Here is a 56,179-nt window from a genome sequence, read left to right as displayed (position 1 = left end):
CATCAAGCCACTGCAGTACCGCCTTCGCCAGGGCTTCGGGGGTGGCGGCATCCTGGATCAGTTCGGGCACGACGAACTCTCCGCAGAGGATGTTGGGCAGGCCCACCCAGGGCTGCAGTTGCTTGCGCTGCATCAGTCGCCAGCTGATGGGGTGCATGTGGTACGCGATCACCATCGGCCGCTTGAAGAGCGCGGCTTCCAGGGTCGCCGTTCCGCTGGCGATAAGCGTGCAGTCGCAGGCCGCCAACGCCGCATGCGACTGCCCCGCGACCACCTTGACCGCGTCCTGCAGTCCGGCCTCGCGCACGGCAGCTTCGACGCGCGCCTGGAGCGCCGGTACGGCAGGCACCACCATGCGAATGCCCGGGCGGGCCTTGCGGATCAGCGCGGCGGCCTGGAAGAACGGCCGTGCGATGTAGGCAATCTCGGCGGAGCGGCTTCCCGGCAGGATCGCCAGCACCTCGTCGTCCGCAGAGAACCCGAGTTGCACCCGCGCAGACGTGCGGTCCGGCGCCATGGGGATGACATTGGCCAGCGGATGGCCGACATAGGTGGCCGCGATGCCATGGCTGGCGAGCAGCGCTGGCTCGAATGGAAAAATGCAGAGCACATGATCGGCGCTGCGCCGGATCTTTTCCAGGCGCTCGGCACGCCACGCCCAGACGGACGGGCAGACGAAATGGACCGTGCGAATACCGGCCGCACGCAGATCGGATTCCAGCCCCAGATTGAAATCGGGCGCGTCCACGCCGATGAACACATCGGGACGATCGGCCAGCAGCCGCTTTCGCAGCTGCTGCCGGATGCGGAAGATGCCCCAGAGCTTGCGGACCAGTTCAACGCTGTACCCGTGCACGGCCAGCCGCTCGCTGGGCCACCACGCATCGAAGCCGCGCCGCTGCATCTGCGGCCCACCGATGCCTGCTCCCTGCACGCCCGGCCAGCGCTCCTGCAGGCCGTCGATCAACAGGCCAGCCAGCAGGTCGCCGGAGGTCTCCCCGGCCACCATGGCGATACGGGGTGAGGGTCGTGCCTGCTGCGGCGCGGCCACGCGCCCGTGATTCGGTTGCCCCGCCATGGTCGGTTCAGCGGGCCAGCCCGCGGGTGGAAGAGGCAATGAAATCGAGCAGCAGCGCAATGTCCGCAGCAGCTTCGGGATGGGCCTCGGGCAGGGTCCCGATCTCCGCGCGCGCGGCTTCCAGGGTCAGGCCCTGGCGGTACAGCAGCCGGTGGGCCTGCTTGAGCGCCGCGATGCGCTGGGCAGAAAACCCACGGCGCCGCAGCCCTTCGAGGTTGAGGCCTCGAACGGCCAGCGGGTTGCCGTCCACCATCATGAAAGGAGGCACGTCCTGCGAGATGTGGCTCGCGAATCCCGCCATCGCATGCGCACCGACCTTGGTGAACTGGTGAATGCCCGTGAGGCCCCCGATGATCGCGAGATCGCCCACATGCACATGGCCCGCCAGCGTGGCGTTGTTGGCCAGAATGGTCTGGTTGCCCACCTGGCAGTCGTGCGCAATGTGCACATAGGCCATGATCCAGTTGTCATCGCCGATGGAAGTCACACCGCGGTCCTGGACGGTTCCCGTGTTGAACGTGCAGAACTCCCGGACCGTGTTGCGATCGCCTATCTCGAGCCGCGTGGGTTCGCCCGCGTACTTCTTGTCCTGCGGTGCGGCGCCCAGCGAAGTGAACTGGAAGATACGGTTGTCGCGGCCGATGGAGGTCAAACCCTCGATCACGCAGTGCGGCCCCACCGTGGTGCCCGCCCCGATGGTGACTCCCGGCCCGATGACCGAATAGGGCCCGATGGTGACCGTGGTGTCGATCTGCGCACCCGATGCCACGATGGCGGTGGCATGGATACCCCCGCTGGCCGCCGTATGGATGGTCGTCGTCATCGCCTGCCGTCCCGCCGTGTTGCCCTGTTCTGCTGCGCCCCGCGTGGCACTCAGGCCACCGTGCGCATGGTGCACATGATCTCGGCCTCGCAGGCCACGTTGTCGCCGACGCGGGCCACGCCCACGAACTTGTAGATGCCGCCCTTGATGCGGTCGAGCCGCACGTCGAGGATCAGTTGATCGCCCGGCTCCACGGGACGCTTGAAGCGCGCGCCGTCGATGCCGACGAAGTAGAACACCTTGTCGTCGCCGGGCGCCTCGCCCATCATGTCGAAGGACAGCAGGCCCGCCGCCTGCGCGAGCGCTTCGAGCATCAGCACCCCCGGCATCACGGGCCGGCTCGGGAAATGCCCGGTGAAAAAGGGCTCGTTGATCGAAACGTTCTTGAGCGCCTGGATGCGCTGACCGCGTTCGAGTTCAACAACGCGGTCCACCAGCAGGAAGGGATAGCGGTGCGGCAAAAGCTTGAGAATTTGGTGGATGTCCATCATTGGAATTGAGCGGTCTGACCGTTTTTTCGTATGTGTTCTTCGAGGGCCTTGATGCGTGCCCGCAGCGCATGGAGCTGCTTGAGCGTGGCCGCGTTCTTTTCCCACTTCGCATTCTCGTCGAAGGGAAACACCCCGGTGTAAGTGCCTGGGCGTGAGATGGAGCGCGAGATGACGGTCCCGGCGGACACATTCACGCGGTCTGCGATGTCGATGTGACCGACGATGATCGCCGCGCCACCGATCGTGCAATGCGCACCGATGCGCGTGCTGCCCGCCACGCCGGTGCAGCCGGCCATGGCCGTGTGGCGCCCGATCCGCACGTTGTGGGCGATCTGGATGAGGTTGTCGAGCTTGGCGCCGTCTTCGATGACGGTGTCGTCCAGCGCGCCGCGGTCGATGCAGGTGTTCGCGCCGATCTCGACATCGTCACCGATGCGCACGGCACCCAGTTGCTCGATCTTGACCCACTCGCCACCCTGGTGGGCAAATCCGAATCCATCGGCACCGATCACGACACCTGGGTGCAGCAGGCAGCGCTCTCCGATGCGGCAGTCTTCGCCCACGGTCACCCGGGACTTGAGGACGGTGCCCGCACCGATGTGCGCGCCACGCTCCACGACACACAAAGGACCGACGGTTGCGGTGGGATCGACGCAAGCCAGGGGGTCCACCACGGCGGACGGATGCACGCCCGCGACCGCGCCACGGCCTTGGTGCCGTTTCCAGAGCTGGGTCACCCGTGCGAAGTAGGCATACGGGTCGTCCGCCACGATGCACGCGCCCCGCGCCAAGGCGGCCTCGCGCGATGCGGGAGCCACAATGACACAGGCCGCCCGGGAGGCGGCCAGTTGTTGCTGGTAGCGCGGGTTGCTCAGAAAAGCCAGGTCACCCGGCTCTGCAGAGTCGAGCGGTGCGATGCGGCGAACCTCGACATTGCTGTCGCCTCCTTCGATCGTTCCGCCCAGCGCCTCAACAATCTGCCCAAGACGCAGACTCACGTGGGGCGCCCCGTGCGAACCAGGCCGCAGCGGTTGCGATCACTTCGCGCCAGCGCCGGCATTGAGCGCCTTGATCACCTTTTCGGTGATGTCGTGCTTAGGGTTGATGTAGACGGCCTCTTGCAGGATCACGTCGTACTTCTCGGCTTCTGCCACCTGCTTGACTGCCTTGTTGGCGCGCTCGAGCACCTGGCCCAGCTCTTCGTTCTTGCGGGCGGCCAGATCGTCCTGGAATTCACGGCGCTTGCGCTGGAAGTCCCGGTCTTGCTCCGACAGCTGGCGCTGGCGGGTCGCGCGCTGGCTTTCCGCCATCGTCGGTGCCTCGCGCTCGAATTTCTCGGTAGCCGATTTGAGCGAGTTGCCTTGATCGACAAGGTCCTTCTCGCGCTTGGCGAATTCTTGCTCCAGCTTGGCTTGCGCGGCCTTGGCCGTGCTGGCTTCGCGGAAGATGCGGTCGGTACTCACGAAGCCGGCCTTGAACTCCTGTGCCTGCGCAGGCACGGCAGCGCCGAGCGTGCCGAGCAGAAGGACCAGGGGAATATGGCGGGAAAGGGATTTCATTAGAAAGACGTTCCGATCTGGAATTGCAGTTTCTGGATTCTATCGCCGGCGAACTTGCGCACCGGTTGCGCAAAAGCGAGGCGAAGCGGGCCGAGCGGGGAGATCCAGCTCAAGCCGAGACCGGCAGAGACACGCATGTCGCTGAGGGTCACTTTCTCGTCTTCGCCGTATACGTTGCCTGCGTCCACGAACGTGAACACACGCAGCGTGCGGTCGTTGCCCGCACCCGGGAACGGCGCGATGAGTTCCGCATTGAGGGTGACCTTCTTCGGTCCACCCAGCGATGCGCCCGTGACATCGCGCGGGCCCAGCGTTCCCTGGTCGAAGCCGCGGACCGAACCGAGGCCGCCCGAATAGAAGTTCTTGAACACCGGGAACGGCCGGCCATTCAGGCCCTTGCCCCAACCGAGTTCGGAATTGAATGCCACGGTGAATTTCTTGTTCAGCGGCACGTACTGCTGGAACTGGTAGTTGGCCCGCACGTAACGCGCATCGCCAGCCACCGACCAATCGGAGTTCAACCGCTGGTACCGGCCGGAATTGGGAGCCAGCGCGCTGTCGCGGTCATCGCGCGACCAGCCGATCGTGAGGGGAATGGCAGTGCTGCTGGCGCCATAGGTGGTCGCATACGACAGGTAGGCCGACGGAATGTTGGTACCCAGCTTGATGCGCGTCTGCTCCAGGCCACCGCCGAAGAACACCGTATCCGTTTCGCTGAACGGGATACCGAAACGGACGCTGGTGCCCGCCGTGATCAACTCGTAATTGCCGCCCTGGTCTTCGTACGGCTTGTCCGTGCGGTAGTAGACGTCGAGCGTGCGCGAGATGCCGTCCTGCGTGAAATACGGATTCGTCGTGCTGAACACCAGCGTGCGGCGGTACTTGCTGGTATTCACATCGACGCCCAGGTAGTTGCCCGAGCCGAAGACGTTTTCCTGCTTGATGCTGAAGGAAACCGAGACCTTTTCCGCGCTGGAGAAGCCGGCACCCAGCTGCAGGGAGCCCGTGGGCTTTTCGGCCACGTTCACCACCAGATCCACCTGGTCCGGAGAGCCCGCGACTTCCTGCGTCTCGACATTCACCTCGGTGAAGTATCCAAGGCGGTCTACCCGGTCACGGGAGAGGCGGATCTTGTCTCCGTCGTACCAGGATGCCTCGTACTGGCGGAATTCACGGCGGATGACTTCATCGCGCGTGCGGTTGTTGCCGCTCACGGCAATGCGGCGCACATAGGCGCGGCGCGAAGGCTCGGCACGCAGCACGAGTGCCACGCGATTGCTCTCGCGGTCGATCTCAGGCACGGCCTCGACGCGGGCAAAGGCAAAGCCGAAATTACCGAAATGGTCCGTGAACGCCTTGGTGGTTTCCGTCACCTTGTCCGCGTTGTAAGGCTCGCCGGCCTGGATGGTGATGAGCGACTTGAATTCATCGTCCCGCTCAAGGTAGTTGCCTTCCAGCTTGACCCCGGACACCACGTAGCGCTCGCCTTCCGTGATGTTCACCGTGATGGTGATGTCCTGCTTGTCTGGGGAGATCGCGACCTGCGTGGAGTCGATCCGGAATTCGAGATAGCCGCGGGCAAGGTAGTAGGACCGCAGCGTTTCCAGATCCGCGTTGAGCTTGGTGCGCGAATAGCGGTCGGACTTGGTGTACCAGCTCAACCAGCCGCCAGTGTCCTGGTCGAAGAGGCCCTTGAGCGTGGACTCGCTGAATGCCTTCGCACCCACGACGTGGATTTCCTTGATCTTCGCGGGATCGCCTTCGGTCACCGTGAAGGTGAGATTGACGCGATTGCGCTCGATGGGCGTGACCGTGGTCACGACCTCGGCGCCGTACAGGCTCTTGTTGATGTATTGGCGCTTGAGTTCCTGCTCGGCCCGATCGGTCAACGCCTTGTCGTAAGGGCGGCCTTCGGTCAGGCCGACATCGCGCATGGCCTTCTTGAGGGTGTCCTTGTCGAACTCGCGCGTACCGGCAAAGTCGACATCGGCAATGGTGGGGCGTTCTTCCACGACCACCACGAGCACATTGCCATTGGCTTCCAGCCGTACGTCCTTGAACAGGCCCAACGCGAAAAGCGAGCGGATGGCCGCAGCGCCCTTTTCGTCGTTGTAGTCATCACCCACCCTGAGGGGCATGGAAGCGAATACGGTGCCCGGCTCAACCCGTTGCAGACCTTCCACCCGGATGTCCTGGACCTTGAACGGCTCAAGGGCCCAGGCCGCCTGCGCGACGAAAACCATGGCGGCCACGGCGCATGCCGTACGCACGCCCAGGCGATTGATGTGTTTTTTCATGAGTGAACTGATGCCGTCATGGCGAATTCATGCGGCGAAAGGTTAGCCAAAAAGCCGGGTGACATCGTTGAAGAGGGCGATGGACATCATCACAAGGAGCAATGCGACGCCACCCCTTTGCAGCCGCTCCATCCAGGCATCGGACACGCCCTTGCCGGTCACGCCTTCCCAAAGATAATACATCAGGTGCCCGCCATCGAGGACCGGCAACGGAAGCAGGTTCAAGACCCCGAGGCTCACGCTGATCAGCGCCAGGAACACCAGGTACTGCGTGAATCCGAGGCTGGCCGAACGGCCCGCGTAGTCGGCGATGGTCAGCGGCCCGCTCAGATTCTTGAGAGACGCTTCGCCCACGACCATCCGTCCCATCATGCGCAGCGTCAGTGCCGAGACCTCCCAGGTCCTGACCACGCCGTTCCACAACCCTTCGATGGGGCCGTACCGGACCGTGATCATCGCAGGCAGGGCCCCCACATAGGCACCCACCCGCCCCGCGGGCGCCGCACCGTCCTGGCGCACCACGTCCGGCGTGACCTGAAGGTCAAGGGACTGTCCCGCACGGACGATCCGCCAGACCTGCGGCAGCGGTGCACCATCGCGCACCGATGCACGGATCAGTTCACGCAGTTGCTGTCCGTCCACCACCGGAGTCGCCCCCACCTGCAAGACCGTATCGCCCTCGCGCAGTCCCGAGCGCTGCGCGGCTCCCCCGGCAACGACTTCGCCAATGACAGGTTTCGTCCAGGGACCGATCACGCCGATCTTGCGGAACAGCTGCGCATCGGCTTCCCGCGCATCGAAATCATGGAGTGCGAGCACCAGTTCGCGGCGCCCGCCTCCCGGCGTGGTCTCGACCTCCAGACGGACGTCCTGGTTGTCGAGCGCCCCCCGCGTGAGCGTCCAACGCAGATCCTCGAAAGAGCGCACGGGCTCCGGCTCCTCGGCACCCATAGCGGCCGCTGTCACGAGTTCGCCCCCGCGAAGCCCTGCCTGATGGGCCACGGACCCCACAGCAGGGCTTGCCAGGATGGCCTTGGGTTCATCCACACCGAGCCAGTTCACAGCCGCGTAGAGAAGGATGGCCAGCAGCAGGTTCGCGATCGGCCCGGCGGCAACGATGGCGGCCCGGGAGCGCAGCGGCTGGTTATTGAAAGCCAGGTGACGCTCCGCGGCATCCACCGGAGCCTCGCGCTCGTCGAGCATGCGGACATACCCGCCCAGGGGGAAAGCGCCGATGACGAATTCCGTCGGCGAGCCCTGCGGCTGCCAACGCAACAGCGGCTTGCCGAAGCCTACCGAGAAGCGCAGCACCTTGACGCCGCACGCCACGGCGACGCGGTAATGGCCGTATTCATGCACCGCGATGAGCAAGCCGAGGGCAACGATGAAGGCGACGATCGTGAGAAGCATGGTTGCACTCCCGTGCGGTGGAGATGGCGCGAACTCAGGCCGCGAGCCGCTCGGCCCGGTGCCGTGCTACCGAGCGCGCCTGGGCATCCAGATCGAGCAATGCGCCGAGCGAATCCGGATTGGAGGGCGAAACCGCCTCCAAAGTTGCAAGGTTGAGCCGATGGATCTGATCGAAACGGATACGGCGCTCAAGGAACGATGCCACAGCCACTTCATTGGCGGCATTGAGGACTGCGGTGGTGCCGGGCGCCGCCCGCAAGGCCTGCCAGGACAGGTGCAATCCAGGGAAGCGGACGGCATCGGCCTCTTCGAAGGTCAGCGCTGCAAGGCTGCGGAAGTCCAGCCTGGGAGTGCCGCTGTCGATGCGCTCCGGCCAGGCAAGGCCGCAGGCGATCGGTACGCGCATGTCCGGCGTGCCCATCTGCGCCAGCACGGAGGCGTCCTTGAACTGCACCATCGAGTGGATGATCTGCTGGGGATGGATGACGACCTGGATCTGCTCCGGGGCGAGGTTGAAGAGCCAGCGTGCTTCGATGACTTCGAGCGCCTTGTTCATCATGGTCGCGGAATCGACCGAAATCTTTCGCCCCATCGAAAAGTTGGGATGGGCGCATGCCTGTTCGGGCGTCACGTCGCGCAGGCTGCCCGGCTCGCGCATGCGGAAAGGTCCGCCGGACGCGGTGAGCAGGATGTGGTCCACACGCCGGGACCATGTGGATGGGTCTTCGGGCAGGCACTGGAAGATGGCGGAATGCTCGCTATCGATGGGCAGCAAGGTGGCGCCGCCGTCACGAACCGCCGCCATGAACACCTCTCCACCGACGACCAGCGCCTCTTTGTTGGCCAGCAGCAGGCGCTTTCCAGCCTTTGCAGCCGCCAGGCACGGGGCCAGTCCCGCCGCCCCGACGATGGCCGCCATCACCGCGTCCACTTCAGGGTGCGCGGCAATGATTTCCAGGGCGTCCGGCGTATCGAGCACTTCGGTGGGCAGCCCGTGCGCGAGCAGCTTTTCGCGCAGCAAACGCGCCTGCCCCTCCCCAGCCATCACCGCAAAGCGCGGCCGGAAGCGTGCGCATTGCGCCCACATCGCATCGACCTGGGTCGCCGCACTGAGTGCGAACACTTCATAGCGATCCGGATGGCGGGCTACGACATCCAGGGTATTGGTTCCTATGGAACCCGTGGAGCCAAGAACGGTAAGGCGCTGTTTCATGGAGCAGCGAAATGGGTGAGCATCATGGCCAGGGGCAACGTCGGCAAGAGCGCGTCGACACGATCGAGAACACCGCCATGACCGGGCAACAGGCTGCTGCTGTCCTTGACACCGACACTGCGCTTGACCAGCGACTCGACCAGGTCGCCTACGACGCTCATGCAGGCCATGAACACCGCCCCGATGACCAGCAGCCACCACCCCTGGGCCGCCAGCCGGGTATAGAAGCTCGGTACGGCCATGTGCCACATGGAGTCTGCCGCAGTCCAGGCAAAGGCGAGTATGACCACGCCGGCCATGCCGCCCCAGACCCCCTCCCAGCTTTTGCCAGGGCTGATGGAGGGCGCGAGCTTGGAGCGTGTGAAGCGAAGTCCGAACGTGCGCCCGGCAAAGTAGGCAAAGACATCCGCCACCCAGACCAGAACCAGCACGGAGAGAAGGAAGTTGATGCCGATGGTTCTGGCCTGGACGACGGCCAACCAGGCCAGCCAGAGCGCAAGAACCCCGCCGGCAAGGCGGACCGCATGCGGTATGCGCGGCCATCCGGCGACACCTGCCCGCAGGAGCCAGGCACCGCACAGCACCCACGCCGCACCCGCAACGCTCCAGAGCCACGGCAATGGACGATCCGTCCATCCCCCGGCCCAGCTGGCAGCGCAAAGCAATACGCAGACCGCCCCCACCCCGAGGGCAGCCGGATGGCCGTACCCCTGCATGCGGCCCCATTCCCAGGCCGCCGCAGCCATCATGACCAGCACGACGATCGCGAACGGCAGAACGGAACTGGCAAAGAGCGCAGGCAGCAGGATGGCCAGCAGGACGATGGCCGTGAGGATGCGCGGCAGCAGCATGAAAGGCCCTTCAGGCGCACACCGACGATGTCGGAGGCGCCACCAACTGTTCGGAAGTCTTGCCGAAACGGCGCTCGCGCGCGCCATAGGCTGCGATGGCCTGGTCCAGCGCTTCTGCGTTGAAATCAGGCCAGAGACGGTCGCTGAAATACAGCTCGGAATATGCGCACTGCCAGAGCAGGAAGTTGCTGATGCGCATTTCGCCGCCGGTGCGGATCACCAGGTCGGGATCGGGCACATGGGCCAGCCCCATGGCAGTGTGCAGACTGGCTTCGGTGATCGGTTCGCCGCGGGCGGCAAGCGCGGATGCGGCCTGGGCGATGTCCCAACGGCCGCCGTAGTTGAAGCACACGTTGAGAACCAGCCGGGTGTTGTGCTCGGTGGCCGCTTCCGCCTGGGCGAGTCCGGCCCGGACCTTCTCGGAGAGCGTGGACTTCTCTCCCACGAAATGCAGGCGCACGCCATCCTTGCGCAGTTGCGGAACCTCTCTGGACAGCGCTTTGGCCAGCAGGTCCATCAGGCCCGAAACTTCTTCGGCGGGGCGATTCCAGTTCTCCGAAGAGAACGCAAACACGGTCAACACGCCCACGCCCCGCTCGACGCAGTCGCGGGCGCATTGCTTCAGGGCATCCACGCCCTGCTTGTGGCCCGCAAGCCGAGGTAAAAAGCGGCGCGTGGCCCACCGCCCATTGCCATCCATGACGATGGCGATGTGGTGGGGAACGGCAGAAGAGGAATGGGGCATGGAAGACATCGATCGATCCCGTACGCAACGGGAAGCGATCAGACCGCCATGATTTCCTGTTCCTTGCTGCTCACCAAGGTATCGACCTCGGCGATGTGCTTGTCGGTGACCTTCTGGATATCGCCTTCCGCGCGCTTTTGCTCGTCTTCGGAAGCGAGCTTGTCCTTGACGAGCTTCTTGACGGCCTCATTGGCATCGCGGCGCAGGTTGCGCACGGCGATCTTCGCGCTTTCGCCTTCATTGCGCGCCAGCTTGGTCATTTCCTTGCGGCGCTCTTCGCTCATCGGCGGCATCGGAACCCGGATCAACTCGCCCATCGAAGCGGGATTCAGGCCCAGATCGCTTTCGCGAATGGCTTTTTCGATCTTGGCCCCCATGCCCTTTTCCCAGGGCTGGACGCTGATGGTGCGCGCATCGAGCAAGGTCACGTTGGCGACCTGCGAGAGCGGCACCGTGGAACCGTAGTACTCGACCTGCACGCTGTCCAGCAGGGCGGGATTCGCACGGCCCGTGCGGATCTTCGAGAGATTGTTCTTGAAGGCCACGATGGATTGGTCCATCTTGGCTTCGGCATTTTTCTTGATGTCGGCAATCGTCATGTGTTCTCCTGTGCGTGCACGCAGCGCGTCTTCGCCATCCGGCCGGCAGCAGCCATCGGCCACCAGACCCAATCCAACGTCAAGCGTACACCAGCGTACCTTCGTCCTCGCCCATCACCACGCGCAAGAGCGCTCCGTGCTTGATGATGGAGAAGACGCGGATGGGCAGCTTCTGATCCCGGCAGAGCGCGAACGCCGTGGCGTCGAGGATGCCTAGGTTGCGCCCCATGGCCTCGTCGAACGTGAGCTTCGTGTAGCGCGTTGCCGTGGGGTCCTTCTTGGGATCGGCCGTGTAGACGCCGTCCACCTTGGTGGCCTTGAGCACGACCTCGGCGCCGATCTCTGCGCCCCGCAGTGCTGCGGCGGTGTCCGTCGTGAAGAACGGGTTGCCCGTGCCGGCGGCAAAAACCACCACCTTGCCTTCCTCGAGGTACTGCAGCGCCTTGGGCCTCACATAGGGCTCGACGACCTGCTCGATGGCAATGGCGGACATGACGCGTGCGGTGAGGCCCTGCTTGTCCATCGCATCCGCGAGCGCCAGGGCATTCATGACCGTGGCCAGCATCCCCATGTAGTCGGCCGTCGCACGGTCCATGCCGACCGAACCACCCGCAACCCCGCGAAAAATATTCCCGCCCCCGATCACCACGGCGACCTGCACGCCCAGGCGCGTCACCTCGGCGATCTCCTCCACCATGCGGACGATGGTGGCCCGGTTGATACCGAACGCATCGTCGCCCATGAGGGCCTCGCCAGACAACTTGAGCAGAATGCGCTTGTGGGCTGGGGCGGCGAGGGTCATGGGCGTTTCTCTTGAGATGTTGGAGTCGGGGCAGCAGTTGCGTATCGGAAGGATCAGGCAGCGGCCTTGGCGGCAGCCACCTGCGCGGCGACTTCGGCTGCGAAGTCATCCACCTTCTTCTCGATGCCTTCACCCACCACGTAGAGCGTGAAGCTCTTCACGGTGGTGCCGGTGGCCTTGAGCATCTGTTCCACGGTCTGCTTGTCGTTCTTCACGAAGGCCTGGTTGAACAGAGACACTTCCTTCAGGTACTTCTGCACGCCGCCTTCGATGCGCTTGGCAACGATTTCGTCGGATTGCACCGGCTTGCCTTCGGCTTCGGCCTTGGCCTTGTCTTCCGCAGCCTTGGCCGCGGCGACCGAGCGCTCCTTCTCGATCAGGTCGGCAGGCACGTCGGCGCTGGTCAGGGCCACGGGCTTCATGGCGGCGATGTGCATCGCGACGTCCTTGGCAGCCGCTTCATCGCCGTCGAACTCGACCACGACACCGATGCGCGTTCCATGCAGATAGGAAGCCAGCTTGGAGCTGCCGCCGAAGTGCTTGAAGCGGCGGAAGCTCATGTTCTCGCCGATCTTGCCCACGAGACCCTTGCGCACGTCTTCCAGCGTCGGGCCGAAGCCGTCCTGGCTGTAGGGCAGCGCGCTCAGGGCGGCCACGTCGGCAGGATTGTGCTGGGCAACCAGATCGGCCGCGGCCTTGGCCAGCGCGATGAAGCTGTCGTTCTTGCTGACGAAGTCGGTTTCGCTGTTCACTTCGATCAGGCCACCGTTCGTGCCGTTGATCGATGCGGACACCACGCCTTCAGCGGTGATGCGGGAGGCGGCCTTGCCGGCCTTGGTGCCCAGCTTGACGCGCAGCAGCTCTTCGGCCTTGGCCAGATCGCCATCGGCCTCCGTCAGGGCCTTCTTGCATTCCATCATGGGCGCGTCGGTCTTTGCGCGCAGTTCGGCGACCATGCTTGCGGTAATTGCAGCCATCGTTGTTCTCCAGAGTCAGTTCAGTTCGTTACAGGATTCAAGGCTAAAAAAAAGGGGGCTAACCAGGAGCCCCTCTTTCATTCGCGACAGGTCGCGCGGCCGGGCCTTCAGGCAGCGGTTTCTTCCACTTCCACGAATTCGTCCGAGCCTTCAGGGGCCACGGCCTTGGCAACGTCGTTCACCGCATCGGCGCGGCCTTCGATGATGGCGTCGGCGATGCCGCGGGCGTACAGGGCCACGGCCTTGGCCGAGTCGTCGTTGCCGGGAATCACGTAGTCGATGCCTTCAGGCGAGTGGTTGGAGTCCACCACGCCGATCAGCGGGATGCCCAGCTTCTTGGCTTCGGCGACGGCGATCTTGTGGAAGCCGACGTCGATGATGAAGATGGCGTCCGGCAGGGCATTCATGTCCTGGATGCCGCCGATGTCCTTTTCGAGCTTCTCGATCTCACGCGTGAACGTGAGTTGCTCTTTCTTGCTCATGGTTTCCAGGCCGGCTTCCTGCTGGGCCTTCATGTCCTTCAGACGCTTGATGGAGGTCTTGACGGTCTTGAAGTTGGTCAGCATGCCGCCCAGCCAGCGCTGGTCGACGAAAGGCACGCCGGCGCGCTGCGCTTCGGTGGCCAGGATTTCACGGGCCTGGCGCTTCGTGCCGACCATCAGGATCGTGCCGCGGTTGGCCGTGAGCTGCTTGGCGAACTTCTGTGCGTCCTGGAACAGCGGCAGCGACTTTTCCAGGTTGATGATGTGGATCTTGTTGCGATGACCGAAGATGAACGGGGCCATCTTGGGGTTCCAGAAGCGGGTTTGGTGACCGAAGTGGACACCGGCTTCCAGCATTTCGCGCATGGTGACGGACATGAGAATTCTCCGAAGGTTGGGTCTAAAATCCGGCCCGCCAACCACCCTGCGTGACGCGGGGTGGCACCTTGAAAAGGCCGGTTTGCGATTGATTTCGCCGCAATTGGCCCCCGAAAGAGCGCCCCTCACAGCAAAACCCCGAGATTCTAGCATAGTGGGCCGTCCGCCCTTCTCCTGGCGGCAGCCCCGGACGTCCGGAAGCGCCGGGCCGTTCGACCCGAACCCTTACTGCCGGCCCGCGCCGCCGGCTTTCTCATTCCACCATGCACATCGCCATCGTCGGCGCCGGGATCGTCGGCACCGCCACCGCTTATGAACTGGCCTGCGACGGGCACGCCGTCACGGTTTTCGAACAGCGCGGCGCCGCGGCCGAGGAGGCGAGCTTCGCCAATGCCGGCCTGCTCTCCCCCGCTCCGCTGATTCCCTGGGCCGCGCCAGGCATCGGCGGGCCCGCACGGCAGCGGCTCTGGGGCCGGCATGCGGCGATCCGGCTGGCGCAGGGAGCGGGACTGTCCGAGCTACGATGGCTGTGGCGGCACCGGCGGGCCGCCAAGGGCCCGATGGCCGAATCGGCCGTGGCGGCGCTGGCCCGGTTCGGCCTGTACAGCCATGCCCGCATGCGGCAGGTGGCGCAATCGCTGGAGCTAGACCCCGAAAGCAGCCAGGGCGTGCTCGTCCTGCTGCGCTCGCCCGCCGATCTGGAGAGGGTGCAGCCCGCCGTGCGGTTCCTGCGGGACGCCGGCGTGCGTGTGCTGGATGTGGATGCCGCCACCGCGCGGCTGATCGAGCCCGGGCTGGCCGTGGACAACGAACTCGCCGGTGCACTGCACGTGCCGGAAGGCGAATCCGGCAATTGCCGCCTGTTCGCGCAGATGCTGCGCTACGCCGCGCAGGCCCGGGGCGCGCAGTTCGTGTTCCAGGCGCGCGTGGCATCGCTGCGTTCGGCGCCGGCCGGCGTGCTGCTGGACGGCGAGCCGGAAGCCCGCCGCTTCGACGCGGTGGTGGTCTGCGCCGGGCTGGCCGCGGCGGGGCTGGTGCGGCCGATGGGCACACCGGCTCCGATGGCGGCGCTGCACGGCTACACCATCAGCGCGCCGCTGCGCGAGGACACGCACGCGCCGCAAGGCACGGTCATCGATCCCGTGCACCGGCTCACCATCGCGCGCCAGGGGCAGCGGGTGCGCGTGGGCGGCGGCGCGGAACTGGGCACAGGCGACGGAACACAGCATGCCGCCACGCTGCAGACCCTCTATAACGCGGCTTCGGGGTGGTTTCCGGGCGGCGCCCAATGGTCGTCGTCCCAGGTGCAGACCTGGCGCGGCGCCCGCCCGATGCTGCCGGACGGCCTGCCGCTGGTGGGTGCCAGCGGCGCACCGGGCGTGTGGATCAATGCCGGCCACGGTGCATGCGGCTGGGCGCTGGCCTGCGGCAGCGCCCGGGTGGTGGCAGACCTCATCGCCCAGCGCGCCCCCGAGGTGGACGTGCAGAGCTTCGGCGTGCGGCGCTTCTGATTCCGGGAGGTGCCGCCCCATGCAGGGGGCCGGCAGCGCGGCGCCACAATGCCCGGAGGCACCACGGCCCGCTTTCCTGACCACCCCATGCACCGCATCACCTCCGACACCCCGCACGCCCTCTTCGGCGCCGCCGCCACGCGCCGCATCGAACGCGCCGCGATGGACGCCCTGCCCCCTTACACGCTGATGGAGCGTGCGGGACAGGCAGTGGCGCGGCTGGCACTGGCCGTGGCCCCGCACGCACGGCGCGTCTGGGTCGCCTGCGGGGCCGGCAACAACGGGGGCGATGGCCTGGAAGCCGCGCTGCGCCTGCACCGCCACGGCCTCGCGGTGCAGGTGAGCTGGCTCGGCAGCGCGGAAACGGCCCCGGCCGATGCCCGGCATGCCTGGGAGCGGGCGCAGGCAGCCGGCGTGCCGTTCGTCGATGGTGCGCCCGAGGCGCTGGGCGCCGATGACCTGTGCATCGACGCGCTGCTGGGGATCGGCCTCGCGGCCCGGCCGGACGGTGCACCCCCGCCCGATCCCCGGCTGCAGGCGCTGTTGCACGCGGTGCGCGGCAGCGCCGCGGCCGTGCTCTGCGTGGACGGGCCTTCGGGGCTGGCGGCCGACACGGGCCAATACCTTCCCGGCCTGGAACCCGTGCAGCCCCCTTCGGCGGCACCGCGCCACACGCTCGGCCTGCTGACCGCCAAGCCCGGCTGGTTCACGGGCGTGGGGCGCGACGCCGCAGGCAGCGTCTGGCTGGACGGGCTGGGCGTGGATGCCGCCGAAGCGGCCGCGACGGCCTGGCTCTCGGGGCCGGGCATGCCCGCCCGCCGCGCACATGCCTCCCACAAGGGCAGCTACGGCGATGTGGCGGTGGTCGGGGGCGAGCCCCTCGGCGCGCGGGGCATGGGCATGACCGGCGCGGCGCTGCTGGCCGCCTCGGCGGCCCTGCACGGAGGCGCAGGCCGGGTTCTGGTGGCGCTGCTGGACGGCGATGGCGCCGATTCCCTCGTGGTGGACCCGCTCCAGCCCGAAGCGATGCTGCGCCGCTTCGACGCGCTCGGGATGGACCACGCGACGGTGGTGTGCGGCTGCGGCGGCGGGCAGGCTGTCCGCCGCGTGCTGCCGCGCGTGCTGGCTGAGGCGCCGCGGCTGGTGCTCGACGCGGACGGCCTCAACGCCGTCGCGTCCGACGCCGCCCTGGCTTCGCAGTTGCAGGCCCGCGAGGTCCGCCATGGCACGAACCCGACCGTGCTCACGCCGCATCCGCTGGAGGCGGCCCGGCTGCTCGGCACGGACACGGCGGCCGTACAGGCCGACCGCCTCGGTGCGGCGCAGGCGCTCGCCGATCGCTTCCGATGCGTGGTGGTGCTCAAGGGGTCGGGCAGCGCCATCGCGGCGCCGGGCGAAGCCGTGCACATCAACCCGACCGGCAACGCGCGCCTGGCCACGGGCGGAACCGGCGACGTGCTGGCGGGTTTTCTGGGAGCCGTCTGGGCGGCGCATTCCGGGGAAGCCGGGTCGGCTTTCGATGCGGCCCGTGCCGCGTGCCATGCCCACGGCCTGGCAGCCGACCGGTGGCCTGCGGGCCAACCGCTCACGGCCTCGGCACTGGCCCGCCACCTGTCACCCTGCTGAGGCGCGGCCGGCCTTTCGGGGCCATTCAAGGGCAGAGCGCGCAACCAAGGGTAACTCCCGTTGCAGCACACGTCCACGCGCGCCCGTCCGACAGACGGAGGCCGGGGGGCAGCGATGTAATGCGTTCATTCCCGCACGCATTGCGTGCTCCCTTACCCCCTTTATTCCGCTGCTGCAAGGAGACCGCCATGAAACGCAACCGCTTGAATGGCCCCCGCGCGTTCGTTGCCTTCACCGCCACGGTGTTGCTGGCGGTGGCGGCCACGGCCATGAACCTCGTTCCCGATGAAGCCGTGCAGGCGGCAGATTCGCTGGTGAACATCCCCGCGCACCTGGAACAGATCCTGCCGGGCGATCCGATCAACCCCTGAGAGCGCGCCGCTCCGGCAGGCGGCTCAGGCCGCCCAGCCTTTCCAGGGGTTCATCAGTGCGCGATCTTCCCCGCTGCGCCGCGACAGGCACTGTTCAGCCGCCGCTGCGCTCCAGCACTTCCAGACGCCGCCGCAGGCCTTCGGCCTCGGCGGCGTCGCCGCGTTCGGCGGCACGTTCCGCCGCCCATGACAGCCAGGCCATGAGCGGCCGCCGCCAGCCCTGCGCGGAGGCGGCGTCGATGGCCAGGCGCGCGGCCTCCGGCGTCGCCCTGCCCTGCACCATCAGCACGCCCGCAGCCACCAGCCGCGCCAGCGGATCGGCCACCGCCGGCAGCGCCGAAGCGCCCCCAGCCTGCACGGATTGCTGGGCCGGCGGCAGCAGCGCGGCGGCGGCCGGATCGACCCGGCCGGCCAGGTAGTCGGCATAGGCGCGTTCGGCGGGCGCGGCATCGGCACGCAGCGGCTCGAAATCGGCGCAACCGGCCGGGGCGAGGCTGGCAACGCGCGCGGCGCACTCCAGCAGCACCACGCGCGCGAGCCAATCGGGCCGCGCGGTGCGCGCCACTTCCGAGCGCGCGCGCCGCCATTCCTGCGCGGCCACGCGGTCGGCGCCCGAGAGGTAGGCCTCGGTGGCCTTGTCGGCCGCGCCGTGGGCATTCATCTGCCATTCGGGCACGGCCGGGCGCTGCGCGCAGCCGCCCGCCAGCGCACCGATGGCCGCGCACAGCGCCGCGGCGGCCAGAGCGCGGCGATGGCGGCCGCGGCGGCCGCCGGATAGGCGTCGAAAAGCCAGGGCATCGAAGGGCGTCGTGGTCATGGCAGCTTGATCTCCGTGTCTCGCGCAAAGGGCCATTTGCGCTGGATCTCGTTGACCAGGCCCTCGACCTTGCGCAGGTTGCTCTCCACATCGGCGCGCAGCGCGCCCAGGTCGGTGGTGGCCTCGCGCGCATTGGCACCGATGGCCTGGGCCTCGGCCAGCACGGCGTCCACCTTGGCAAGGCTCTGGCGCGTGTCGGCCAGCAGGCCGTTCAGCTGGACCGCGGTGCTGCGCACATCGGCCACCAGGCCGGCCTCCCCGGCCGCGCCGAACACCTGCCGGTCGGCCTTGGCGGCCATGCCGTCGATGCGCGCGAGCAGTTGGTTGGTGCGGTCCAGCGTGGTGGCGATCTTCTTCGCTTCCGCGTCGCTGCCCATGAGCACACCGAGCGCACCGCCGGGCGCGTTGAGCCGCTCGGTGAGCGTGCGCACGTTGGCGAGCGTGCCGCCCAGGGCAGCGTCCTGCGCGGTCATGGCCTGCAGGTTGGACAGCAGCTCGCGCGCGGCCGACATGAGCTGCGGGATCTCGGCCGTGGCGTCGCCGCGCAGCACCGGGCGCACGGCGCCGTCCGGCAGCGGCGGGTCGGTCAGGATGCCGCTGTAGGCCTTGATGGTGGTGCCGCCCACGATGCCGCGCACCAGGGTGAACACGCTCGACTCGCGCAGCCAGTGCGCGTCCTTGCGCGGCACGTCGACCAGGATGCGCACGTTGCCGTCCTCCGAGAGTTCGGTGCGGCGCACGCGGCCGATCGGGAAGCCCGAGAAGGTCACGTCCATGCCCGCGACCACGCCCTCGGAATCGTCGGCCGTGAGCACGAGCTGCTGCGTGGGCTCGAACACGCCGCGCGCATAGAGCAGGTACAGGCCCGAGCCGACGATGAGCGCGAGCGTGAAGAGCAGCAGCGCGGCGGCCTTGCGCTCCAGGTGCGACACGGGGCGCAGCAGCGCATCGGCGGGATCGGCCGCGGGCGGCGGCGCGGGAGGTACGGGGCGGGAATCGTTCATGGGGCGGTCCGATAGGAATTCTTCCGGGGCGGTCAGTAGTAGTTGCCCATCAGCGAGGCGACCTCGATCAGCAGCAGCACGGCGAACATGCGCGCGAAGCCGCCCAGCTCGGAGCGGGCGCGCGGGTCGCCCGTGGCATGCAGGCCCGCGGCCATGGGGATGAGCGCCACGGCCAGGCTGAAGAGCAGCGTCTTGAGAGCGAACACCAGCGTGACGGGCGGCGTGAACACCTGCCCGAACATGCGCGTGTAGGCCGGCAGCCCCGCCGTGTTGGCGCCGTAGACGCCCAGGTAGGCCATGACGAGCGCCACCACGCAGGAGAGCGCGGCGAGCGTGATGCAGGCATAGATGCCCGCCACCACGCGCGGCAGCAGTTCCACGCGCACCGGGTCGGCGCCGCGCGCGCGCAGCGCCTCCCAGTGCCCCGACAGCCGCAGCAGCGCGAGCTGCGTGCCGCCCGGAATGGTGGTGCGCAGCGCCACGAAGAGCGCCGCCGTGAGCGGGATGAGTTCGAGCACCAGCACCCGCACCACCATCTCCAGCGCATAGCGCGAGAGGCCGTAGCTCAGCGCCGTGACCACCACGATGCGCGTGATCACCAGGCAGAGCAGCGCGGCCAGCGCCGTGAAGCCCAGCAGGATGGGCGCCGTGTCCAGGTACATGTGGCGCGCCAGGCGTGCCCGCGTGGCGCGGCCGTAGCTCGACGGCGACAGCATCAGCACCGCCACCACGGCCCCCAGGTGCACGATGCGCCACCACGCCAGCGCCCAGCCGCGCGCGGCGCGCCAGAGCCGGTCCGGCAGCGCGGGCAGGCCGTCGGTGCGCGCCGTCATGCGCCCGGCCCCACGCACCCGTGCGCGCCCAAGCATGAAAAGTGCCTCATGCCGCCGATTCCATTCAATACTTTGCTATCAAACAAATAGCACCTCGATTCCGCGCGGGTCACACATGCCGGCGCGCGAGCGGCTCGGGCGACGGCAGGGGCTGGGCGTCGGCGCGCGCGTGCAGGGCGTCGATCACGCGGCAGGGGCTGCCGTCGGCGCCGTCGCAGCGCCCGCGCAGCGACAGCAGTTGCGCCTCCAGGGCCTGCAGTTCCTGCAGGCGGGTGCGTACGTGCAGCAAGTGCTCGTCCACCGTGGCGCAGGCGGCATGGTCGGCGGCCGAGCCCGGGCCGCGGCCCAGCGCGAGCAGCGTGCGCACCTCCTCGAGCGACATGTCCATCGCGCGGCACAGGCGGATGAAGCGCAGGCGGTGGATCTCGTCGTCGCTGTAGAGGCGGTAACGATTGTCGGCGCGGGCCTGGGCGGGCAGCAGCCCCTCCTTCTCGTAGTAGCGGATGTTGGCGGCCGGCACGCCCGACAGGCGGGCGGCATCGCCGATACGGTGGTAGGGGCTTGGGGCGGACACGGCTTGACCTTGAAGCGGCTTGAAGGTTTTCAATGATGGCACGGTCCCGTTGCGGGCCCTTGTCGGAAATCGCCCTTTCGCGCCCATTCAAAGGAAAAAACACCATGGCACCCACCGTTTCGCCCCGCCCCGACCCCGCGCCGACGCCGGGGAGCGCGCCGCGCATCGACCTCGCGTGCGGCTGCGGCAGCGGCGGCTGCGAACCGCCCGCTCCGCCGCCGGCAACGAGGGCCGCGGCCCACGCGCATGGCGCCGGGGAGGGCCACGGCCACGATCACGAACATGGCCACGGCGCCGGGTCCCCGGCCGGCGCTGCCGACGGCCACGGCCATGACCACGACCACGGCGTGCTGCCCGGCTGGGGCCGGCTCGGCGCGGCGCTGGTGGCCGCGCTGGGCGCGGAACTGCTGCACCTGCTCTCGCCCGGCACGCTGCCGTGGGAGGTGGCCGGCATGGCGCTCGCGGCGGTGGCCATCCTGCTGGCGGGGCTGGGCGTGTACCGCAGCGGCCTGCGCTCGCTGGCGCGGGGCCAGTTGGGCATCAGCGCCCTCATGGCGGTGGCCGTCACCGGCGCCTTCGTGATCGGCCAGTGGCCCGAGGCCGCGATGGTGATGGCGCTCTACGCGCTGGCCGAGCGTATCGAGGACCGCGCCGTGGGCCGCGCGCGCGATGCCATCGGCGCGCTGCTCGCCCTCAGCCCCGACCAGGCCGAACTGCTCGGCGAGGACGGCCGCTGGCGCACCGTGCCGGCGGCCGAGGTGCCCGTGGGCGCCGTGCTGCGCCTGCGCCCCGGCGCGCGCGTGCCGCTGGACGGCGTGGTGCAGGAAGGCCGCGGCGCGGTGGACGAATCGAGCGTGACGGGCGAGAGCCTCGCGGTGGACAAGGCCCCGGGCGACAGCCTCTTCGCCGGCACGCTCAATGCGCAGGCCGAGCTGCAGTTCAAGGTGACCGCCGCGGCCGGCCACACCACGCTCGACCGCATCATCCGCGCCGTGGAGGAAGCCCAGGGCGCGCGCGCGCCCATGCAGCGCTTCGTGGACCGCTTCGCCGCCATCTACACGCCCGCCGTCTTCGTGATGGCGGCCGCGGTGGCCGTCGGCGCCCCGCTGCTGCTGGGCTGGGCGTGGCTCGACGCGGTGTACCGCGCGCTCGTGCTGCTGGTGATCGCCTGCCCCTGCGCGCTGGTGATCGCCACCCCGGTGACGGTGGTGAGCGGCCTGGCGGCCGGCGCGCGGCGCGGCATCCTCATCAAGGGCGGGAACTGGCTGGAGCTGGCGCGCGGCGTGCGCGCCGTGGCCTTCGACAAGACCGGCACGGTCACGGCCGGCCGGCCGGTGCTGGTGGGACGCGACCGCTTCGGCGGCGACGGTGCGCCCGACGTGGCGGCGGCCCTCGCGGGCCGCTCGGACCACCCGGTCTCCAAGGCCATCGCGGCCGGCCTGGGCGGTGCGCCGGCCGACCTGCCCGCCGTGCAGGACTTCACCGCCCTGCCCGGCCGCGGCGTCGAAGGGCGCGTGAACGGCACGACCTGGTTCCTCGGCAACCGGCGCCTCGCGCAGGAGCGCGGCCTCTGGACCGATGCGGTCGAGGCCGCGGCCGCCGCCCACGAGTCCGAAGGCCGCAGCGTGACGCTGCTGGGCAGCGCCGAGGGCGTGCACGCGCTATTCGCCGTGGCCGACACGCTGCGCCCCCAGGCCGCAGAAGCGGTGGCCGACCTGCGCGCACTGGGCATCGTGCCCGTCATGCTCACGGGCGACCATGCCGCCGCCGCGCAGGCCGCCGCGCGCGAGGCCGGCATCGCCGAGGTGCAGGCCGGCCTGCTGCCCGAGCAGAAGCTCTCGGCCATCGCCGCGCTGCAGCGCAAGCACGGCATGACCGCCATGGCCGGCGACGGCATCAACGACGCGCCCGCGCTCGCCCGCGCCGACATCGGCTTCGCGATGGGCGCGGCCGGCACCGACGTGGCGATGGAGACGGCCGACGTGGTCATCATGAACGACGACCTGCGCCGCGTGGCCGAGACGGTGCGCCTCTCGCGCCGCACGCATGCCGTGCTGTGGCAGAACATCGCCCTGGCGCTGGGCATCAAGGCCGTCTTCTTCGGGCTGGCCCTCACCGGCCAGGCGACCATGTGGATGGCCGTCTTCGCCGACATGGGCGCGAGCCTGCTGGTGGTGGCGAACGGGCTGCGCATGCTGCGCGGAGCGGGCGGGGCTGCGCGCTGACAGGCGGAGGGCAGGCGGGCCGCCGAGCGGTGGCGCGGTTCTTGCTGCAGGCTCCACGCCCGCGCCGTGCCGCATCCCGGAAACCCGGTGATCCGAACCGGCACCACCAGGGTTTACCCTAGAATCGCACCCATGCCGCCGTATCCATTGAATAGTTTGCTATCAAAAACAGAGCAAACTCTGCCCAGCCGGCTGGCGCCCCTTGATGCACCGCAATCCACCGGCCCGCGCGGCATGCTGCAATTGCGGGCCCCATGCCGGCGCGGCGCGGCCGGCCGGCACCGGTGGATCGCACCGCACCGGCCCACCGCGCGGGCCGCGGTGCCCGCCCCGTTCCCGCGGCCTCACGCCTCCTCTCCGTCCTGCCTGACCACCCCGCCATGAGCCAGACCCTCATCCCCCCGCCCGCCCCGCCCATGGTCCCGCACACCACCACCGAAGACACCCTGGCCCTGTTCACGGGCGTGCTGCTGATCTCGGTCGGCGTGGCCTTCTTCACCAGCGCAGGCCTGCTCACGGGCGGCACGGCGGGCATCGCCTTCCTGCTGCACTACGCGACGGGCCTGGGGTTCGGCAAATGGTTCTTCCTGCTCAACCTGCCGTTCTACTGGCTGGCCTGGCGCAAGATGGGGCGCGCCTTCACGGTCAAGACCTTCGCGGCCGTGCTGCTGCTGTCGGTCATGACCGAGGCGCAGTCGCGCTTCCTGCAGCTCTCGGCGCTGCAGCCGCTCTATGCGGCCGTGGCCGGCGGGCTCATCGTCGGCACGGGCTTTCTCGTGCTGTTCCGCCACCGCTGCAGCCTGGGCGGCGTGGGCATCCTCGCGCTCTACCTGCAGGACCGCCACGGCTGGCGCGCCGGCAAGGTGCAGATGGGTGTGGACTGCGCCATCGTGCTGCTGGCCCTCTTCACCGTGGAGCCCGGCCGCGTGCTCTGGTCCATCGTGGGCGCGGTGGCGCTCAACCTCGTGCTGGCGATGAACCACCGGCCGGGGCGGTACATGGCCGTGTGATGCGGGGGCTCGCCAAGCCTATCGCGAGGATCCGCCGTCGCCCTTGTTGAAAAGGTCTGGTGGATCAGGTACGTGATGAGAGAGACGGTGGTCCACCGCACGTAAATGATGCGAGGCAGGATCCTGCACCGTACCCGCCGGTGTTGAAAGGTGGATCGGGCCCGCACCGCCGCCCTGCCGGCACGTTCACCCTCCTGCCGCAGCAGGCTCTCTGCCCACGGGCCAGCCCTGCGCCCGTATCATTGCCGCCCATGCGCCGCATCGTCTTCCTCGCCCTGATCGTGCTGCTGGCCCTGCGCGGCCTGACGGCACCGGCCATGGCGGCGCAGATGGCGGCCGGGGGGCTGCATGGCACGGCGCCTGCGCAGCCTTCCGCGCAGGCGGCAGCGGCGGCGCATGCCGGCCACGCCCCTGAAGGTGCGCATGGCGCGCATGGCGTAGACACCCAGGCCGTGCCGGCCGCGCTGCCCGCCTGCCACGCGGAGGCCGAAGACCACACCGGCGGCCACGGCTGCGATCCCCAGTCCCCCCACGCCTCGCACACGGCCTGCGCCGACTGTGAGGTCTGCCACACCGCGGTGATGGCGCCCCCCGCGGCCCGCCTGGCCGCGGGCCCCCACCGCGGCGCGCTGAAGCCGCAGTCGGCCATCCGCTTCGCGAGCGCCCTGCCCGCGCAGGCCACCAAGCCACCCATCGCCTGAGTCTCGACGCCCGAAGTGCGTCCGCGATGGCCGCGTCGCCCGCCCGGGCAGCGCGCGCCCGCGGCCGCGTTCCCTGCCCCCGAGTCCAGGAGATGCCCCATGCACGCCCCGTGGCCCCGTGCCCCGCTTCCACGTTCCTTCCGTTCCCTTCGTTTCCTCCGTTTCCACTGCTTTTCGCTGTCCCGCGCGGCCCTGCCCGCCGCGCTGGCCCTTGTCGCCGCCGTGCCGACCGCCGCGCTGGCGCAGCCGGCACCCGGACCGTCCACGGCACCCTCCGCGCCGGCCGATGCCGCCCGCGCGGATGCCGCCACCGCCCCACCGCGCCACGCGGCGCTGCCGCCCTGGCCCGGCGAAGGCGCACCCATCGGCTGGCGCGACGCCCATGCGGCCGTGGCCGAGTTCCCGCGCGGGCATGCCGACATCGTGGCCTGGGAAGCGCGCCAGGGCGCCCGCAGCCCTGCCCGCCCCCCGGCGGCCGTGGGCGATCCGGCGGCGCCCGGGAACACGGCCCATCCCGCCGGACACCACCATCCCGGGGAGCACCGGCCATGAGTGCAGCGAGCGATACCCGAAGCCGCGCGCTGCGCTGGAGCACCCTGGCCGCGGCCCTGCTGCTCGCGGGCTGCGCCAGCGTGTCGCCCGATGGCCTGCGCGGCGACGTGCAGGCCACGCTGCAGGGCCGCACCGCGGGGGCCGACGGCGCGCAGCTGCCCTCGCCCGACCCGGCCGCAGAGCGGGCCGCCGAGGCCGCCATCGGCGGCTGGCTGGCGCAGCCGCTCACCGAAGAGGCCGCGGTGCGCATCGCGCTGCTGCGCAACCCCGGCCTGCAGGCGCGGCTGGCGCGGCTCGGCGTGCAGGATGCCGAGCGCGTGCAGGCGCTCACGCTGCCCAATCCGGTGCTGGCGCTCGGCCGGCTCACGAACCCGCACGAGCGGGAGATCGAGCGGTCGATCACCTTCGGCCTGATCGAACTCGTCACCCTGCCCTGGCGCAGCCGCTGGCAGGGCAGCCTGCGCGAGCAGGACACGCTGGCCGCCGCCACCGATGCCGCGCGCCTGGCCAGCGACGCACGGCGCGCCTGGCTGCGCGCGGTGGCCGCGCAGGAACTGCTGGCCACCCAGGAGCGCATGCACGACGCCGCCGAGGTGGGCGCCGAACTGGCGCGGCGCATGGCCCGCGTGGGCAACTGGAGCCGGCTGCAGCAGGCGCGGGAGCAGGCGGTGCTGGCCGATGCGCGCACACGGCTCGCGCAGGCGCGCCTGGCGGCCGCCAACGCGCGCGAAGCGCTCGCGCTCACGCTCGGCCTCTGGGGCGCGGGGGCCGAGGCGATCGCGCTGCCCGGGCGGCTGGCGGATCTGCCCGGCGCGCCGCTGCCGGCCGAGGGCCTGGAGCAGCGCGCGCTGCGCGAGCGGCTCGACGTGCGCGCGGCGCGGCTCGGCCTCGACCGCGTGGCCGACCAGCAGGGCTTCGCGCGCGTGGGCTCGCTCTTCGGCGAGATCGGCATCGGCTACCAGCGCAACACCACCACCGGGCGCGCCGGCGCCTCGGCGGGCCATGCCGAGGTGCAGCGCGGCTGGGAGCTGGAGCTGCCGCTGCCGCTCTGGGACGCCGGCGGCGCCTCCAGCGCGCGCGCCAGTGCCCTGGTGCGCGAGAACGCCGCCCTGCTGCAGCAGACCGCCCTGCAGGCGCGCGCCGAGGTGCGCATGCGCTGGCGCGGCTACCGCACCGCGTGGGAACTCGCGCAGGCGCAGGAGCAACAGGTGGTGCCGCTGCGCCGCCTGATCCAGGACGAAACCCTGCTGCGCTACAACGGCATGCTCGCCAGCGTGTGGGATCTGCTGGCCGAGGCCCGGCAGAGCACCCAGGCCGTCGCGGAGGCCATCGAGGCGCGCCGCGACTTCTGGCTCGCGGACGCCGACCTGCAGTTCGCCCTGGCCGTGGGCTCGCCCGGCAGCGGGGCCACCGTGGCCGCGGCGCCTTCTTCTTCCCCATCCCCCACTTCCTCCTCCAGCGCGGCGACGGCCGGCGCGGGGCATTGAACCACCATGCAACGCAGACACTTCTTCAGCGGAGCGGCCACGGCCGTGGCCGCGCTCTCCACCGCCTCCGTGGGCCGCGCGGCCCTGGCCGGCCTGCCCGAGGCCGCGGCCCCCGCGGGCACCGCCACGCAGGTGCCGCCGCCCCCACCCACGGGCCGGCCCTTCCACCCCGTGGTCACCCTGAACGGCTGGAGCCTGCCCTGGCGCATGAACGGCGGCGTGAAGGAATTCCACCTCGTCGCCGAGCCCGTGGTGCGTGAATTCGCGCCGGGATTCAGCGCCAACCTCTGGGGCTACAACGGGCAGAGCCCCGGTCCCACCATCGAGGTGGTCGAGGGGGACCGCGTGCGCATCTTCGTCACCAACCGGCTGCCCGAGCACACCAGCGTGCACTGGCACGGCCAGCGCCTGCCCAACGGCATGGACGGCGTATCCGGCCTCACGCAGCCGGCCATTCCCGCAGGCAAGACGTTCGTGTACGAGTTCACCGCGCGGCGGCCCGGCACCTTCATGTACCACCCGCACGCCGACGAGATGGTGCAGATGGCCATGGGCCTCATGGGCCTGTGGATCACCCACCCGCGCCTGGACGCGAGCGGCCGGCATCCGCGGATCGCCACGGCCGACCGCGACATCGCCTTCCTGCTGGGCGCCTTCGCGGTGGAGCCCGGCAGCCGCACGCCGCGCGTGAACGAGATGACCGACTTCAACATCTGGTCGTGGAACAGCCGCGTCTTCCCCGGCATCGACCCCCTCGTCGCGCGGCGCGGCGACCGCGTGCGCCTGCGCATCGGCAACCTCACCATGACCAACCACCCCATCCACGTGCACGGCCACGAGTTCGAGGTGACGGGCACCGACGGCGGCGCCGTGCCGCCATCGGCGCGCTGGCCCGAGGTGACCACCGACATCGCCGTGGGCCAGATGCGGCAGATCGAATTCATCGCCGACGAGCCCGGCGACTGGGCCGTGCACTGCCACAAGAGCCACCACACCATGGGTGCCATGGGCCACGACGTGCCCACCATGATCGGCACGGACCACCGCGGCCTCGTGGGCCGCATCCAGAAGATCGTGCCCGACTACATGGCGATGGGCGAGCGCGGCATGGCCGACATGGGCGCCATGGAAATGCCGCTGCCCGAGAACACCCACCCCATGATGACCGGCACCGGCCCGTTCGGCGCGCTGGAGATGGGCGGCATGTTCAGCGTGCTCAAGGTGCGCGAGGGCCTGGCGCGCGGCGACTGGCGCGACCCCGGCGACTACGCCCACCCGCCAGGCACCGTGGCGCGCGAATGGCAGGGGCCGGCGGAAGGCCTGCCCCCTGCGGCGGCCCCTGCCAGCCCCGCATCCGCTCCCGCCGGCGCGGCGCGAGCCACCGTGCGCAAGCCGCACGGCGCGCACCACTGATGCGGGAGCGCGCAGCCGATGGGGCCCTCGTCCCCCACACCGGCTTGCCAGGCACGCCAGACCGATTCGCTACCAAATCAATAGCAAACTTTTCAATGAATCCGGCGGCATGGAGCATATTCATCCCATGGCTATCGCGCCCAGCCGCCCCTGTCCCAACCCGCGCCTTTCCCACGGAGCATGCACATGACGCACCCCACCCACCCTGTTCTTCTTGCCCGCGCCCTGCCGCGCCGCGCCTTGCTGGCCGCGGCCCTCGCCGCCACCGCGGCCGGCGCACTCGCCACCCTGCCCCGCCGCGCCTCGGCCCAGGCCGCCCCGGCGGCCGCCGGCACCCCGGTCGAAATCTGGAAGGACCCGAGCTGCGGCTGCTGCCAGGACTGGGTCGACCACCTGCGTGCCCACGGTTTCGTGCCCACCGTGCACGAGACCGGCAACACCGCCGTGCGCAAGCGCCTGGGCCTGCCCGACCGGCTGGGCTCGTGCCACACGGCGCTCGTGGGCGGCTACCTGCTCGAAGGCCACGTGCCGGCCGCCGACGTACAGCGCCTGCTGCGGGAGAAGCCGCAGGCCCTGGGCCTGGCCGTGCCCGGCATGCCCATCGGCTCGCCCGGCATGGACGGCGCGATCTACCGTGGCCGCCGCGACGCCTACGACGTGCTGCTGGTCGCGCGCGACGGCAACACCCGTGTGTTCACGCACTACGCGGCGCAGGCCGGGAAGGGGGCCGCATGAGCACGGCGCGATCTCCGAAGGCTCTTCGCCAGGCACTCCACGCGCTGGCGGCCGCCGCGCTGCTGGCCACCGGCCTGGCACAGGCAATGCCTGCCGCGGGTGCAGCGGCGGCTTCCGCATCGGTGTCCCCCGACCCCGCGGCCCATGCGAGCCATGCGGCGCACGCCGCGCCCCCTGCGCCCGCACCGGAAGCCGCGGACCGCCCGATGAGCGAGGGCGAGGTCGTGCGCTGGGACGCCGCCACGCGGCGCATTACGCTGCGGCACGGCGAACTGAAGAACCTCGACATGCCGCCCATGACCATGATGTTCCGCGTGCAGGACGGGCCGGCCTCCGCCGCGGACCTTGCGCCGGGCATGCGCGTGCGCTTCCTGGCCGAACGCGACCCGGGCGGATTCTTCACCGCGAGCCGCATCGAACCCGTGGGACGCTGAGGGAGGCAGCGCAGGCGACTTGAGCAGGCGGTCGGGCGGTCGGGCGGTCGGGCGGCCCGCATGCACGCCGGATCGTCCCCAGGCGAGCGCACCCGCGGCAGCAGATTGCGCCACGGCGCCCGCGCAATAGCGCACATCCGCCCGTTCGCGCCGCCCGTTTCGACACCCGGCGCGCGGCCCGCGCACCTAGCATCGATGCGTTCCCGGGCCCCTCCATTCCGCTCGGGCGCCTCGGTCTTCTCCCCTCCCTTTTTTCCTCTATTCCTCGCGGAGCCGCTGCCATGTCCTCACAGAACCTGCTCGTCACCTTCCCCTTCGACCAACTGGGCGAAGCGCGCGAATACCGCCCGCCGGCCGACCGCGTGATCGAAGGCGACATCGTCTGCCGCAACTGGGACATCGACAGCTCCAAGGACGGCGCCGTGCGCGCCGGCGTGTGGGAAGCCACGCCGGGCGTGAACCACTCCATCAAGGGCGAGACCTGGGAGTTCTGCCTGATCCTCTCGGGCGTGGTGGAGATCACCGAGCGCGGCCAGGAACCCAGGATCTTCAAGGCAGGCGATTGCTTCGTGATGAAGCCCGGCTATGTGGGAACGTGGCGCACCATCGAGACGGTGCGCAAGGTGTGGGTGATGGCCTGAGGGTCCTGCCCGGTCCCGCTCCGGCGCAGGCAGGCCGGCATCGGTAGGCTGCGAGCGGCCCGCCACGCCACCGCTGCGTTTGCGCAGAGGACTTGCCGAAGGGGCCGGGAGGGCACAATCGCTGCGGAGGTCTCGCGTCGCACGGCCTCTGCCTCAAGGCCGATGGGCCTTCCGCCCTACGCCCCCTTCTCCTTCCCGCATGCCTTCCACCCTCGTTTTCCTGCTCGCGTTGGCCGCCTTCCTGGGCCTCAGCGCCTGCTGGGGCCGTTATTTCGGAGGCCGCGCGCCCGGGCCCTTCCGCAGCCGCGCCTGCCAGGGCCGCGCGTGGAAGCGGGCCTTCCCCCATGCCGGGAAAGCGCAGATCCGCCGTTTCCTCGCCATGTTCACGGAGAGCTTCGGGCTGCGCCCCGATCAGCGGCTGCAGTTCGCGCCGGACGACCGCATCCTGGCCGTGTACAGGGCGCGCTACCCATCCACGCAAGTCCCGGATGCGCTGGAACTGGAAACGCTCGCCACCCAGGCCGAGCGCCTGTATGGAGTGGATCTCGAAGACCTTTGGCACGACCGGCTGACCTTGGGAGAATTGTTCGCGGTCTGCGGACAACCGCGCGCAGAAGGGTGAGCAAGCCGGCGCGGTGGCCGCGACCTGCCGAAGTCGCCGGAGGCTTTTTGCCGCTGTCACCACGCGGAGCTTGCAGCACCTGGCCGCCTGGCCCTTCCAGTTGGCATGGCCTGTTCAGCCACTCTCCCCATGAACCCACGGATTCCGATGCCTGCCGATTCGTCCAGAAATGAAGCGCTCCGTGCGGTCCGGGCCCTGCAAATAGCACCCATCCACTACAACGCCATCCAACTGGGAATCGCGCCGCGCCGATTTCTTTCGGAGGTGACCGGCCTGTCCGAAACACGGTTGGCATCGACTGCGCAAACGCTCCGCCCCCGGACGATCGTTGACGCCCAACGGCACGCTGTCACTTATCTGCGCAAGCAGTTGGTTTCCAGGGGATATCCGGAATCCGCAATCGATGAACGGATCGCGGGGCAGGCGCAACTCCAGGCGTCTGGCGGTGCGGCCTGGGCGGGATATTGGTACGCAGAAAACTTCGTGCACCGGCCGTTGCTGGATGCGTGCGTGCGCACCGGGATCCGATTCGATATGTTCCTTGCTGAAGCCGAAACGGCGCTGGTCAATGGCGACCTTGCAGCATTCACAATCCGTTGCGCGGACTTCATCGGGCAATGGGCGATGCCAGCAGAAGTGGCTGCCACATGCCAGGTGGAGAAGTCGAGCGTTTTCCGGGACGCATCTACCTGGGACGATGCCTGGCAGGCCGCGCACAAGCTCTTGCTGGCGGCCTTCTTCGATCAATTCGCGCAGTTCGACGCCGTCTGGGGCGGATGCTTCATCACGCATTTGCCGCCACGCTCACTGGTGGCCCTCATCGCGCCGAAGTGGCCAGGCGGCCTCCGCGTCATCCGGCCCGTTCGCCGGTTGATCGTATTGTCCTTTTCGCTCCACCACTGGGTGCGATACAAGCGATGGCCGGATCGCGCTCCGGGCGCGACCGAGGTCTCGCAGAAGCTGAGTAGCTGGGACAGGCAGGACATCGCCAACCTTTTCGATGGCACCAAGCGCCTGCGCCTCCCGGACTTCGAGAAGATGTGGGATGAGCTGGGTTCCTGCTTCGGCCACGGATGGGAACTTTCCGGACCGTTCGCCTTGGCGCGCATCGCAATCGCCTGGCAGCGGGAAATGATTGTGGTGGGGCCTGACCAGAAGCTTCGCTCGTTCACCACCCTGGGCGAGGACTACCACGCGCTGTGGAGATGGAGGCATTCCCAACGGCCACCAGCTCCACCCGGCGCACCACAGGGGCGCGACCAATGGCCCCTGTGGCTTGAAGACTAGCGGTCGACCTCGCCGTTCACGCGGTCCTCCCAATCGTCCGGGCGCTCGTCCTCGCCGCGAGAGTGCCAGTACTCGTCGTTGTTCGGGTTGAGCTGGTTGGCGTGGTTGTCGTTGTCATGCTGTTCCTGTGCAGCGTTGCGGCCCATTACCTGGCTCCTTTCCGGTTCTGGTCGATGGCAAGCTGCCGCTGCAGCCTGGCGACATGGCTGCCTTTTTCGACACCGCCGCCTTGTGCCGAGGCGGCGCCTCTCTGCATCCGCGCGAGCGCCTCCTGGGTCATCGGTACGCGCGGCTGGGTTCGGGTCGATGGTTTCATGCGGGATTCCTCCGGTGAAGATAGGTGGCCACGTCGGCCACGCAGCCACTGTCGATCCATTCCCGCCGGACGGTGATCCAGTTTTCTGAACTTTCATGCGGCTGGGCTGAAGAGTTCCGCAGTGCCCCTACGCCTGCCCGGTGAACTGCTGCGCCAGCCGCCACGCGATCCGGCTGTTGATCGATGCGGGCAGCCAGCCTTCCAGATACGCCTGCACCGCGTTGTGCCCCACCTCCATCAGGTCGAAGGACTGCCCGGAATCGGCCCAGTGCTTCACCAGGCCCGCGGTGAGCGTGAGCAGGCCCAGGGTGGCGGTGTCGACGTCCAGATCGTCGCGCACCATGCCCAGCGAGACGGCGCGCGTCCATTCGCGTTTCAGGCAGCCCTGGTAGCTGGAGACGGTGGCCGGGCTGCAGGCCACCAGCCGGGTGGAGGCGCGCACCATCGTCTGCAGTTGCGGGTCTTCGTTCGCGCGCTCCAGCATCTGCTCGGCCATCGCCTGCAGGTTCGTCATGGGGTTGGAATAGATGTCGATCGCGCGCGAGGCGTAGGCGGCCTTCCAGCCCCCTTCCAGCCGGTCCGCGACACAGCGCAGCAGGTCGTCGCGGTTCTTGAAGTACCAGTAGATGGCGCCCCGCGTCACGCGGGCCTCTTCGGCGATGCGCGACACGGAGCAGCCGGCGCCCTCCTGCAGGTACACCCGTTCGGCGGCATCCAGGATCTTGCGGTGGGTGGCCTGCGCCTCCAGCCTTGACTTGCGAGCCATAGCGGTCCGATCTCCGAAGGTGGGGTGAAGGGATCAGCGCAGCGGCGGAGCGACCAGGGCCGGTGGCGGCGGGACCAGCATCGGCGGCGGCGGCGGAACCAATGGGGGTGGCGGGGGTGGCGGTGGCGGCACGACGCAGGCCGTCAGAAGCCAGGTGGCCGCCAGAGCGGCGATCAGGGCGGCAGCAGGACATTTCATGGCGGTGGTCCGGTGGTGTGGTTCGGAGGGGGCGGGCAGGCGCGCGGGAATCACAGGTTCCACCCCCCGCCCAAGGCCTTGTAGAGCGTGACGCCGTTGTTCAGGCTGGACAGGCGCGTCGAGATCAGGGTCTGGCGGGCGCTGTACCAGGTGCGCTGCGCGTCGAGCACGTCGAGGTAGCTGTCCACCCCGCGCGTGAATCGCGCGTCCGACAGCGCCAGGGCATCGCCGCTCGCCTGGACCAGCGAGTTCTGCGCGTCCAGCTGCTGCACCAGGGTGTCGCGCAGCACCAGCGCATCGGCCACTTCCTTGAAAGCGGTCTGGATCGCCTTGTCGTATTGGGCGAGCGCGATGTCGCGCGAGGCCACCGCGCTGTCGAGGCCGGCCTGGTTGCTGCCGGCGTCGAAGATCGGCAGGCTGATCTGCGGCATGAAGCTCCACGCGCCCGAGCCGCCCTTGAACAGGCCCGACAGCTCCGCGCTGCTGCTGCCCGCGGATGCCGTGAGGCTGATGCGCGGGTAGAAGGCCGCGCGCGCCACGCCGATGTTGGCCGTGGCGGCCTTCAGCTCGTGCTCGGCCTGCAGCAGGTCCGGGCGCCGCAGCAGCAGTTCGGAGGGCAGCCCGGCCGAGAGCGCGGGCAGCGCGTCCGGCTGCTCGCCGAGCGGCCGGGGCGCCAGGTCGTCGGGCACCGGCGCGCCCAGCAGCAGCGCGAGCGCGTTGCGGTCCTGTGCGATCTGCCCGGTGTAACGCGCGACGTCCACGCGCGCGCTGTCCACGCTGGTCTGCACCTGGCGCAGCGTGAGCGCCGAGGCGCTGCCCAGCTCGAAGCGGCGCTGCGTGAGCGCATAGGTCTCGCCCTGCGTGCGCAGCGTTTCCTGCGCAAGCGCGAGGCGCTCCACATCGGCCGACCAGGTGAGATAGGCCGACGCCACTTCCGCGATCAGGCTGATCTGCGTGCTGCGCCGGGCCTGCTCGGTGGAGAGGTACTGCTCCAGGGCCTGCGTGCTGAGATTGCGCACACGCCCGAACAGGTCCAGCTCGTAGGCGCTGGTGCCCAGGCCGGCGCTGTACTGGTGGCTGGTCACCGCGCTGCCCGTGCCCGACAGGCTGGCGGGTGTCCGTGCGCCCGTGCCGCTGCCCGTGGCGTTCACGGCCGGCAGTCGCGCCGCGTCCTGGATGCGGTACTGCGCGCGCGCTTTCTCGATGTTGAGAACGGCCACGCGGAGGTCGCGGTTGTTGGCCAGCGCCAGCTCCACCAGGGCGCGCAGGCGTGCGTCCTCGAAAAAGTCCTGCCAGGGCACGGCGGACAGGGCGCCGGGTGCCTCCGGCGCGCCACCGGACGGGTACTGCTGCGGCACGGGTGCCGCGGGCCGCTCGTAGGTCGGCGCCAGATTCGCGCAGCCGGCCAGTGCGAGGGCCGCGGCCAGCGCGGCGAGCAAGGGAGAGGGGGACGACAGGTTTCGCATATCAGTGTTCCCCGCTCAGTGCAGGGTGGGAGGAAGCGGCAGGGCGGCGCTGCTGCCAGCGGTCGGACAGCTTCTGCACGACGACGAAGAACAAGGGCACGAAGAAGACCGCGAGCACCGTGCCGGACACCATGCCGCCCACGACGGCGGTGCCCAGCGCGTTCTGCGCGCCGGCACCCGCGCCGTCGCTCAGCATCAGCGGCAGCACCCCGAGGATGAAGGCGAGGGAGGTCATCAGGATGGGCCGCAGCCGCATGCGCGCCGCGGCGATGGCCGCATCCACGGCGCCCATCCCCTGGGCGTGCAGGTCCTTGGCGAACTCGACGATCAGGATGGCGTTCTTGGAGGCGAGCCCCACGGTGGTGAGCAGCCCCACCTGGAAGTAGACGTCGTTCATCTTCCAGGTCAGCAGCGCGCCCACCAGCGTGCCCAGCACGCCGAGCGGCACCGCCAGGATCACGGAGAACGGCACCGACCAGCTCTCGTACAGCGCGGCAAGGCACAGGAACACCACGAGGATGGAGACGGCGTAGAGCAGCGTCGCCTGCCCGCCCGCCTCGCGCTCCTGCCTGGATATGCCGGTCCACTCGAAGCCGATGCCCGCGGGCAGCGAGGCGGCGTGGCGCTCGACGAGGTCCATCGCCTGGCCGCTGGACATCGCGCCCGGCATGGCCATGCCCAGGATCTCGGTGGAAGGCACGCCGTTGTAGCGCTCCAGGCGCGGCGAGCCGGACGTCCACGTGGCCGTGGCGAAGGCGTTGAAGGGCACCATCGCGCCGCTGCTGTTGCGCACGTACCAATGGTCGATGTCGCCCGGCAGCATGCGGAAGGTGGAATCGGCCTGCAGGAAGACCTTCTTCACGCGGCCCTTGTCGATGAAGTCGTTCACGTAGCTGCTGCCCCAGGCGGCGGAGAACGTCTGGTTCACGTCGCTCATCGACAGGCCCAGCGCGCCCACCTTGTGCTCGTCGATGTCCAGGCGCAGCTGCGGTGCGTCCTCCATGCCGTTGGGCCGCACGGCCACCAGCCCCGTCTCCTTGCGCAGCGCATCCAGCAATTGGTTGCGGGCCTGCATCAGGGCGTCGTGGCCGAGGTTGGCACGGTCCTGCAGCATCAGGTCGAAGCCGCTGGCGTTGCCCAGCTCGGACACGGCGGGGGGAGCGAACGCGAACACCGTGGCATTGCGGATCGGCGAAAGGCTCGCCATGGCCTGGTTGGCCACGGCGGCGGCCTTCAGCCCGGGTGCGGAGCGGTCGCCCCAGGGCTTGAGCTTGATGAAGGCGAAGGCGGTGTTCTGCCCGCTGCCCGCGAAGCTGAAACCCGCCACCGACATGACGGCATCGACGGCGGCCTTCTGGTCCACGAGGAAGTGGTTCTCCACCTGCTTGAGCACTTCGAGCGTGCGCTCCTGCGTCGCGCCGGGCGGCAACTGCACGATGGTGAACAGCGTGCCCTGGTCCTCCTCGGGCAGGAATCCTGCGGGGATCTTCATGAACACGAACGCGACGGCGGCCATCAGCACCGCGTAGCCGGCCATATAGCGCCAGCCGCGCCCGAGCATGTGCCGCACGATGCCCTGGTAGCCGTGGTTGCTGCGGTCGAACGCGCGGTTGAACGCCCCGAAAAAGCCCTGGGTGGACAACGCATGGCCCTTGGCCACGGGCTTGAGCAGCGTGGCGCACAGGGCCGGCGTGAGGACCATGGCCACGAGCACCGACAGGGTCATCGCGGAGACGATGGTCACCGTGAACTGGCGGTAGATCACCCCGGTCGATCCGCCGAAGAAGGCCATCGGCACGAACACGGCGGCCAGCACGAGCGCCACGCCCACCAGCGCGCCGCTGATCTGCCCCATGGACTTGCGCGTGGCCTCCAGCGGCGAGAGCCCCTCCTCGCTCATCACGCGCTCGACGTTCTCGACCACCACGATGGCGTCGTCCACGAGCAGCCCGATGGCGAGCACCATCGCGAGCATGGTCAGCGTGTTGAGCGAATAGCCGAATGCGGCCAGCACGCCGAAGGTGCCCAGCAGCACCACGGGCACGGCGATCGTGGGGATCAGCGTGGCACGGAAGTTCTGCAGGAAGAGGTACATCACCAGGAAGACCAGCACCACGGCTTCGACCAGCGTCTTGACCACTTCGTTGATCGAGATGCGCACGAACGGCGTGGTGTCGTAGGGCTTCACGACCTTCATGCCCTGGGGAAAGAACTTGCTCAGCTCGTCCAGCCGCTGGTCGATGCCCCGGACGGTGTCCAACGCATTCGCGCCCGAAGCCAGCTTGATGGCCAGGCCTGCGGCCGGCTTGCCGTTGTAGCGCGCCACGGTGGCGTAGCTTTCGCTGCCCAGCTCGATGCGGGCTACGTCGCGCAACCGCACGGCCGATCCGTCGGACTGGGTGCGCAGCAGGATGTCCTCGAACTCGCTGGCCGTCTTCAGGCGCGTCTGCGCGGTGATGGTGGCATTCAGGTCGTTGTGCTTCGCGGCGGGCAATCCGCCGATCTGGCCCGCGGAGACCTGCGCGTTCTGCGCCTGCACGGCTGCCTTCACGTCCAGCGGCGTGAGCTTGAAGCTGTTGAGCCGGCTCGGGTCGAGCCAGATGCGCATCGCGTACTGGGAGCCGAACAGCGTGGTGTCGCCCACGCCTTCGACGCGGCTGATGGCGTCCTGCACGTTGGCGGCCACGTAGTCCGACAGGTCGGAGTCGCTCATGGAGCCGTCTTCCGACACGAAGGCCAGCACATTGAGGAAGTTGTTGGCCGACTTGGTGACCTGGATGCCCTGCTGCTGCACTTCCTGCGGCAGCAGCGGCGTGGCCAGCGACAGCTTGTTCTGCACCTGCACCTGGGCCGTGTCCGGGTTGGTGCCGGTCTCGAAGGTCAGCGTGATGGTGACGCTGCCCGAGGATTCGCTGGTGGAGGAGATGTAGGAGAGGCGGTCCAGCCCCTTCATCTTCTGCTCGATGACCTGGGTGACCGTGTCCTCCAGCGTCTTGGACGACGCCCCCGGATAGGTGGCCGAGATGGCGATCGCCGGCGGGGCGATCGTGGGGTATTGGGCGATGGGCAGCGTGAGCACTGCCATCACGCCGGCAAGCATCGTGATGATGGCCAGCACCCAGGCAAAGATGGGCCGGTCGATGAAAAAGCGCGCCATGGTGTGGTGTTCTCCGTGCGGGCTCAATTCACAGCAGCGGCTTCGCCGGTGCCGCCGCGGGCGCCGCCGCACCGGCGGTGACCACCTCGACCGGCTGGCCGACGCGGGCCTTCTGCTGGCCTTCGACGACGATGCGTTCTCCCGCCTTCAGGCCGTCCTTGACGACCCACTGGTTGCCGATGGCGCGGTCGGTGCTGATCGGGCGCTGCTCCAGCTCGTTCTTCGCGTTGACCACGAAGGTGAAGGGCTTGCCCGAGCCGTCGCGGCCCACGGCGGGCTGCGGCACCAGAACCGCCTTGTCGATCACGCCTTCCTCGATGACGGCGCGGGCATACATGCCCGGCAGCAGATCGCCCTGGGGGTTGGGGAACTCGACACGGATCGTCACCGCCCCCGTGCCCTGGTCCACCGTGACGTCGGAGAACTGCAGCTTGCCGGCATGGGCGTAGCTGCTGCCGTCCTCCAGCACCAGCCGGACCTTGGCGGTACCGCTCTTGAGCGCGCCCGCCGCGAGGGACCGCTTGAGCGCCAGCAACGCCGCACTGGTCTGCGTGACGTCCACATAGATCGGGTCCAGTTGCTGCACGGTGGTGAGCGCGGTGCCCTGGTTGGCGGTGACCAGTGCGCCCGGCGTCACGGCGGAGCGGCCGATGCGCCCGCTGATGGGCGAGGCGATGCGCGTGTAGTCGAGGTTGATGCGCTGCGTGTTCACCGTGGCGCGCGCGGCCTCGACCTCGGCATCGGCCTGCAGCAATGCGGCCCGCGCGTCGTCGGCATCCTGCTGGCTCACGGCCTTGATCTTCACCAGTTCGCCATAGCGCTCGGCCTTGAGCCTGGCGGTGGCCAGGTTCGCCTGCGCCTTCGACAGGTTCGCCAGCGCGTTGTCCACGCTGGCCTTGTAGGTGGCCGGGTCGATCACGTAGAGCAGATCGCCCGCCTTCACGTCGCTGCCCTCCTTGAAACGCCGCTGCTGCACCAGGCCCGTGATCTGGGGGCGCACCTCCGCGATCAGGGCAGGCGCCACGCGGCCGGGCAGCTCGGTGGTCAAGGCCAGCGACTGCTCCTGCAGCGTGACCACGCTGACCTTGGGCGTGCCGCCGTTACCCATGTCCGGCGGCCGTGGCGCCTCGCCGCAGGCCGTGATGAAGAGCGCAGATGCGATGGCCGTGAGGGCCACGAGAGCGGCGGGCATCGGGTAGGTGCTGCCTGCATTGGAGCGTGATGGAGGTGTCATCGGACCAGGATTGAAAATGTACCGAACGGTACGGTATTCAAATTATTGGTTTGACGGCTCGCGGGTGTCAAGCAAAAATAGACCGAACGGTACGCTTTAAGGAAATATCGATGAAGGTTCGGACGGAAGCTCGGCGTGACGCCATCCTGGAAGTGGCGTCCCAGGTGTTCCTGGAAATGGGTTTCGAGCGGGCCTCCATCGCGGAGATCGTGAAGCGCATCGGCGGCTCGAAATCGACCATCTATGGCTACTTCCCCTCCAAGGAATCGCTGTTCCTGGCCGTGACGCACGCTGCCGGCGAACGGCACATGGCTGCCTCCATCACGGAACTGCAGTCCTACAGCGGCCAGGACCTGGAAGCGGTGCTGGTGTCGTTCTCGGTCCGGCTGCTCGAGTTCCTGTGCAGCGCGGAAGCCATCGCGGCCCACCGGATGGTGATGGGCGAGGCGGGCAACTCCGACATCGGGACGATGTTCTACGAGGCCGGGCCGAAGCGCGGCCTCGTCGCGGTGGCCGAGCTGTTCGAGCGCGCCATCGCCCATGGTCAGCTGCAGGGCGACGACCCATGGGTGATGGCGCAGTATTTCGCCTCGATGGCCAACGCCGAGTACCAGCACCGGTGGTTTCTCAAGGATGCCCCGCCCCTGAAGAAGGCCCAGATCCGGCAGACCGCGGAACGCGCCGTGGGGCTGTTCCTGCGCGCCTTCTCGCAATAGGGAAGGCCCCGCCCTGCCGGGACAGTCTGCGCGCGGCCATTCTTGCGATAAGGTGGCGCCCTCGAACGTTCGCCCAGCCTTTCGCTGCACTGCTGCATGCCTGCCCTGCCCCCCATCGCGCTTGCCGCCGCCACCGACCCCGGCTCGATCACCCGCGTCGCCGGCATCCAGGTCGGCCACTCCACCTCCCCCCTGCGCCCCACGGGCTGCACCGTCGTCATCGCGCCCGAGGGGGCCGTGGCCGGCGTGGACGTGCGCGGCGCCGCACCCGGCACGCGCGAGACCGATCTGCTGGAACCCACGCACCTGGTGGACCGCATTCATGCCGTGGTGCTGGCCGGCGGCAGCGCGTTCGGCCTCGATGCCGCGACGGGCGCGGTGCGGTGGCTGGAGGAGCGCGGCGTGGGCTTCGACGTGGGCGTGGCGCGCGTGCCGCTGGTCCCGGCGGCGGTGCTGTTCGATCTGCACGTGGGCGATGCGCGCATCCGGCCCGATGCTGCAGCGGGCTACGCGGCCTGCGAGGCCGCATCGCGCGCCGCGGTGGCCGAAGGCTGCGTTGGCGCGGGGGCCGGAGCGGCGGTGGGCAAGCTCTTCGGCATGGCGCATGCGATGAAGGGCGGCATCGGCAGCGCCTCCATCACCGTGGACGGCGTGACGGTGGGTGCGCTCGTGGCCTGCAATGCCGTGGGCGACGTGGTGAACCCGGACACGGGCCGCCCTGTGGCAGGCGCGCGCACGGCCGACGGACTGCGGCTGCGCGATACGCGCCGCGCGCTGCTCGCAGGGGATGCACCGAGCACGCTGCTGGCGGGCACGAACACCACGATCGGCGTGGTTGCGACCGATGCCGTGATCACCAAGGCACAGGCGCGGCGGCTGGCGGTGTGCGCGCACGACGGGCTGGCGCGGGCCATCAACCCGGTGCACACGCTCTCCGATGGCGACACGCTTTTCGCATTGGGCACGGGGCTCGCGGGCAAGCCGCTCGGCATGATGGTGCTGGCCACGATGGCGGCCGAAGCCACCGCACGGGCCACGCTGCGCGCGGTGCTCGCGGCGCGCGCGCTCACCACGGCCGACGGGCTGCACCTGCCCTGCGCGGCAGACTTGGCCGGCACGATGCCCTGGGGCGCGGGCCGGCCATGAACGCCAAGCTCGCAGCGCGGTCGCGCACCGCGGCCCGGCGCGTGCGCACCGCTTTGTTGAACCTGCGCGATCTGCTGTTGTCGGCGGGACCGCTCGCGTTCCTGGCCGTGGGCCTGGTGGTGCTGGCCTACTGGTGGCTGCAGCCCAATCCGCCGCGGCGCGTGACGCTGGCCACGGGGCCGGCGCAGAGCGCCTACGCGGAGTTCGGCCAGCGCTACCGCGCGGCGCTGGCGGCCCAGGGCATCGAGGTGGAGTTGCTGGAAAGCGAGGGCTCGTCGGCCAACCTGCAACTGCTGCGCGAGGGCCGCGCGGACCTGGCTTTCGTGCAGGGCGGCACCGGCGAGCTGCGCGAAGAAGACGCGCAGGCACTCGAATCGCTGGGAAGCCTGTTCGTGGAGCCGGTGTGGATCTTCTACCGCGCCGATGCGGCGCGGCGGACAGCAGACCCGAAGGGACGCGATGGCCAGGGCCGGATCGGGTCCCGCACGCACCTGGACAGCTTGGCGCAGCTGCGCGGCCTGCGCGTGAACGTGGGCACGCCGGGCAGCGGCCTGCCCAACCTCATGGACAAGCTGCTGGAGGCCAACCACGTGGAGCCGCGTTCACTGGCGCGCACGCAGCTCGGGCAGACGCCGGCCACGGTGGACTTTCTCGCGGGGCGGCTCGATGCGCTGGTGTTCGCGTCCGCGCCCGAATCGCTGATGGTGCAGATGCTGCTGCAGACGCCGGGCGTGCGGCTCATGGACTTTCCGCAGAACGAGGCCTACAGCCGGCGCTTTCCGTTCCTCACACCGGTGACGCTGCCGCGCGGCGTGGCCGATCTGGCGGCCGACGTGCCGCCCGCCGACGTGCGGCTGGTGGCGTCCACCACGTCGCTGCTGGCCCGCGAGGGCACGCACCCGGCCCTGCTGCAGTTGTTCGCGCAGAGCGCTCAGACGCTGCACGGTGGGGCGGGCTGGTTCAACCGCGCGCGGGACTTTCCGAACACGCGCCACAGCGAACTGCCGATCGCTGCCGAGGGCGAGCGCGCCATCAACGGCTCGCCCCCGCTGCTGCAGCGCTACCTGCCGTTTTGGATCGCCAATCTCGTGGAGCGCATGTGGCTGGTGCTCGGCGTGCTGCTGGCCGCGATGCTGCCGCTCTCGCGCGTCGTACCGCCGCTCTACCAGTTCCGCGTGCGCTCGCGGGTGTTCCGCTGGTATGGCCGCCTGCGCGAGATCGAGGACGAGGGCGAGTTGGGCGCCACGCCGCCGCACGAACTGCAGGCGCAACTCGATCGGCTGGAGGCGCAGGTGGAAAAGGTGAGCGTGCCGCTGTCGTATGCCGACGAGCTGTACGCCCTGCGACACCACATCCAGATCGTGCGGCAGAAGCTGCGGGCTGCGGCGCCCTCTCCCGCTGCGGATGGTGGAACGCTCGAGGCGCAAACCGCAGCAAGCACGGTGGACGCCCCCGCTGCAGTGCCCGGCGGGCCCCGGGTCGGCTGAGCCTTGCCGTGCGCAGCGCCGCTGCGGACCGTGCTTCACGGCCCTGTTCAGCATATTTTCAGATGAATTAAGTTGCATTAATCCACCCCGAATCCGAATATCGGCGTCGCGCAAATCTTGGCGCACCAATCGGAGGGAATCAAATGCAACAGATCGGAAAATTCTCCTTGAGCAATCAAGGTGGCTTCGTGGTGAAACTGCAGTTCGTCTATGTCGACAGCAAGGGAGAAAAGCACCACGTGGACGGCACGGGCGGCTTCCCGATCGGCCAGACGCAGACCGCCGACCCCGGCGACTACGGTGTGCCGGACGGCGTTCCGGTGACGGTCTACGCCTTCGTCGTCTGGGGGCGGGACAATACGGCCGAGCAATTCTTCATCTATTCCAAGGGCAACCCCTGGACCGCGAATTTCACGATCAGCGGCACGACGCTCGACAACCAACTGGGGTTCACCGGCCTCTCCGGCGGTTGATGGACGGCCCCGCACGGGGCACCATTTTCTCGAGAAACCCCGGGCGCAAGGATTACCCGCACTCTGCGGATTTCAATATCCATCACCGCCCGATCGAATATCCCATTTGGAGATTAAAAAATGCAAGCCATCGGAAAATTCTCGCTGCGCAACCAAGGCGGCTTCGCGGTCAAGCTGCAATTCGTCTACTGGGACGACAAGGGCAACAAGATCCATCGCGACGGTACCGGCTCGTTCCCCATCGGCCAGACCGAAACCGCAGATCCTGGCGACTACGGCGTGCCCAACGGTGCCATGGTGTCGCTGTATGCCTTCGTGGTCTGGGGCAGCGACAACGAAGCCAACCAGATCTTCACCTACCAGAAGGGCCTGGCAGTCACTGCGGCATACACCATCAGCGGAACCACGCTGAACAACCACCTGGCCTTGAATTCGGTGGGCTGACGGAGATCGATGCCCGTCGTCGGCAGCGCTTCAGCGCAAGCGGTTGCGCTGCGGGCCCGGCGAGCGCCCCTGGCCCCTGCCCCGCACTGCGGCAGGCGGCCCCGGCAGGACCTTGAGCGCACCCTCGGCCATGAGCTTGTCGCGCACGCGGCGCGTCATCGACTGCGTGCTTCCATCGGGCGCGGTGAACAGGAACAGCGTGTGGTGGGGGCTCGCCCAGGTCAGTTGGGTGTGCACGGCGCGGTGGTTGGTGACCAGTTCCACCCAGGTGCCGATCACGAGGTCCAAGCCGCCGTCCGCCACCGGGACAGCTACGGCGTCTGCCGGTGGTGCGGGGCCTTCTTCGCCGTCCTCGGCCATGTCTTCCGCGTACCCGTCGGCAACCGGCCCCAGCAGGGAGCCGCCCGTATCCGGAGCATCGTCCTGGAGCGCTCCCGGACCATAGCGCGATGCATGCTCGGCGGCGGTCTGGTGGAGCGCGGCCACACGCTCCAGGACGGTGCTGGTCATGTCCTCGGCATGGCCCACGCTGTCCAGGCCCTGCCGCAGCGTACCCAGCATGCGCGTGACGGCGGTCGCCAGGCGTTCGGGCTCCAGGGCCGCCATCGCAGGCTGCGCGAGCCAGAACAGCTCGGGCACCAGCGCAAGGTAGCCGCCCGGGTCCGGGTCTGCGGCACCGGCCTGCCCCACCTGGGCATTCGCCACGACATCGGCCCAGGGGCCGGCTGCGAAGTCCACGATGTCCTGTGGCACGTCGTCGGTCTTCGCCAGCGCCCGGATGTCCTCGGCCACGCGGCGTGCCAGCTCTTCGCGGCGCGTGAGTTCCAGGGCCACCGCGCGCGCGGCGTCTTCCCGGTCCTGGCGCTGGCGATCCTGGGCCGACCAGCCGGCCTCCAGGCCGGCGAGTGCGGTCGAGAAGGCTTCGGCATTGCGCGTGTCACCGTTGGCAAGGTGGTCCACGGCCAGATCCATGAGGCGCACGAAGCCGCTGAAATCGTCCACATCCTCGGAGTCGAACGACAGTGCGCGTTGCGTCAGCGCATCGAGCAGGCGCCGCGCGGGATGCTGGTCATCGGTAAAGAACCGTCGGTCATGGCGCACCAGCCGCTGCAGTGCCGGGCGCAGGTTCTGCAATGCGCGTTGGACGGGCGGGAGCAGCCGGTCGTCCAGCGCGATGTTGTCCATCATGCGGCTCACGACTTCGCTGGCCGTGCGCGAGCGGGCCCGCGCAGGGGCCGCCGCGTCCTCACCGGGAGCGACGGCACCCACTTGAGAGGCCACACCGGCATACAGGGAACTCCCGGCGGCCTGCAGTTGCGCCGCCTGGACTGGGCTGCCCGCGGCCAGCGGCGCCGGCAGGCTCCCGGAGAGGCGGCCCACGATGCGCTCCAGTTCCGCGATGTCTTCCATGGCCTCCACCGCGGCCGCGGCGAGGTGGCCGCCCTGCGTGACCGGGAGGGACGGCAGGCCATGCAACGTGCCCGGCTGCGACATCCGGCCCCCTGGCACCGGAGGGCCTTGCTGCAGCGGCGGGGGCACGGGCATGGAGAGCGCCATCGGCTGGGCCAGCATCTGGCGCAGCATGGCCACGGTCAGCAGTGCCTCCTCGGCCTCGGCTGCCAGGGGCATGGGTTGCGAAACCGCAGCACCGCCACCCCAGCCGTTGCCCGGTGCGCCGTAGCCGCTCATGGCCGGCAGGGGGGCGCCCAGGCTGGAGCGCGCATCCCATGGCGCGGCCTGCATGCCGGGGTCGTAGCCACTCTGCGGGCCTTGCCAGCGCGAAGCCGCGCCGGAGCGCACGTGATTGCTTCCGGCGCCTCCACCGGCCACGGCATAGCCCACGGGCTGCACGCCGTCGGCACGCAGGCGCTCCACAGCGCGCTGGTAGGCGGCCTGCAACTGCACGCCGAGCGCATCGCGCATGGGTGCCATCCAGGCCGTGCGCACGTCCGGAGCCACGCCCGTCTCGCCCACCACCTGCTGGAGGGCGCGGATGTAGTTTTCGGGGCGCAGCGGATTGCGGTCCGGCTGCACGCTGCGCAAACCCTGGGCCGCGCTCACGAGGGTGTTCAGTTCGGCCAACACAGCTTCGGTGGCATGCAGCGCGACCTGCTGTGCGCGCGACAGTTCCACCTGGGCCATCACCTCCGCCTCGTCCATCAGCGAGAGTTCGCCGAAGTCCAGGCCCGAGGCGTCCGCCGGACGGGCCCGCGCGGTGGCGGGGCCCTCGGCGAAGATTTCGAGCAAGGCCATGGGATAGGCCTTGGCGAGCGCCGGCACGTGCTGCACCAGCAGCCGCTGCGCATCGGCCAGCGCGTCGCGCCGGCGCAGGTCGCGCGCACGCGACATCTCCGCGTCCAGGGCCACCCGCGTGGCCTCCAGAAGCGCGGCCATCAACGCCTCGCCGTCGCGGATGGCCGCCACGACGCAGGCACGGAAAGCCGATCTGACGCTGGGAGCGGAAGCGGACATGGCGCGGCGGGAGTGACGGCGCGGGCAGCGCGCGGAGGTTGACGGGGTTAACGGCGTGGACGAAGCCGTCCGACCTTCACTTCAGCGCCTTGTAGCGCATCCGCTTGGGCTTGGCTCCCTCCTCGCCCAGTCGCTTCTTCTTGTCGGCTTCGTACTCCTGGTAGTTTCCATCGAAAAACACCCATTGGCTATCACCTTCCGCCGCCAGGATGTGCGTGGCGATGCGGTCGAGGAACCAGCGGTCATGGCTGATGACCAGCACGGTGCCTGCGTATTCGAGCAGGGCGTCTTCCAGCGCGCGCAGGGTTTCCACGTCCAGGTCGTTGGACGGTTCGTCCAGCAGCAGCACGTTGCCGCCCGCGATCAGCGTCTTGGCCAGGTGCAGACGGCCGCGTTCGCCGCCCGAGAGCATGCCCACCTTCTTCTGCTGGTCGCCGCCGTTGAAGTTGAAGCGGCCGGCATAGGCACGGCTGGCCATCTGGAACTTGCCGATGTTGATGATGTCGAGGCCGCCGGAGATGTCTTCCCACACCGTCTTTTCATCGGCCAGCGAATCGCGGCTCTGGTCCACGTAGGCCATCTTGACGGTGGAGCCGATCACCACTTCGCCACTGTCGGGCTGCTCGCGGCCAGCGATCAGCTTGAACAGCGTGGACTTGCCGGCCCCGTTCGGGCCGATGATGCCGACGATGGCGCCGGCCGGGATGTTCATCGACAGGTTGTCGATCAGCACGCGGTCGCCGAACGACTTCGTGACGTTCTTGAACTCGATGACCTGCGTGCCCAGGCGGTCCGCGACGGGAATGAAGATTTCCTGGGTCTCGTTGCGCTTCTGGTATTCGAAATCGCTCAGTTCCTCGAAGCGTGCGATACGCGCCTTGGACTTGGCCTGGCGGCCCTTGGCGTTCTGGCGCACCCACTCCAGTTCCTTCTTCAGGGCCTTGGCGCGGGCTTCCTCGCCCTTCTGCTCGGACTCCAGACGGGCCTGCTTCTGGTCCAGCCAGGTGCTGTAGTTGCCCTTGTAGGGAATGCCGTGGCCACGGTCGAGTTCAAGAATCCACTCGGCCGCGTTGTCGAGGAAGTAGCGATCGTGGGTGATGGCCACCACGGTGCCGGAGAAGCGGTGCAGGAACTGCTCCAGCCAATCGACGGACTCGGCGTCCAAGTGGTTGGTGGGCTCGTCCAGCAGCAGCATGTCGGGCTTGGAGAGCAGCAGACGGCACAACGCGATGCGGCGCTTCTCGCCCCCGGAGAGCACGCCCACGGCTGCGTCCCAGGGCGGCAGGCGCAGGGCGTCGGCGGCGATTTCGAGCTGGTGCTCGGAGTCGGTGCCGGCCGTCGCGATGATGGCTTCCAGGCGCGCCTGCTCGGCGGCCAGCGCATCGAAATCGGCATCGGGCTCGGCATAGGCGGCATACACGTCTTCGAGCTTGGCCTTGGCGGCGAACACCTCGCCCATGGCCTCTTCCACGCTTTCACGCACCGTATGGTCCGGATTCAGCTGCGGCTCCTGCGGCAGATAACCGATCTTCAGGCCCGGCATGGGGATAGCTTCGCCCTCGATCTCCTTGTCCACGCCAGCCATGATCTTCAGCAGGGTGGATTTGCCCGAACCGTTCGTGCCGAGCACGCCGATCTTGGCGCCGGGGAAGAACGAAAGGGAGATGTCCTTCAAGATCTGCCGCTTCGGGGGCACGGTCTTGCTGACACGGTTCATCGAATAAACGTACTGGGCCATTGGCTTTCTTTCCTAGGAATGGGATGGCGCCACCGGCAAGGGGCGGCCAGCGGAGGGCCGCGCGGCGGACGCGTCGCCGAGGATTATCGGATGCTTTGCGCCGGACGCATCTGCGCTGCCGGCAGCCGTGCCCGTTACCGGCCGGAGGCCTTGCGGATCTCGTGGGTCCACTGCGCGGCCGCGCGGGTCAGCTCGGCATGCAGCAGCGCATGGTCGATGTGGGCCAGTTCGCTGCCCAACTGGCTCGAGGCCGCCTGCCGCGCGGCTTCGGCGCGGGCGGCATCCAGGTCGGCGTTGCGCACTGCCGTATCAGCGAGCACCGTCACGTGCGTGGGCTGGATTTCGACGTAACCGCCCGACACGTACACCTCCACTCTCTCACCGGCCGTGGTCTCGATGTGAACGAAGCCTGCCCGCAGCCGCGTGAGCACCGGCGTATGGCCGCGCAGCACGCCGAATGCGCCTTCGGTGCCTGGCAGGCTCACCACCCGCACCGGGCCGGCCCACACCTGCCCCTCCATATGGGCGATTTCGAGCTGAAGCGCTCCGCCCGGCCCTGCGGGAGCCGGTTCCGATTCGATTGACGACATGTGCATGACCCGTGTGCGGGAGCGGATCGGGGCCCGTGCGCACCGGGTAAACACCGATGGCCCGCCCCGACAGGACCGCTCCGTGAGAAAGCGCCAGTCTACGCCCGCCATGCGCGCAGGCCGTGGCGGCCGAGCAATCCGCGCGGCCAAGTGCCCGCGGCGCCCATCTCGTGCCACAATAGCGCCTCAGCCGCCGGCTCCAGTGACCGGCGGCCTCAGCAGCCTGCTGGGGACGATGAAGCCGCCACGCGGTGTTCTGGCTCCCATTCGTGAATCACATCAGCCTTGACTGGCCGCAGCCCTTCTCCGGGTTCTGCGACAGGCCGATGCCTCCCGCGCCCGGAGAGGCGCTTCCTTGAATGACTTTTGACGAACTGAATCTGGCCCCCGCCATTCTGAAAGCCGTGCACGAGCAGGGCTACGAGAATCCCACCCCCATTCAGGCCCAGGCCATCCCCGCCGTTCTCGAGGGGCACGACCTCCTCGCCGGCGCGCAGACCGGCACCGGCAAGACCGCGGCCTTCGTGCTGCCCATGCTGCACCGGCTCACGCAGGGCGGCACCGCCCGGCCCGCCGGCGGCATCCGCGCCCTGGTGCTCACGCCCACGCGTGAACTGGCGGCGCAGGTCGAAGAGAACCTGCGCGCCTACGCCAAGCACCTCGACGTGAAGTCCACCGTCATCTTCGGCGGCGTGGGCATGAATCCGCAGATCGACCGCATCAAGCGCGGCGTGGACATCCTGGTGGCAACGCCCGGACGTCTGCTGGATCTGCAGCAACAGGGTTTCCTGGACCTCTGCAAGGTCGAGATCCTGGTGCTGGACGAAGCCGACCGCATGCTGGACATGGGCTTCATCCACGACGTGAAGAAGGTGCTGTCGATGGTGCCCCGCGACAAGCAGAGCCTGCTGTTCTCGGCCACCTTCAGCGACGAGATCCGCGAACTGGCCAACAGCCTGCTGCGCAATCCGCAGAGCATCCAGGTCACCCCGCGCAACACCACGGTGCAGCGCATCACCCAGGTGATCCACCCCGTCGGCCGCGGCAAGAAGAAGCAGGTGCTGCTGCACATCATCCAGCAGCACGACTGGAGCCAGGTGCTGGTGTTCACGCGCACCAAGTTCGGCGCCAACAATGTGGCCGACTTCCTCACCAAGAACGGCGTCACGGCGATGGCCCTGCACGGCAACAAGAGCCAGAGCGCCCGCACGCAGGCGCTGTCGGGCTTCAAGACCGGCGACATCCGCGCTCTGGTGGCCACCGACATCGCGGCGCGCGGCATCGACATCGACGAACTGCCGCACGTCGTCAACTACGAAATTCCCAACGTGCCGGAAGACTACGTGCACCGCATCGGCCGCACGGGCCGCGCGGGCGCGAGCGGCGAAGCCGTGAGCCTGGTCTGCATGGACGAGGAAGGCTTCATGATGGAGATCGAGCGCTTCACCAAGCAGGAGATCCCGGTGCAGTTGCTCGAAGGCTTCGGCCCCGAGCCCGATGAGAAGGCCGAACCCATCGCCATGGGACGCCAGACCATCTGGGGCGGCGCCGGCAAGCCTCCGAGCCGCGAGGTCATGCAGGCGGCGGCCAAGGCGGCCCGCAGCGAAATGATGGAGCGCATCCGCACCAACAAGGCCACGCAGGGTGAACGCAGCGGCGGCGGCAAGGCCGGCGGCCAGCGCGGCAATGCGCAGTCCCATGGCGGCGAAGGCGGCGGCAACGGCGGCGGACAGAAGCCCCCGCGCGGCCGCGGCGGCGCGCAAGGCCAGGGCCAGGGCAATGCCTACGCAGGCGGCCAGCGCGCAGGCAACGGCCATCCGCGCGGCAATGGTGGCGGTGGCGGCAACAGCTACGGCGGCGGTGCCGGCGGGCGCGGCCCCCGCCCCGCACGCGGCGAAGGCGGCGGCAACGTTGGCGGTGGCTACCGCTCCGACGACACGCAACCGCGGCGCGAAAACGCCCACCTGGGCACCCAGGGGGGAACGCACCTGGGCCCCCCCCGCCACGGCAGCGGCGGCGGACAACCCGACCCCATGCGCACCAGCGTGGACAGCATGGCCGACCGGGGCCGCCGGAACGGCGGCTTCCGCAGCGGTGGCGGCGGTGGTGGATATGGCGGCGGCGGTGGCAACCGCGGCGGCAATCGCGGCCCCCGCAGCGGCGGTGGCGGCTACGGCCGCTGACGCGCCATTGCCGCCGCCCGTTCGCGGGTAGCGGCACGACGCACGCGCACACACGGCGCGGTACCGGCGATCTTCGGGTCGCCCGTACCGCGCCGTTGCATTTTCGGCATTGAATTTCCGGGCCACGAAGACCGCACCGGGTGCCTCCGGCCCGGAAAGCCGGTCGGCACGGGGTCGCCACCGACAGGCGGTCGCGGTCGCGCCGGGTAACATCGGCCCCGCCCTGCCACAGACGGCCTCACGCGGCCCTGATCGACCATGAACCAGCCTCTCGCCCATCGCCTATCCGGGTCCGCCGCCCTCGCCATGCCGCCGCGGGCGTTCGGGCCGTTGGTACTGGCCATCGCCGCATTGGCCGCCGGCTGCAGCAGCACCCCGCTGCCGCCATGGCCCACCACCGTTTCGACGCCGCTGCCTTCGCGCGCGCCGGCACGCTCCGGCCCGGAGCGCACCGTTCCGCCACCGCTCGGAACCACCCGCGCCGAGGTCGTCACCTCTCCCGTCACCCATACGCCCCTGATCCCGCAGCCGGAGCCGGGGGCCGCCCCGGCCGCTCCTCCGGAAGCGGCGGCTCCGCCAACAGGCCCCCTGCCCTACAGCGCCGCCGTCGCCGCGCGCTTTCCCGACCCAGCCGTGCGCTACGACACGCCGGGCCTCGGGGACGGGCGCCGCGCATTCACCACCAATGGCGAAGCGTCGCAATGGCTGCACCGCCTGGCTCCGCAGGCAGGCAGTGCCACCAAGGTCGGCGTGATCGAATGGGGCCGTTCGCAGCGCGGCACGCCCCTGGAAGCCCTGGTGGCCACGCGCGGCGCAGGCACCCGCCTGGCGGACCTCGACGCCAGCGGCCGGCCCACGGTGGTACTGATCGGCCAGCAGCACGGCGACGAGCCGGCAGGTGCTGAAGCCCTGCTGGTGATCGCACGCGAAGTCTCGCAAGGCCTGCTGGAGCCGCTGCTGGACCGCATCAACGTCGTGATCGTGCCGCGCGCCAACCCGGATGGCGCGGAAGCCGGAACCCGCGTCACCGCCAACGGCACCGACCTGAACCGCGACCACCTGCTGCTCACCACGCCGGAAGCCCAGGCGCTCGCGCGGCTGGTGCGCGATTACCGGCCCATCGCGGTCATCGACGCGCACGAATACACGGTGGCCGGACGCTTCCTCGAAAAATTCGGCGGCATCCAGCGCTACGACGCGCTGCTGCAGTACGCCACCACCGCGAACGTGCCGGAGTTCCTCTCCAAGGCCTCCCGCGAGTGGTACCACCAGCCCATGGTGGCCGCCCTGCAGGGCCAGAGCCTGACCAGCGAGTGGTACTACACCACCTCCACCAATCCGGCCGACCGCCGTGTCTCCATGGGCGGCACGCGGCCCGACACCGGTCGCAACGTGAACGGCCTGAAGAACGCGGTCAGCCTGCTCATCGAGACCCGGGGCGTGGGCATCGAACGCACGCACATCCAGCGGCGCGTGCACACGCAGGTCACGGCCATCTCCAGTGCGCTGCGCAGCACCGCGGAACGCTCGGCCAACCTGGAGCAGGTGCGCTCGTTCGTCGCGCGCGACACGGCCGCCCAGGCGTGCCGCGGCGAAATCACCATCGACGCGGGTCCCACGGCCACGCAGCGCGACCTGCTCATGCTCGACCCCGAGACGGGCGCCGACAAGACGGTGCGGGTGGACTGGAATTCGTCCCTGGAACTGCGCACGCTCTCCAGCCGGCCCCGGCCCTGCGGCTACTGGCTGGCCCCCTCAGCCAGCACCGCCGTGGAGCGCCTCAAGCTGCTGGGGCTGCAGGTGATGCGTGTGGCCGAACAAGGCTCGCTGCTGGCCGACACCTTCCGGGAAACGTCTCGGGACACGGCGCCGCGCGAGGATGTGCGCGGTACCGTGGCCGGTGCCTCGGACGTGGTGCGGGTACAGGTTTCTGCGGTGCGCACCGCCATCGACGCGCCGGCGGGCAGCTATTACGTGCCCCTCAACCAACCGCTCGCCAACCTGGCCGCCGCCGCGCTCGAGCCGGACACGCAGAACAGCTATTTCGCGAACCGGCTCATCGACTCCCTCTCCGACACGGCCCGGGTGATGTCGACACCGTCGCTGGTGTTCGAGGAACCGGACTGAGCCGGCCCGCCCGGCCAGGTTCTTCGCCGGCGGCAGGCAGATGGGCAGCACGTCCCGCGCTCCCTGGCTGCCGGGCCTCCAACTGAATGCCTCAGGCAACAAGCCCCGCACATTTGCTATTAAATATATAGCAAACTATTGAATGAATCCGGCGGCATGGAGGGGTTTTCACTCCAACCTGCCAATGCCGCACACGGGATGGCGCGTTAGACGGAAGCGTGGTGTTCGTCCAGCGCCCCGGGTGCCGTGGTGCTCCACGGCTCGCGCGATCCGGCCACCGTCACCACATGGGCGGTCATCGCCACCGCCAGCGCTTCCTCGCCCAGGAAGACCTTGCCTACGCCTTCGTTTTCGAGCAGTTCGGCCTCTTCCTCGTTGTGAGAGCGCACCACCGTCTCGATGGCCGGATTGAGCGTGCGCGCAGTGGCGACGATCTGCCGCACGTCCAGCGTATCGGGCGTGGCGATCACGAGCATGTGCGCACGCGCGATGTGCGCCTGGATCAGCACCGCCGGGTCGACCGCGTCACCCGCCACCGCCACCATGCCGGCCGACCGCATGTGCTCGACCAGTTCGCGGTTCTGCTCGGCCACCACGAAGGGAATGTCGCGTGCCGCCAGCGCCGCGGCGATGCGGCGCCCGACCCGGCCGTAGCCCACCAGCACCACCTGCCGCGCCAGGTAGCGCTGGTGCGTGCTCACCGGAAGCTCCGCGAGCGGATCGTCGCGCAGCTCCAGTTGCCGCGCCCACGCGGAGCGCGCACGCAGCCAGTCCTGCAGGGGCGCAATCGCACGGAACAGGATCGGATTCACGGCGATGGAGATGAGCGCACCGGCCAGCACCAGGCTCGCACCTTCGGGCGGCAGCAGCCCGAGCGAGGCGCCCAGCCCCACCAGGATGAAAGAGAACTCGCCGATCTGGGCCAGGCTGGCGGACACCGTGAGCGCGGTGTTGAGCGGGTACCGGAAGGCCAGCACCAGCGCGGCCGCCGCCAGCGTCTTGCCGAAGATGATGATGGCCACCACCGCCAGCACCTGGAAGGGCCGCTCCAGCAGCACGCGCGGATCGAACAGCATGCCCACCGAGACGAAGAACAGCACGGCGAAAGCGTCGCGCAGCGGCAGCGATTCCTGCGCGGCACGGTGGCTGAACTCCGATTCGCGCATCACCATGCCCGCGAAGAACGCGCCGAGCGCGAACGACACGCCGAACAGCGCCGCCGAGCCGAAGGCGATCCCCACGGCGGCGGCCACCACGCAGAGCGTGAACAGCTCGCGCGAGCCCGTGCGCGCCACCTGCCACAGCACCCAGGGGAACACCCGGCGCCCCACCAGCAGCATCAGCGCCACGAAGCCGCCGACCTGCGCCAGCGTCCACCCCAGCGTCTTCCACAAAGGGGGATGGGAGGCATCCTGCACGGCAGCGCTGCCTCCGAGCCAGCCCGCGAGCGGCGGCAGGAGCACCAGCACCAGCACCATGGCCAGGTCTTCCACCACGAGCCACCCGACCGCGATGCGGCCAGTGTAGGAATCCAGGATGCCGAGGGTTTCCAGCGCCCGCAGCAACACCACCGTGCTGGCCACCGAAAGCGACAGGCCGAACACGAGCGCACCGCCCAGGCCCCAGCCCCACCACGTGGCCAGGCCCATGCCGAGCATCGTCGCCACGGCCATCTGGACGATGGCCCCGGGCAGCGCGATCTTGCGCACCGCCAGCAGATCGCCCAGCGAGAAATGCAGCCCCACCCCGAACATCAGCAACATGACCCCGATCTCCGCCAACTGACTGGCCATGGCGCCATCGGCCACGAAACCCGGGGTATAGGGCCCGATAGCCACCCCGGCCAGCAGATAGCCGACGAGTGCAGGCAAACGCACGCGGGTCGCCAGAAAACCTAGAACCAACGCGAGCCCGAGCCCGACGGCGATGGTGTGGATGAGGGATACGCTGTGGGGCATGTGTCAAAGAGGGCTTTGGCAGACAGCGCAGAAAGCGCGCGGAGGGTGGCGGCCATTCCGTTATAACCGCAAAGCCGCCAAACTGCGCAGACGGCTGGCCCATGGGTCAGAGCGGACACCGGGCCGGGTATGATCGCGGGCTTCGGAAGCACTGCCGGTGCGGCCCAGGGTTGAAGTGGTCAAGGGGCGCGTCGGAGACTGAGCCCACGCAATCCGGCAGGTGCGCCACAGCCCCGACCGGGCTGCGTTTGGTGCAATTCCATCCCATCTGCCCGTAGCTCAACTGGATAGAGCAATTGCCTTCTAAGCAATAGGTCGGGGGTTCGAGTCCCTCCGGGCAGGCCAGCTTTTCCTGGGGCGGTGCGTCTGTGACTGCGCTTCGCTCTATCGGCATGGCAGCCATTCGCCAGTGCAGAAGATTCCTCACACAGACAGGTACCAACGGCTCAGTCCCGCATCGACTGTCTACCCACGCATGCTGCGCTACTGCGGCAGTGAAGGAAGGTGGCCAGCGGCCGATACACCATCGGCGAAGCCGGCTGGGCGATCACCCTTCCGCCTCATTAGGTCGGACCTGTGACGCACCGATCACAGCGTGCAACCGCCTTCCTCATAGGAAAAATAAACGTTCCAAACCGCGCCGAGGCTGTTTTTTGGCACGGGATCAGCATTTGCTGCAGGAACCAGGCTTCAGGCAAGACCTCAGCCTGCGGCCGGCGTCATCCCAGCCACTGGATGGAAGATGTGGTTCCCGAATCGGAAAATTGGGATTCGAACGATTCCAGGCTGTCGGGAATGTCCTGCACGTACAGCTTCGGCTCCAGATCGCCCTGTTGGATCTGCCAGCGGGCCACTTCGTGCTGTCCCATTTGAGGGGCCCGGATGCCCGCTCCCATGAGAGACTCGGGCGCGCTCCATCGAGAAACATTCATGGGACCTCCTGTGATCGAGTGACAACATTGGACCCTTGGCGACTCGGACACGGGGTGGGAAACGCATGGCAGCGCCTGTAGGAAATCATGCCGGTGCCATGCGACCCTGCATCAACGGATGAGCAAGCTCCGAACACCACTGTGGAACGGCGCGGCTACTGCTCGCTCAGCCCTTGGGTTGGTGCAGGCCTCTTTACAGGCTTGCGGAGCGTTAGCTGAGATCAGCGCCCTCCCGCGCCGGCACCACTGCCCCCGGAACCGCTGCCGCCTGCCCCACCGGTGCCGCCCGTGCCGGCGCCGGTCCCCGCTCCGGAGCTACCGGCTCCCGACCCGCCATCGCCGCCCGTTCCGCCCGTACCGCCACCGGTACCCCCGGTCGAACCACCTGTTCCATTGCCGGTGCCACTGCCACTGCCGCCCTGCGAGCGGCCTCCACCTGTGTTCCGATCGTCTGCCTTGGAACCGGACCTTTTCGATGCAGCACCGCTTGCCGTTCCAGCAGGCGCATCGGCGCTCGCGCCACCCATTGCACCCCCGGTGGCCTGCGCATGCACTACAGGTGCTCCGGCGAGGGCCACGCCCGTGACCATGACTCCAGCGCAATATTGCACGGTGCGCCGCATTTGTTGACTCAGCTTCATAGATGCTCTCCTGGATCGGTAGTTGGAAGATGCAGGCTGCGCTCAGCAGAGCGCGAAGAAGCAGCTTGGATCCCCGCTTCAAGGCCTGTGGCATAGCTTCGCGCCATGCCGACTCTTCAACATGTAGGAGCGCTGCGTAGCAGCAGAGGCGTTCGCCTTCGAAGGCATACAGACGTTTCGCATTGGAAACGATCCGGATCCATTGATGACGGATGGGGGCAGAGATCCGGCCGTGTCCTACGGCAGGCTTAAAGCGGCTAACAAAACCATGTCATCGCAAATCGAGCGAAGAGCGTTTGGTGATGCATGAGTCGAAACAAGAAAAAAGAGATAAGCGCGCAGCACTGTTCAAGAAGGTTGCGCCGCTGTTGCCGGTAGTCGCCGCCTCGGCCAAGGGCGGTCGCCCGCGGGTGAGCGACGAGATGGCCCTCAACGGCATCCTGTTCGTTTTGCGCACCGGCATCCCTTGGGAAGAGTTGCCCCAGGAACTGGGCTTTGGCAGCGGCATGACTTGCTGGCGGCGTCTACGTGACTGGCAGGCCGTGGGAGTGTGGCATCGCCTGCATCTGCTGTTGCTCGATGAGTTG

At 68.9% G+C, this 56,179-nt stretch carries 52 protein-coding genes and 1 tRNA gene (1 of these 53 cut by a window edge); 23 read left to right on the top strand and 30 right to left on the bottom strand.

The window, feature by feature from the left end:
• The 14 genes from lpxB to rpsB all read right to left on the bottom strand — a co-directional run.
• Nucleotides 1-1,009, bottom strand: partial view of a lipid-A-disaccharide synthase gene (lpxB, locus tag BM144_RS15195; RefSeq protein ID WP_175526048.1) — the 5' portion only. It extends 119 nt beyond the left edge of the window; 1,009 of the gene's 1,128 nt are visible here — the first part of the coding sequence; its start codon is at nt 1,007-1,009; its stop codon lies beyond the left edge, outside the window.
• Between the two features lie 76 nt (nt 1,010-1,085).
• A complete protein-coding gene (lpxA, locus tag BM144_RS15190; protein ID WP_092954162.1) occupies nt 1,086-1,901 on the bottom strand; it encodes an acyl-ACP--UDP-N-acetylglucosamine O-acyltransferase in 816 nt (271 codons plus the stop codon).
• A 50-nt stretch (nt 1,902-1,951) separates the two neighbouring features.
• A complete protein-coding gene (gene fabZ / locus BM144_RS15185; protein ID WP_092953848.1) occupies nt 1,952-2,392 on the bottom strand; it encodes a 3-hydroxyacyl-ACP dehydratase FabZ in 441 nt (146 codons plus the stop codon).
• Nucleotides 2,389-3,390, bottom strand: a complete 1,002-nt coding sequence (gene lpxD / locus BM144_RS15180; RefSeq protein ID WP_092953845.1) for a UDP-3-O-(3-hydroxymyristoyl)glucosamine N-acyltransferase — start codon at nt 3,388-3,390, stop codon at nt 2,389-2,391. The genes fabZ and lpxD overlap by 4 nt, the downstream gene beginning before the upstream one ends.
• A gap of 39 nt (nt 3,391-3,429) precedes the next feature.
• On the bottom strand, nt 3,430-3,951 hold the full coding sequence (locus tag BM144_RS15175; protein ID WP_092953842.1) for an OmpH/Skp family outer membrane protein: 522 nt from the start codon (nt 3,949-3,951) through the stop codon (nt 3,430-3,432).
• Nucleotides 3,951-6,248 carry an outer membrane protein assembly factor BamA gene (gene bamA / locus BM144_RS15170; RefSeq protein ID WP_092953839.1) on the bottom strand — a complete coding sequence of 766 codons (2,298 nt, stop codon included), beginning with the start codon at nt 6,246-6,248 and terminating at the stop codon, nt 3,951-3,953. The genes BM144_RS15175 and bamA overlap by 1 nt, the downstream gene beginning before the upstream one ends.
• Before the next feature lie 42 nt (nt 6,249-6,290).
• Nucleotides 6,291-7,658, bottom strand: a complete 1,368-nt coding sequence (rseP, locus tag BM144_RS15165; RefSeq protein WP_092953836.1) for an RIP metalloprotease RseP — start codon at nt 7,656-7,658, stop codon at nt 6,291-6,293.
• 34 nt (nt 7,659-7,692) lie between these two features.
• Entirely contained in the window at nt 7,693-8,871 is a 1,179-nt protein-coding gene (gene ispC, locus BM144_RS15160) for a 1-deoxy-D-xylulose-5-phosphate reductoisomerase (protein ID WP_092953833.1), read from the bottom strand.
• The gene (locus BM144_RS15155) at nt 8,868-9,722 is read right to left on the bottom strand and encodes a phosphatidate cytidylyltransferase (RefSeq protein ID WP_092953830.1); all 855 of its coding nucleotides are present in this window, start codon (nt 9,720-9,722) and stop codon (nt 8,868-8,870) included. Before BM144_RS15155 ends, ispC begins: the two co-directional genes overlap by 4 nt.
• 10 nt (nt 9,723-9,732) lie before the next feature.
• Complete coding sequence (gene uppS / locus BM144_RS15150; RefSeq protein WP_092953827.1) at nt 9,733-10,476, bottom strand: polyprenyl diphosphate synthase; 744 nt, start codon at nt 10,474-10,476, stop codon at nt 9,733-9,735.
• Between the two features lie 29 nt (nt 10,477-10,505).
• Nucleotides 10,506-11,066, bottom strand: a complete 561-nt coding sequence (frr, locus tag BM144_RS15145) for a ribosome recycling factor (RefSeq protein WP_092953824.1) — start codon at nt 11,064-11,066, stop codon at nt 10,506-10,508.
• A gap of 79 nt (nt 11,067-11,145) precedes the next feature.
• Nucleotides 11,146-11,868, bottom strand: coding sequence for a UMP kinase (pyrH, locus tag BM144_RS15140; RefSeq protein WP_092953821.1), 723 nt, complete (start codon nt 11,866-11,868; stop codon nt 11,146-11,148).
• A 53-nt stretch (nt 11,869-11,921) separates the two neighbouring features.
• Nucleotides 11,922-12,845, bottom strand: coding sequence for a translation elongation factor Ts (gene tsf, locus BM144_RS15135; RefSeq protein ID WP_092953818.1), 924 nt, complete (start codon nt 12,843-12,845; stop codon nt 11,922-11,924).
• A 107-nt stretch (nt 12,846-12,952) separates the two neighbouring features.
• Nucleotides 12,953-13,705, bottom strand: a complete 753-nt coding sequence (gene rpsB / locus BM144_RS15130) for a 30S ribosomal protein S2 (RefSeq protein WP_092953815.1) — start codon at nt 13,703-13,705, stop codon at nt 12,953-12,955.
• Between the two features lie 263 nt (nt 13,706-13,968).
• Between rpsB and BM144_RS15125 the strand changes: the two genes are divergently transcribed.
• The 3 genes from BM144_RS15125 to BM144_RS15115 all read left to right on the top strand — a co-directional run bounded on the left by BM144_RS15125 (nt 13,969) and on the right by BM144_RS15115 (nt 17,213).
• Complete coding sequence (locus tag BM144_RS15125) at nt 13,969-15,216, top strand: FAD-dependent oxidoreductase (RefSeq protein WP_092953812.1); 1,248 nt, start codon at nt 13,969-13,971, stop codon at nt 15,214-15,216.
• Between the two features lie 87 nt (nt 15,217-15,303).
• The gene (locus BM144_RS15120) at nt 15,304-16,842 is read left to right on the top strand and encodes an NAD(P)H-hydrate dehydratase (protein WP_092953809.1); all 1,539 of its coding nucleotides are present in this window, start codon (nt 15,304-15,306) and stop codon (nt 16,840-16,842) included.
• Between the two features lie 188 nt (nt 16,843-17,030).
• Entirely contained in the window at nt 17,031-17,213 is a 183-nt protein-coding gene (locus BM144_RS15115) for a hypothetical protein (protein ID WP_092953806.1), read from the top strand.
• Nucleotides 17,214-17,307: 94 nt separating this feature from the next.
• Here BM144_RS15115 and BM144_RS15110 read toward each other — a convergent pair whose 3' ends face one another.
• The 4 genes from BM144_RS15110 to BM144_RS15095 all read right to left on the bottom strand — a co-directional run bounded on the left by BM144_RS15110 (nt 17,308) and on the right by BM144_RS15095 (nt 20,441).
• Nucleotides 17,308-18,030: a hypothetical protein gene (locus BM144_RS15110; RefSeq protein WP_245783680.1), complete on the bottom strand. Its 723-nt coding sequence runs from the start codon at nt 18,028-18,030 to the stop codon at nt 17,308-17,310.
• Nucleotides 18,027-19,034 carry an MlaD family protein gene (locus tag BM144_RS15105; RefSeq protein ID WP_092953803.1) on the bottom strand — a complete coding sequence of 336 codons (1,008 nt, stop codon included), beginning with the start codon at nt 19,032-19,034 and terminating at the stop codon, nt 18,027-18,029. Before BM144_RS15105 ends, BM144_RS15110 begins: the two co-directional genes overlap by 4 nt.
• 32 nt (nt 19,035-19,066) lie before the next feature.
• Nucleotides 19,067-19,867 (bottom strand): MlaE family ABC transporter permease, encoded by an 801-nt coding sequence (locus BM144_RS15100; protein ID WP_092953800.1) that lies wholly within the window; start codon nt 19,865-19,867, stop codon nt 19,067-19,069.
• Between the two features lie 109 nt (nt 19,868-19,976).
• Complete coding sequence (locus BM144_RS15095) at nt 19,977-20,441, bottom strand: Cd(II)/Pb(II)-responsive transcriptional regulator (RefSeq protein ID WP_092953797.1); 465 nt, start codon at nt 20,439-20,441, stop codon at nt 19,977-19,979.
• Between the two features lie 104 nt (nt 20,442-20,545).
• Here BM144_RS15095 and BM144_RS15090 point away from each other — a divergent pair, with 104 nt between their 5' ends.
• From BM144_RS15090 to BM144_RS15040, 11 genes are all read left to right on the top strand, one after another.
• On the top strand, nt 20,546-22,666 hold the full coding sequence (locus BM144_RS15090; RefSeq protein ID WP_092953794.1) for a heavy metal translocating P-type ATPase: 2,121 nt from the start codon (nt 20,546-20,548) through the stop codon (nt 22,664-22,666).
• Between the two features lie 380 nt (nt 22,667-23,046).
• Nucleotides 23,047-23,676, top strand: coding sequence for a YitT family protein (locus tag BM144_RS15085; protein WP_092954156.1), 630 nt, complete (start codon nt 23,047-23,049; stop codon nt 23,674-23,676).
• Between the two features lie 251 nt (nt 23,677-23,927).
• Complete coding sequence (locus BM144_RS15080; protein ID WP_092953791.1) at nt 23,928-24,377, top strand: hypothetical protein; 450 nt, start codon at nt 23,928-23,930, stop codon at nt 24,375-24,377.
• A gap of 99 nt (nt 24,378-24,476) precedes the next feature.
• On the top strand, nt 24,477-24,929 hold the full coding sequence (locus BM144_RS15075; RefSeq protein ID WP_092953788.1) for a hypothetical protein: 453 nt from the start codon (nt 24,477-24,479) through the stop codon (nt 24,927-24,929).
• Nucleotides 24,926-26,416 carry a TolC family protein gene (locus BM144_RS15070; protein ID WP_092953785.1) on the top strand — a complete coding sequence of 497 codons (1,491 nt, stop codon included), beginning with the start codon at nt 24,926-24,928 and terminating at the stop codon, nt 26,414-26,416. Before BM144_RS15075 ends, BM144_RS15070 begins: the two co-directional genes overlap by 4 nt.
• A 6-nt stretch (nt 26,417-26,422) precedes the next feature.
• Nucleotides 26,423-27,829, top strand: a complete 1,407-nt coding sequence (locus BM144_RS15065) for a multicopper oxidase family protein (protein ID WP_092953782.1) — start codon at nt 26,423-26,425, stop codon at nt 27,827-27,829.
• A gap of 180 nt (nt 27,830-28,009) precedes the next feature.
• The gene (locus BM144_RS15060) at nt 28,010-28,564 is read left to right on the top strand and encodes a DUF411 domain-containing protein (RefSeq protein WP_434802673.1); all 555 of its coding nucleotides are present in this window, start codon (nt 28,010-28,012) and stop codon (nt 28,562-28,564) included.
• On the top strand, nt 28,561-28,998 hold the full coding sequence (locus tag BM144_RS15055) for a copper-binding protein (protein ID WP_092953776.1): 438 nt from the start codon (nt 28,561-28,563) through the stop codon (nt 28,996-28,998). The genes BM144_RS15060 and BM144_RS15055 overlap by 4 nt, the downstream gene beginning before the upstream one ends.
• Nucleotides 28,999-29,279: 281 nt before the next feature.
• Nucleotides 29,280-29,639, top strand: coding sequence for a cupin domain-containing protein (locus BM144_RS15050; protein ID WP_092953773.1), 360 nt, complete (start codon nt 29,280-29,282; stop codon nt 29,637-29,639).
• A 199-nt stretch (nt 29,640-29,838) separates the two neighbouring features.
• Nucleotides 29,839-30,261 carry a hypothetical protein gene (locus tag BM144_RS15045; RefSeq protein ID WP_092953770.1) on the top strand — a complete coding sequence of 141 codons (423 nt, stop codon included), beginning with the start codon at nt 29,839-29,841 and terminating at the stop codon, nt 30,259-30,261.
• A gap of 129 nt (nt 30,262-30,390) precedes the next feature.
• Nucleotides 30,391-31,548 carry a hypothetical protein gene (locus BM144_RS15040; RefSeq protein ID WP_139225736.1) on the top strand — a complete coding sequence of 386 codons (1,158 nt, stop codon included), beginning with the start codon at nt 30,391-30,393 and terminating at the stop codon, nt 31,546-31,548.
• Here BM144_RS15040 and BM144_RS23180 read toward each other — a convergent pair.
• The 7 genes from BM144_RS23180 to BM144_RS15020 all read right to left on the bottom strand — a co-directional run bounded on the left by BM144_RS23180 (nt 31,545) and on the right by BM144_RS15020 (nt 38,685).
• Nucleotides 31,545-31,694 (bottom strand): hypothetical protein, encoded by a 150-nt coding sequence (locus BM144_RS23180; RefSeq protein ID WP_175526043.1) that lies wholly within the window; start codon nt 31,692-31,694, stop codon nt 31,545-31,547. The genes BM144_RS15040 and BM144_RS23180 overlap by 4 nt on opposite strands.
• Nucleotides 31,694-31,864, bottom strand: coding sequence for a hypothetical protein (locus BM144_RS23175; protein WP_175526042.1), 171 nt, complete (start codon nt 31,862-31,864; stop codon nt 31,694-31,696). The genes BM144_RS23180 and BM144_RS23175 overlap by 1 nt, the downstream gene beginning before the upstream one ends.
• Before the next feature lie 127 nt (nt 31,865-31,991).
• Complete coding sequence (locus tag BM144_RS15035) at nt 31,992-32,630, bottom strand: TetR family transcriptional regulator (RefSeq protein WP_092953764.1); 639 nt, start codon at nt 32,628-32,630, stop codon at nt 31,992-31,994.
• 33 nt (nt 32,631-32,663) lie between these two features.
• A complete protein-coding gene (locus tag BM144_RS23170; RefSeq protein ID WP_175526041.1) occupies nt 32,664-32,828 on the bottom strand; it encodes a hypothetical protein in 165 nt (54 codons plus the stop codon).
• Nucleotides 32,829-32,878: 50 nt separating this feature from the next.
• Nucleotides 32,879-34,294, bottom strand: a complete 1,416-nt coding sequence (gene adeC / locus BM144_RS15030; RefSeq protein WP_139225735.1) for an AdeC/AdeK/OprM family multidrug efflux complex outer membrane factor — start codon at nt 34,292-34,294, stop codon at nt 32,879-32,881.
• A 1-nt stretch (nt 34,295) separates the two neighbouring features.
• The gene (locus tag BM144_RS15025; RefSeq protein ID WP_092953761.1) at nt 34,296-37,451 is read right to left on the bottom strand and encodes an efflux RND transporter permease subunit; all 3,156 of its coding nucleotides are present in this window, start codon (nt 37,449-37,451) and stop codon (nt 34,296-34,298) included.
• Nucleotides 37,452-37,479: 28 nt separating this feature from the next.
• On the bottom strand, nt 37,480-38,685 hold the full coding sequence (locus BM144_RS15020) for an efflux RND transporter periplasmic adaptor subunit (protein WP_434802672.1): 1,206 nt from the start codon (nt 38,683-38,685) through the stop codon (nt 37,480-37,482).
• 110 nt (nt 38,686-38,795) lie between these two features.
• Here BM144_RS15020 and BM144_RS15015 point away from each other — a divergent pair, with 110 nt between their 5' ends.
• The 5 genes from BM144_RS15015 (at nt 38,796) to BM144_RS14995 (ending at nt 42,951) form a co-directional block, all read left to right on the top strand.
• Nucleotides 38,796-39,401: a TetR/AcrR family transcriptional regulator gene (locus tag BM144_RS15015; protein WP_092953755.1), complete on the top strand. Its 606-nt coding sequence runs from the start codon at nt 38,796-38,798 to the stop codon at nt 39,399-39,401.
• A gap of 96 nt (nt 39,402-39,497) precedes the next feature.
• Nucleotides 39,498-40,547, top strand: a complete 1,050-nt coding sequence (locus tag BM144_RS15010; RefSeq protein ID WP_092953752.1) for a P1 family peptidase — start codon at nt 39,498-39,500, stop codon at nt 40,545-40,547.
• Nucleotides 40,544-42,034 (top strand): TAXI family TRAP transporter solute-binding subunit, encoded by a 1,491-nt coding sequence (locus tag BM144_RS15005; protein ID WP_092953749.1) that lies wholly within the window; start codon nt 40,544-40,546, stop codon nt 42,032-42,034. Before BM144_RS15010 ends, BM144_RS15005 begins: the two co-directional genes overlap by 4 nt.
• 167 nt (nt 42,035-42,201) lie before the next feature.
• Nucleotides 42,202-42,507 carry a hypothetical protein gene (locus BM144_RS15000; RefSeq protein ID WP_245783679.1) on the top strand — a complete coding sequence of 102 codons (306 nt, stop codon included), beginning with the start codon at nt 42,202-42,204 and terminating at the stop codon, nt 42,505-42,507.
• A gap of 120 nt (nt 42,508-42,627) precedes the next feature.
• Nucleotides 42,628-42,951, top strand: coding sequence for a hypothetical protein (locus tag BM144_RS14995; protein WP_092953743.1), 324 nt, complete (start codon nt 42,628-42,630; stop codon nt 42,949-42,951).
• Nucleotides 42,952-42,981: 30 nt separating this feature from the next.
• On the opposite strand, the gene BM144_RS14990 is transcribed toward BM144_RS14995, so the two are convergent.
• The 3 genes from BM144_RS14990 to atpC form a co-directional block, all read right to left on the bottom strand.
• On the bottom strand, nt 42,982-45,423 hold the full coding sequence (locus BM144_RS14990; RefSeq protein WP_092953740.1) for a DUF1631 family protein: 2,442 nt from the start codon (nt 45,421-45,423) through the stop codon (nt 42,982-42,984).
• Between the two features lie 76 nt (nt 45,424-45,499).
• On the bottom strand, nt 45,500-47,161 hold the full coding sequence (ettA, locus tag BM144_RS14985) for an energy-dependent translational throttle protein EttA (RefSeq protein ID WP_092953737.1): 1,662 nt from the start codon (nt 47,159-47,161) through the stop codon (nt 45,500-45,502).
• Nucleotides 47,162-47,295: 134 nt separating this feature from the next.
• Nucleotides 47,296-47,757, bottom strand: a complete 462-nt coding sequence (atpC, locus tag BM144_RS14980) for an ATP synthase F1 subunit epsilon (protein WP_245783678.1) — start codon at nt 47,755-47,757, stop codon at nt 47,296-47,298.
• 353 nt (nt 47,758-48,110) lie between these two features.
• Between atpC and BM144_RS14975 the strand changes: the two genes are divergently transcribed.
• Entirely contained in the window at nt 48,111-49,934 is a 1,824-nt protein-coding gene (locus BM144_RS14975; RefSeq protein ID WP_092953734.1) for a DEAD/DEAH box helicase, read from the top strand.
• Nucleotides 49,935-50,192: 258 nt separating this feature from the next.
• A complete protein-coding gene (locus BM144_RS14970) occupies nt 50,193-52,061 on the top strand; it encodes a M14 family metallopeptidase (protein ID WP_092953731.1) in 1,869 nt (622 codons plus the stop codon).
• A gap of 206 nt (nt 52,062-52,267) precedes the next feature.
• Here BM144_RS14970 and BM144_RS14965 read toward each other — a convergent pair whose 3' ends face one another.
• On the bottom strand, nt 52,268-54,019 hold the full coding sequence (locus tag BM144_RS14965; protein ID WP_092953728.1) for a cation:proton antiporter domain-containing protein: 1,752 nt from the start codon (nt 54,017-54,019) through the stop codon (nt 52,268-52,270).
• A gap of 268 nt (nt 54,020-54,287) precedes the next feature.
• Here BM144_RS14965 and BM144_RS14960 point away from each other — a divergent pair.
• Nucleotides 54,288-54,364: transfer RNA gene (locus BM144_RS14960), tRNA-Arg, on the top strand.
• A gap of 374 nt (nt 54,365-54,738) precedes the next feature.
• On the opposite strand, the gene BM144_RS14955 is transcribed toward BM144_RS14960, so the two are convergent.
• Nucleotides 54,739-54,951 carry a hypothetical protein gene (locus BM144_RS14955; protein WP_092953725.1) on the bottom strand — a complete coding sequence of 71 codons (213 nt, stop codon included), beginning with the start codon at nt 54,949-54,951 and terminating at the stop codon, nt 54,739-54,741.
• 943 nt (nt 54,952-55,894) lie between these two features.
• Between BM144_RS14955 and BM144_RS14945 the strand changes: the two genes are divergently transcribed.
• On the top strand, nt 55,895-56,179 hold a 285-nt coding region (locus BM144_RS14945), incomplete at its 3' end, for a transposase (RefSeq protein WP_139225733.1).

Source organism: Paracidovorax konjaci (genome assembly GCF_900112675.1).
Classification (GTDB): Bacteria; Pseudomonadota; Gammaproteobacteria; order Burkholderiales; family Burkholderiaceae_C; genus Paracidovorax; species Paracidovorax konjaci.
This window is presented reverse-complemented; position numbering and strand designations above follow the sequence as displayed.

What these genes read in the sequence shown, in the direction of transcription:
- lpxA (WP_092954162.1), bottom strand. Translation starts at nt 1,901, where the DNA reads ATGACGACGACCATCCATACGGCGGCCAGCGGGGGTATCCATGCCACC.
- fabZ (WP_092953848.1), bottom strand. Translation starts at nt 2,392, where the DNA reads ATGATGGACATCCACCAAATTCTCAAGCTTTTGCCGCACCGCTATCCC.
- BM144_RS15175 (WP_092953842.1), bottom strand. Translation starts at nt 3,951, where the DNA reads ATGAAATCCCTTTCCCGCCATATTCCCCTGGTCCTTCTGCTCGGCACG.
- bamA (WP_092953839.1), bottom strand. Translation starts at nt 6,248, where the DNA reads ATGAAAAAACACATCAATCGCCTGGGCGTGCGTACGGCATGCGCCGTG.
- rseP (WP_092953836.1), bottom strand. Translation starts at nt 7,658, where the DNA reads ATGCTTCTCACGATCGTCGCCTTCATCGTTGCCCTCGGCTTGCTCATC.
- ispC (WP_092953833.1), bottom strand. Translation starts at nt 8,871, where the DNA reads ATGAAACAGCGCCTTACCGTTCTTGGCTCCACGGGTTCCATAGGAACC.
- BM144_RS15155 (WP_092953830.1), bottom strand. Translation starts at nt 9,722, where the DNA reads ATGCTGCTGCCGCGCATCCTCACGGCCATCGTCCTGCTGGCCATCCTG.
- uppS (WP_092953827.1), bottom strand. Translation starts at nt 10,476, where the DNA reads ATGTCTTCCATGCCCCATTCCTCTTCTGCCGTTCCCCACCACATCGCC.
- frr (WP_092953824.1), bottom strand. Translation starts at nt 11,066, where the DNA reads ATGACGATTGCCGACATCAAGAAAAATGCCGAAGCCAAGATGGACCAA.
- pyrH (WP_092953821.1), bottom strand. Translation starts at nt 11,868, where the DNA reads ATGACCCTCGCCGCCCCAGCCCACAAGCGCATTCTGCTCAAGTTGTCT.
- tsf (WP_092953818.1), bottom strand. Translation starts at nt 12,845, where the DNA reads ATGGCTGCAATTACCGCAAGCATGGTCGCCGAACTGCGCGCAAAGACC.
- rpsB (WP_092953815.1), bottom strand. Translation starts at nt 13,705, where the DNA reads ATGTCCGTCACCATGCGCGAAATGCTGGAAGCCGGTGTCCACTTCGGT.
- BM144_RS15125 (WP_092953812.1), top strand. Translation starts at nt 13,969, where the DNA reads ATGCACATCGCCATCGTCGGCGCCGGGATCGTCGGCACCGCCACCGCT.
- BM144_RS15120 (WP_092953809.1), top strand. Translation starts at nt 15,304, where the DNA reads ATGCACCGCATCACCTCCGACACCCCGCACGCCCTCTTCGGCGCCGCC.
- BM144_RS15115 (WP_092953806.1), top strand. Translation starts at nt 17,031, where the DNA reads ATGAAACGCAACCGCTTGAATGGCCCCCGCGCGTTCGTTGCCTTCACC.
- BM144_RS15110 (WP_245783680.1), bottom strand. Translation starts at nt 18,030, where the DNA reads ATGACCACGACGCCCTTCGATGCCCTGGCTTTTCGACGCCTATCCGGC.
- BM144_RS15105 (WP_092953803.1), bottom strand. Translation starts at nt 19,034, where the DNA reads ATGAACGATTCCCGCCCCGTACCTCCCGCGCCGCCGCCCGCGGCCGAT.
- BM144_RS15100 (WP_092953800.1), bottom strand. Translation starts at nt 19,867, where the DNA reads ATGACGGCGCGCACCGACGGCCTGCCCGCGCTGCCGGACCGGCTCTGG.
- BM144_RS15090 (WP_092953794.1), top strand. Translation starts at nt 20,546, where the DNA reads ATGGCACCCACCGTTTCGCCCCGCCCCGACCCCGCGCCGACGCCGGGG.
- BM144_RS15085 (WP_092954156.1), top strand. Translation starts at nt 23,047, where the DNA reads ATGAGCCAGACCCTCATCCCCCCGCCCGCCCCGCCCATGGTCCCGCAC.
- BM144_RS15080 (WP_092953791.1), top strand. Translation starts at nt 23,928, where the DNA reads ATGCGCCGCATCGTCTTCCTCGCCCTGATCGTGCTGCTGGCCCTGCGC.
- BM144_RS15075 (WP_092953788.1), top strand. Translation starts at nt 24,477, where the DNA reads ATGCACGCCCCGTGGCCCCGTGCCCCGCTTCCACGTTCCTTCCGTTCC.
- BM144_RS15070 (WP_092953785.1), top strand. Translation starts at nt 24,926, where the DNA reads ATGAGTGCAGCGAGCGATACCCGAAGCCGCGCGCTGCGCTGGAGCACC.
- BM144_RS15065 (WP_092953782.1), top strand. Translation starts at nt 26,423, where the DNA reads ATGCAACGCAGACACTTCTTCAGCGGAGCGGCCACGGCCGTGGCCGCG.
- BM144_RS15060 (WP_434802673.1), top strand. Translation starts at nt 28,010, where the DNA reads ATGCACATGACGCACCCCACCCACCCTGTTCTTCTTGCCCGCGCCCTG.
- BM144_RS15055 (WP_092953776.1), top strand. Translation starts at nt 28,561, where the DNA reads ATGAGCACGGCGCGATCTCCGAAGGCTCTTCGCCAGGCACTCCACGCG.
- BM144_RS15050 (WP_092953773.1), top strand. Translation starts at nt 29,280, where the DNA reads ATGTCCTCACAGAACCTGCTCGTCACCTTCCCCTTCGACCAACTGGGC.
- BM144_RS15045 (WP_092953770.1), top strand. Translation starts at nt 29,839, where the DNA reads ATGCCTTCCACCCTCGTTTTCCTGCTCGCGTTGGCCGCCTTCCTGGGC.
- BM144_RS15040 (WP_139225736.1), top strand. Translation starts at nt 30,391, where the DNA reads ATGAACCCACGGATTCCGATGCCTGCCGATTCGTCCAGAAATGAAGCG.
- BM144_RS23180 (WP_175526043.1), bottom strand. Translation starts at nt 31,694, where the DNA reads ATGGGCCGCAACGCTGCACAGGAACAGCATGACAACGACAACCACGCC.
- BM144_RS23175 (WP_175526042.1), bottom strand. Translation starts at nt 31,864, where the DNA reads ATGAAACCATCGACCCGAACCCAGCCGCGCGTACCGATGACCCAGGAG.
- BM144_RS15035 (WP_092953764.1), bottom strand. Translation starts at nt 32,630, where the DNA reads ATGGCTCGCAAGTCAAGGCTGGAGGCGCAGGCCACCCACCGCAAGATC.
- BM144_RS23170 (WP_175526041.1), bottom strand. Translation starts at nt 32,828, where the DNA reads ATGAAATGTCCTGCTGCCGCCCTGATCGCCGCTCTGGCGGCCACCTGG.
- adeC (WP_139225735.1), bottom strand. Translation starts at nt 34,294, where the DNA reads ATGCGAAACCTGTCGTCCCCCTCTCCCTTGCTCGCCGCGCTGGCCGCG.
- BM144_RS15025 (WP_092953761.1), bottom strand. Translation starts at nt 37,451, where the DNA reads ATGGCGCGCTTTTTCATCGACCGGCCCATCTTTGCCTGGGTGCTGGCC.
- BM144_RS15020 (WP_434802672.1), bottom strand. Translation starts at nt 38,685, where the DNA reads ATGACACCTCCATCACGCTCCAATGCAGGCAGCACCTACCCGATGCCC.
- BM144_RS15015 (WP_092953755.1), top strand. Translation starts at nt 38,796, where the DNA reads ATGAAGGTTCGGACGGAAGCTCGGCGTGACGCCATCCTGGAAGTGGCG.
- BM144_RS15010 (WP_092953752.1), top strand. Translation starts at nt 39,498, where the DNA reads ATGCCTGCCCTGCCCCCCATCGCGCTTGCCGCCGCCACCGACCCCGGC.
- BM144_RS15005 (WP_092953749.1), top strand. Translation starts at nt 40,544, where the DNA reads ATGAACGCCAAGCTCGCAGCGCGGTCGCGCACCGCGGCCCGGCGCGTG.
- BM144_RS14995 (WP_092953743.1), top strand. Translation starts at nt 42,628, where the DNA reads ATGCAAGCCATCGGAAAATTCTCGCTGCGCAACCAAGGCGGCTTCGCG.
- BM144_RS14990 (WP_092953740.1), bottom strand. Translation starts at nt 45,423, where the DNA reads ATGTCCGCTTCCGCTCCCAGCGTCAGATCGGCTTTCCGTGCCTGCGTC.
- ettA (WP_092953737.1), bottom strand. Translation starts at nt 47,161, where the DNA reads ATGGCCCAGTACGTTTATTCGATGAACCGTGTCAGCAAGACCGTGCCC.
- atpC (WP_245783678.1), bottom strand. Translation starts at nt 47,757, where the DNA reads ATGCACATGTCGTCAATCGAATCGGAACCGGCTCCCGCAGGGCCGGGC.
- BM144_RS14975 (WP_092953734.1), top strand. Translation starts at nt 48,111, where the DNA reads ATGACTTTTGACGAACTGAATCTGGCCCCCGCCATTCTGAAAGCCGTG.
- BM144_RS14970 (WP_092953731.1), top strand. Translation starts at nt 50,193, where the DNA reads ATGAACCAGCCTCTCGCCCATCGCCTATCCGGGTCCGCCGCCCTCGCC.
- BM144_RS14965 (WP_092953728.1), bottom strand. Translation starts at nt 54,019, where the DNA reads ATGCCCCACAGCGTATCCCTCATCCACACCATCGCCGTCGGGCTCGGG.
- BM144_RS14955 (WP_092953725.1), bottom strand. Translation starts at nt 54,951, where the DNA reads ATGAATGTTTCTCGATGGAGCGCGCCCGAGTCTCTCATGGGAGCGGGC.